Raw genomic sequence first — 43,667 nt, 5'->3', positions numbered from 1 at the left:
CGTCCTGGCAAGCGCCAGGCGCTGTGGACGCAGACCGTCTCGATCCACGACGACAACAAGACCGAATACGTCGTCCAACGCGTGATGCGCCTGGTAGAGCGCACCGCCGATCGCGATGGCCAGTTGCTGCTCGAACCGGACTATGAGTTGGAAGGCTGGTGGACCAGCCTGGACGAGGCGCCGGAGGCGGTGATCAAACGCTACCAGGCGCATGCCACCCACGAGCAATTCCACAGTGAGATCAAGACCGATCTCGACCTGGAGCGGCTGCCGTCGGGCAAGTTCGCCACCAACGATCTGATCCTGCACCTCGCCCAGCTGGCCTACAACATCCTGCGGCTGATGGGGCAGCTGGGCATGACCGGCGAGCTGAGCCCGGTGCGCCATCCCGCCAAGCGGCGCCGGATCCGCACCGTGCTACAAGAGCTGGTGCATCGTGCGGCGCTCGTGGTTCAAAAGGCGCGGCAGATCATCCTCGACTTCGGGCAGGACATCGGACGCATGACGGTGTTGAACACCCTGCGAAGCCGCCTGCGCTATCCCCGAGGCACGCCATGCTGATCGTCTGTCGGACAAAGGCACCACGCAGAGAGCTGACGGTCATCGGCAGCCAGTATCAGCGTGTCCGGCGGGTAGAAATGCCTGTCAAAATGGGCTGCTCTCGTCGGTCAGCGTCGCCATGGTTGGCCCTCCCCGGTATGCGTTCAGCGGTTGAGACGGAATCGGCGGTCAGAAAATGCTCGCTGGCGGTGATAGGGGAAGTGTCGGCGCTGGCTTCACGGAATCAGGTCTCATGCAAAGGTAAGATCAACCATTTAATCCGCTTACCCTTTATAATCATAGGAGCTTTGAGCCTGCCATGATGTTGTCTATGAACGACCGCATACCATCACAACCTGCTATCCACGGTCATTCTCTGGCGAGAAGAGGTGCTGATCGTCGCCCTCGTATTTATGCGCCTCGGTATGGAAGGTCTACTCGACGTGGCATGTGAGTACCTGAACTCTCGGCTATCTCACTCGAAGTGTGATTTTCTAAAATACGCAAACCCAATATATCTAAAAAAATCCCACCAGAGCTAACATATGTCCAAAGTAATTATCGCCAAGTCACCAGACTTATCCTTCTTAACAATCGGCGGATCTGGCAAAGAAAATACGCGCCATCCTTTACCCATGATTTTGAAAGATAATGGATCCTTTGATTGGGAGGCTAACCATTTTTTAACTACGTATGGCGGTGGATCAACCGTATACAATATATCACCTATTGCTGAAACTGTTTTAAAAAAAGCTTATAGCTTAAATGTTTTCTGCGATTATATGGATTATTGCAAGAAGGATCTTATCGATATAGATGATAGCTTTATATACCAATTCGTAGCGGAGCTAAAAAAAAGAAATATCAATGACGAAAGCATATTATCTCATTCTAAAAATGCATTGAAATACTTGTTGCACCTTAACAAAAAATATCCAAGCTGGAATATGGCAACGAACGATCCCTCTCAAACCGGGGAATACAAAATTCACTATTATATAGCAGAGTTTTTTAAAAATGGCAGGAGGATCCAGTTCCCTAAACACCGAGCATTCGATGGGTTAATACACATTCATGGTGAGGCAGATTTTATTCGCGATCATGAGCTAGCTCTTTGGTTTGACTCTATCAATCACACCAGCTACCACCCTAATATCACAAGCTTCCTATCAAAGCGGTGGTTAGCCTTAGGGACTATACTAGATATTACAGGATCAAGAATCACGGAGGCCCACAGAATAACTAGAAGCATGATTAAAAATGCAGGCAGTTCATTGTCTGACTTAGATGAAATGACTATTATTAGAGGCATCCCGATTCTAAAGGGAAAATTCAAGGGTAAGTCCAGAGATGTCCCTGTTTCAGGTGCAGACCTTCAGGTTATCTTGAGCTACATATTTGAGCTGGAGAGTAATTTTCCAAATTTAAAGCACGATGCACTATTCATTGACTCTCGCAATGGCAACCCTCTAAAACCCACCTATATAAAGAATTACGCAAAAAAGGTAATCGGCAACAGCACACATAATGAGAAGTTAAGCCATTTAAGCAACCATTCTTTTAGGCATAGGTTTATCACCATCAATATTGCAAAAACAATTAAAAAATTGTCAACATCAGGAGGTTTTTACAACATCTTCACAGTCGCGGCTGATGTCTGCAGAAAGTTAACTATGCATGCATCCAATCAGACTCTGTCAAGGTATATACACCTAGCTACTGATATTATCAATATGGATGATATTGATCACTCAACCCCTAACTCAACACATTTGAGGTTAAAGATTGCATCATTAAAGGAAATCTCTAACTCCATCCGAAATGGTACTATTGAAAAAGAGATGGGAATGGAAGCCTTGCTAAACGCTATAGACGACATTTAACAATATGACAGCTAGCTATTACATTATTTTAAAAACCCAGTATCATGGGGTTGCAATCCTTCGTCAATCCAACTGGAAGCATATACTACTTAAGCCCTTGAAACCATGTCAAATCAAAAAACTTCCAAGGGCGTATAAATCAAAAATAAATTTCGCCACCGAAATTCTTTAAATCAACCCGAGTTTTTTATATATTTCATATATTCCTCTTCGCTCAACACTTTAACACCTTTTTCTTTAGCGTCTTTTAATTTTTTTTCTCCAACATTATCACCAACAACTAAAAAATTCGTTTTCCCTGAAACCGACTTTCCTATTTTTGCACCCAACTTTTTTGCCTTGCTCTCCATTTCGGCTCTACTTGCAGCTTTCATAGTCCCTGAGAATACAATTTGGACACCCTCCAGCTGAAGGCCCGAAAGCTTTTCATTAGGCCGCTTCGTTTTAGACAATCTAAAACCAAGAGAGTAAACTTTTAAAAACTCAGCCCTGACATCCTTAAGCCCCTCACAAATTACTGTGGCGCTAGTTTCAGCAAACCCTTCAATGCTTGAAATTTCATCGACCTCCAGGTGAAAAATTTCATCAATACCATAATTACTCAAAAGTTTTTCGCAACTAGCTTCACCAAGCCTTGGGATTCCAAATGCTGCAAGAAACCTCCAATCATCCAGCTCTCTAATCTTACTAAGCTTTAATTGGTCAACGAGGTTGATTGCTGTCTTTTCACCAAACCCCATGCCGACTAAATCTTCAACACTCAAAGCATATACTTGGTGGATTTTTGTAATCGAATTTTCATACAGCTTTTCAACAATTTTAGGTCCAAACCCATCTACATTGGGCATAGTTTTAAAAAAATGAATCAATGTATTTTCAGCTTGCGCCGGGCAATCAGTGGAGTTTGGGCAAAATATATTGTCACCATCCCAAACAACCTTGGAGTGGCAGCTTGGGCATAACTCGGGTATTTCTGGATCAACACCCTCAACAATTTTTTCAATTTTAGGTATAACAAGGCCACTTCTTACTAACTCAACTACAGCTCCCTTACCTACTCCCTTGCTTTTAACCATGCCATAATTATGGAGTGTTGCCCTACGGATTGTGGCACCACTCAACTTTATAGGAGGGAACTCTGCCACAGGGGTGATCCTTCCTGTTCTCGACGTTTGAGGTATAACTTTACTCACTACTACTGTGGCTTTCTCTAAATTCCTCTTATATGCAATTTGCCAGCGATGATGTTTTCTCGTAGAACCCATTATTTTTTTCAGATCATCATTAATGACTTCGACAACTAGCCCATCAACCTCATAATTGAAGCCCCCCCACATATTATCAAAAATATCTTTATACTGTTTTTTAAAATCTTCACACCTACCAACCCAGCCTTCCAGAGAAGCAAAAGGAAAAAAGACACATGCTCCATCTTTAATAGCTTTCAAAACCTTTTTATTTACATTTTTCTCAGCAATTACAGAAGCCAGGACATTTCGCGTATTCTCGAAATCACGTGAAAGTTCTTTATCGAAATATTCCTTATCAACAACAATCTCGCCTGGCCCCATGCCCCTTTTAGCGCCTTCAGCAACCTTCAACCCTCGATTGAAGGCTCTCGTAATGTCTTGGCCACGCACGCCATCTCCCCTCGTGTAAAGCCTTTCACCATCATCATAAGCCGCATATCCATCTAGCTTATGTGAGACTTTTATCAACACATCTCCGGAATCCAGCCCGATTTCCTGACCAAACTTCTCCACTCTCTCAATCCATTGAATAATTTCTTTGTCGCTATATACTTTATCGGTAGAAAGCATTTTCTCCGGCAGAGGCACCGTTTTATATAAAGGGACAGGCTCTGGCTCTACAGTAGAAAGAAACTCATGTTCAGGGTTTCTCCGCTCAAGCTCAGCAATAATTTTTGTATCATACTCGACATTGCTAACTACTGGAAACCCTGCTCGGTAAGTAGCATTTGCTACCTTTGCCAACAATACTAAGTCATCTTCCCCCAGGTTCAGAATATCTTCCTGGCTAATCAACTCCTCAACTTTTCTTATCTCGCAGTTAATTCCAGAATCCTCAATCGCTTTCACCTGATCCTTGCTTAATGATTTCACCATCTTCCTCTCGATAATTAAAAGCAAATCAAAATTTTGGAAAAACAAGTTCAAATGTTGGCTGGGAAAAAATTTAGCTAAGCCCCACCTGACAAGTTCTCTTTGGCTATAGTATAATTAATCATTATTTTACTTCCATCATGCCAGTTGAGTCGAGTCGTTATGCCCCATGATTCCTCTACCTTCCACTACGACTCAGACCTCATCGGCGGCTCGCTCATGGTGCGCGAGAGCCGCATCGTGGCGGAGCTGCTGCTGGCCGGCGTCGATGACGCGGCCTGGAAGGCGGCCATCCTCGACGAGAATCGCCTCCAGAAGGCGCGGCCGGCCACGGCCAAACGCATGGCCCAGGCAATTCGTAAGCGCCTTGAGCGGCTTCCTGAGCCGTTTTGGCAGGTGCTGCATGAGGGGGATGACCAGCTGGCCACCCAGGTGGCGTTCTGCGCAGCGTTGGCTCGCAACCTGCTGCTGGTGGAGTTCCTGGAGACGGTGGTGGCCGATGCCTTCGTGACCCAGGCCGAGTGCCTTGAGCCCTACCAGTGGGATGACTTTCTCGCCGACCGTGCCTACCGCGATCCGGCCATCAACGGCTGGACCGCCTCCTCTAGACGAAAGATGGGTCAGGTGGCCTTTCGCATGCTATCCGAAGTAGGCTTGATAGAAAGTGCGCGTAGCCGCCGGCTGCAACCGCTGATGCTGCGGCCCGAGGTAGTGACCCTGCTGGAAAGGCACCACCTGATTCGGCTGCTGGACTGCCTGAGTGCCCTGGGGCCGCGTTGAACGCCATGGACCCGGGCTGGCGGTAGCGTGCCCGAAAGCCCTGTATCCACCGCAGGCCGCGGCATCAAGCATTACAAGACGCTCAATCATAACGAAAAGAACGACACCGGACGCAAGGATGAGAGCCGTATGTCACCGCTCACGCAGGGGCCGTCCCACCGCGAAGATCCTCATCTGAAGGATCGCCTCAACCAGATCGCCGAGAAGATCACCAGCCCGGCTTTCCTCTCCGGCCAGGGCCTGGGCAACGAGATCGGCTTCTGGATCTTCGACTATCCCCCCGAGCACGAGCTGCAGGTTCGTGAGTACCTCACCTTCCTGGAAGGGGTACTGTCCCGTCAGCACAGCGAGCTGACGGTCGACCACGTCAACCTGCTGCGCGTGCTGCGCGACTATCTCCATGAGCGTGGCTTTCTCGACAAGGCCATCGCCATGCAGCAGACCAAGGGCGATGCGGCGCTGCTCAAGGCGCTGCGCGGCCCGCTGCACATGGACAAGTTCGCCCCCTTCCTTATCCGACACGCGCTGTCGGACGACCCCGATATCATTCTTCTGTCAGGCGTGGGTAGCGTCTGGCCGGTGATGCGTGCTCACAGTTTGCTCAATGCGCTGCACGGCAGGCTCGGCCACAAGCCGTTGGTGCTCTTCTATCCTGGCCGCTATGACGGCCAGAGCCTGACCCTCTTCAACCAGATCGCCAGTAACCATTACTACCGGGCGTTTTCTCTCGTGCCGTGACGCATGGGCGCCCGGCTCAGTCAGTCCCGGGGGAACTCTCGATCTGAAGGCCAGGCGGCAGCCGTGCTGCCCTGGCACCCGCTTTGTTGACCGCCTTGCCCCGCCACGGGAGCGAGGCGTTGCCCGTTAAGGAATCGATCGGACATGCGTATCCAGGACCTCTTACCTGGCCGAGTTCTTTCGTGAAATGCGTAAGCGAAGCTTCGCCGACGCCATCGACCAGTATTTCCGCCTGGGCGACAACCTCAACCAACGCGATGTCATCGCGGTGCGCAAGACCGTCTCTGGCTTGCTCAAGCTCCTCTACCCGCATGGGGAGTACCAGAAAGACGACGTGCGCCAGTGCCTGGAGTACGCCCTGCAGGTGCGCCGCCGGGTGAAGGAGCAGCTCAAGAAGATTGGGGGCATGGAGTTCTATGACGTCCACTTCAGCTACATCGACAAGGAGACCCTGGAGGAGCACTTCGTCTCGGTGAAAGAGCAGGGCGGTGGTGGATTGATCCCCGAAGGCCTCGGCAAACCGGGTGTGGTGCACACTATCGGGCTGAGTGACAAGGGCATGCCGGGGGTCTACCGCATCGAGCTCCAGGTCACCGCCGGCAGCGGCAAGCTCGCCATGTCTGGGCTGTGGAACTCCACCTCCGCCAAGGAGCAGGTCAAGATGGCCTTCGATTACTTCAAGGCCAACGCCAGCCGTATCAGTGGCTCCAGCAAGGTGCTGGAGCACGACTTCCACCTGCATGTGGTCGACCTGCAGAACACCGGCGTACTGCGCGACCTGGCCCTGGCCGGCCTGGTGGCCTTCGCCTCAGGCCTGCTGGGCAGGCCCACCCAGAGCCAGATGGTGGTGTTAGGCGACATGAGCCTGGGTGGCAGCCTAAAGCCCGTGGAGAACCTCGCCGAGTGCCTTCAAGTCGCCTTCGACGCCGGTGGCAAACGGGTCACCCTGCCCATGGCCAGCGCTGCGGATATCCCCACCATTCCCGCCGAGCTGTTCACCAAGTTCCAGACCAGCTTCTACGCCGAGCCGGTGGACGCCGTGGTGAAGGCGCTGGGGGTGGAGTGACAGCGCTGTCGCTGCCGCATGCGACCTGATCGGGAGAGGAGACGCCGATGACTATGCCATCTGAACGAACACGCGCTGTAATTCACGCCAGAGAATTTCTGCAGACGCTTTCGCAGGATGCCTCCCTCCCAGAATCTGTCCGCCGGCAGGCGAGGGGGCTGCTGCGCCACTATCCGTCTCGGGAAGAGACGCTACACGCCGGCCAAGTGGAAGAGCAGCTGACCGAGGGAACTCTCTTCCAGCCCACCTTCAGCTCCTCGATAGACGACTAGGCCGGCTCGACGCCGCAACGCCACCCGGCGCCGCTCGCGCCGCCAACCACGAGACACTGCCATGAGCGCTGAACCCGAACTGATCCAGAGCCCCTTGAGCCAGTCCATCACCCGCGATGGCCACACCCTGCAGGTGGATATCTATCGCCTGGAGGAGGAGATCGACTGGCTGCTGGAGGTCGTCAACGAGGAGGGCACCTCCCATGTGTGGGACGACCGCTTCGCCACCGACCAAGCCGCCCTGGACGCGGTGCATGAGGCGATCGACGAGGAAGGCGTCGCTGCTTTTCTGGACTAATGCTGGTAACCGTAAGGAAGCAACGGTAGTCCGCGTTGGCCATGGGCTACCCTGAAAGCCACACCATCCGCTGGGTAGCCTCCCCATGACACAGCCCTCACAACCTCCCACAGACCCGCTAGCTCGTATCTTTGCCTACCGGGCCATCGACCTCCGTGACCGCTTCCCCCAGCCTCTGGAGAGCTTCCGCGAGGCGCTGGAATGCCTACAAAGCGACCGTTCCTACATGGCCGCCATGAGCGGCGAGATCATCGCCTACCTGCGCGGCGGTTACGCCCTGACCATTCCGGACGAGTTCTTCATCTGCCGCAGCGGTGAGATCGACGCCACCCTCGTGCCGCTCGGTAAAAATGATGAGGTGTGCAAGGAAGTAGAAGCGTGGCTGCGGGAAATGCTCACGCGACCTGATGTCGACACCACCAAGGCGGTTCCCGCGGAAGAGCGGCCTTACTCCCTCGATCAGCTACTGGCACAGTGCGATCCTCAGGCTCCACACCCTGAAGAGTTACAAACCTGGCAGGACACGCCCGATGTTGGTCGCGAAATCCTGGAGGCACCTACTGAAACTGATATCTGGCAAGCCGCCGAGCGATTGTTTGAAAGTCGAAAAGGCGCCGAACGTTGGATGAAAAGCCCAGCAATTGCTCTCCGAGGTCGCACACCGATAGATGTTATGATCGAAGATCCTCAGCTAGTTTATGACCTGATCATGCGACTGGAGTATGGGGTGTATACATGAGGACAAGTCCGCTATCGCCACAAAGCTGAAGCTCCCACTGTCTTACTTCCCCTTCGAAAGGCAAAGAAATGGAACTTGGTATTAAAATAGATATTGTGATGCCAACGTGAAAAGCGGCATAATTCAAAGTTCGACCAAGGAATTACGAGAAATGCCCCAAGCCTCTGACTCATTTTTGAACGAGACAACCTCCTCAGGCAATTTTGATGATCATAACTTAGCTATTTGGTTGGATGAATGTCTGGAACAAAGGCGTCGTGTGTTATATATCCACGCTGGGTACCTGTGCAAAGTTGTTAATCTTGAGGAGCCCAGGCCCGTACTCTATCCTGCTGACCCAGGCTCAAATGCGAAGGCTCGTCTAAAAAAGTTGGTTGGCAAAAACCTGCTCTTCATCCGTGAGGTTTCAAATGAAACGCTGAGTAACGCTCGAATTTTCGACAGCACTTTGACCTATAAAAAAGTGGAAAGAAGGTCTTGTGTAGACACACTTATTGCCACACGTGATGGGCTGCTCGGAAAAGCGAAAGGTAGAGGTCCAGAGATTTCCACGAGAACAGCTCAGAAAGTGTGGACGGACGCGGGCGGGAGGTGCATGTTTCAAGGCTGCAGTAAGGATTTGTCAGAGATCCATCTTTGGACAAAAACCGCCCGCGTCGGATATTTAGCTCACATCGTCGCATCTGACCCAGAAGGGCCTCGGGGGAACCAAGAGGACTCTCATCGGCTCGCAAACAACCCGGACAACATCATGCTGATGTGCGATGAACACCATCGTTTGATAGATTCGTTCGCGCCAGAGCAATACAGCTCAGAGATACTTGACGAGATGCGCAAGTCTCATCGTGATATGGTCCGAAATTACTTGGATTCATTAGCATATGCCCCTACAAGAGCGGTCACCTTGCATGCCAATCTGGGTGGCGTACCAACCTACTTCCATGACTCTGAACTGATTGATGCCATCGTTGCAATGAGACGAGCGATGCTACCAGGGGTGATCCACTATGTTCGACGGAAATCGCAGCGAGATGATCGTCATCTATCAGGATTTTGGTATCAGTATTTAAGAGAGCATGAGCACCAGATTCGACAACTAGTTTCGGGATTTGATTCGAGCAGTGGTTCTGTTACTGAGAGCTTGGCTGTTTTTCCTTTACACCACATCCCGACGCTTGTTTTAGCAGGACGCATAATGGGTGAAGCTCAGGCCATTCAGATATTTCAGTACGATAGGCATCGGAAGACATGGGCTTGGGACCCGCAGGTTGAGGCTCATCCCCGGGACACCTTTAGGGTTGATTCACTTTCGTCGGACTACGCCACAGAGGTTCTTATTACGCTTGAGCTAACGGCTCATGTAGATGAAAAGGCCCTACCTAGTGACCTTCAAACTAGTGTTGATACTGGTCATCTGCCTTGGATTCGCGTGACAACCTCGAAGACAGGAATCAACTGCATCGGGCATCCAGAGGATCTTGATCAGTTCGCAGAAGTTGCCCGCAAAGCAATCATGCATATTCAGGATGTGATGAGAGTCCAGAAGGTACACCTTATCGCCGTAAGTCCCGCGAGCACGGTGTTCCGTTTCGGGCAGATGCTGCAGGCAGGGCACCATCCCGAATACATCGTCTATGACCGAGCAGGCCGTGACTACGAATTCACACCTGCATTTTCGCTTACTGGCCATCACGTTTCGGCCACTGACGGTCAGCAGACTCACACAATTAATCTCCGATAAGCAGCCTAAACGAGTTTAATACCATGAACACTAAAAGCGCAGAACTGGTAAAGCTTGCTGAACAAAAAAGTCCTACTCGGTTAACGAAGTCGCTTGAATCGTTTGCAGCACTCAGAGAGGGCCACATAACAAACGTTAGAGATAGATTGGTAGAATATGGTCTTTGGGCTAAGGCGCTCAGTGAAGCGAATTCGCATATTGCTGTTGATGATGAAGAAATCGCGGCTGCAACTGACGCATACGAAGAAGTCTCAAATCATTTGGCCACTAACCTCTCTTGGCCCCTCGAATCTATTTCGATCAAGCCGCAAGGATCAGTGAGCACTAAGACTTTGATTCGTTCCCCCAATGGAAGTGAGAAATTCGACATTGATGCTGTTTGCAAAGTCGATATCTCTCACATTGAGGCTGATAACCCCACGTCATTTTTTGAGTCGATAGGTAAGGCTTTGAAGGATCTAGAGGCTCAACCCAAACGGCGTTGTTGGATGATACCATTCGCCGGGCGGCGTTTTTATCTCGAATTTACCCCTTCTATACCATTGAATACTATATCGGAGCAAACTCTATATTCTATGGCACCTCGCTATAGCGTATCGCGATATAGGGAGACCGCGCTTGCGGTCGTTGATATGCCTACCGAAAGCTGGAAAACCTCTAATTCTGAGGGTATGAGCAAGTGGGTTAACGATACGTCGGAGCGCCGCCTCATTCGATCAATCGCGATGGAAGCGAATACATATGATAGGGCTGCAGCAAGCGTTGCTCCGGTGCCGGATCAGGCCGTAGACATAACAGACACACTTCGGGTTGCTATCCGGTTGTTTAAACGCCACCGAGATATGTGCACGAGACGCGGGGTAATTGATGCGGCTACCAAGCCAATTTCAGTCATTATAGTAACACTACTAACCAGTTGCTATGAGGGGCTGTCAGACTTGAATCGATCTTATGAACACCCGGTTGAATTGCTGGATGAACTTGCAACACTTATGCCTCACCTCGTGCTGAAACTCGGTGGTAAATACCGGGTTGATAACCCAACGGTCGAGGGAGAGAACTTCGCCGAGAAATGGAATGATGATGGCGGCGAGCGTTATAAATCATTCATGGCCTGGGCAAGCGCACTATCTGCTGATCTTCAAACCATTCTTTCTGAGAAAGATCCACAGGCTATTTCCAAACGTGTGCGCGAGGTTTTCGGGATTCCAGCCCCAACTGATGGAGGCAATGGTTTGACGACCATTCAGCCTCCTGCTCCTAGGGCCACTCCGGCGAGCCGCGGTTTGGCGTAAAAGGTGGAGGATTAATGGCGCTGGATTTGAGTTCTTTTAGCGAGAAATACCCGGATCTTCTGCTAACAGCTTTGAGCCGGGAGGGAGGTGCCACTGCCTATCAATTACGACTACCGTCTTTTCAGGACGGAAGAAAATTTAAGTGGGCTGAACTGCGTTTACCAAAGGGATTTCCTGAGTATGGGAAAGCATTCATTCAGCTATCTCCTGATGCTGTCTTGCGTATACCGCATCTGGATAGAGATGGGGTGCTTTGCATTGAAGGTGATCCAGGCCCTGGTCTCGGTTATTCTTCAGAGGACAGGATTCAGATTGTCTTGTATGGCTATTTTGAACAGTTCCTGAAGCCTTGGCTGAATGGCGATCTCGATGATAACTTCGAGAATGAGGCACTTAATTACTGGGCTATAGCGGTAGCTAGAGCACGTTCAAATACCGATGCAGTAAGAGGTGTATGGACAATTGATTCGCCTCCAAAAAAAGCACGTGTTAGAAGCGGGCTACTCTTGATTCCAAATAGGATCATCATTGCTGCAGATGAGCAGTTTCGTATCACTAACCGTTTGGTGCAGTCCATGGGGGCTGCAGCAAAGCAACGGGTTCGCGTACTAGTCGCAGACATCCCGATTTCACATGCATTCACGCCGTCGACTTGGCCACGTTCCATGTATGATTTGGAGCGAATTCTACAGGGTAGGCTACCTTCTGAAGAGTATTCGAGGCTCCAGTATAGCCGTAGCCGCAGAGGCCGAGGCATACACCGAGTGGTTCTTTTGAGAAATAGTAAAGTTTCCTTTTCTTATTTGCTCCCTGGAGGTCCACCAACTGTTCTCGACGTATATCGAGGAAAAAAAGCTAGCCCTTCTCTTCCTAAGCCTCTACCACTTATGACATCTCGCTTAGACCCAGACTGGACGGCTGGGCGAGATCAGCATCCCGAGATCAAGGGGCGTCAAGCGAAGCACGTTCTAGTTTTGGGGGGCGGGGCTCTCGGCAGTCCGGTCGTAGATCATATCGCCAAGGCAGGAGTTGGACGGATATCTGTGGTAGATGCTGACACCATGTCTTCGGCGAACATTGGGCGACATCTGCTTGGGGCTGACTCTATAGGCCAAAATAAGGTGGATGCCATTGCTCAGCGAATCAACTTGGCTTACCCGGCAACAGAAGTGACCCCGTATGCTATGAGCACAGCACAATGGTTAAAGAAAAACACTTTAGTAGATGTAGACGTGGTGCTCGATCTCACTGGCGAACCTGATGTACGAGTGCAGATTGAACAAGTCCGCTTGAATTACCCATGCTCCTTGCTGATCGGCTGGATGGAGCCTTATGTGGCTGCCGCTCATGCTTGCATGCTGCCTGCAGGCCATAAATGGTTGAAGGGAGCACAAGATCCATTGTCTTCTTTAGAAGCAGTTGTATGGCCAAGTGAAGTGATTCAACAAGAGCCTGGGTGCAGTAGCCTTTTTCAAAGCTATACTGCTGCGGCTGCAGAGCATGCGGTTGCATTGGTGGCTGAGTCAGCGCTGGAGATGATCGACAATTCAGCAACAGTTACTTACGGCTCATCAGTACGGAGCTGGGTTCGTGGACAACGCTTTTTAGATAAGCACTGGCCCGGCCTTACGCATAAGGAATGGGCAAAAGCCGCTACTATTCACGATGGCTTGATCCTGAACAGACAGTTTCCATGAACAGGATATTTTTCTATCCAGATAACACCCGCTATGTCCTTTTTACTGAGCCAGTTTTATCTCATATGTATGCTCATGCCCAAAGGAAACTATGGCAGAAAGAAGCTGGCGGTGAGGTTTTCAGTTCAGATCCGTATTCCAGCGGCCTTATCATCTACTCCGCTACTGGGCCGAATCGCGCTGATTACCGACGTAGATGTGCCTGGAACCCTGATATAAAAGCATCCGATAGAAATAGACAGATCGAATTCGCGCACAACAGACATGTGGTTGGTTTGTGGCATACGCACCCAGAGATACATCCTTCACCCTCAGCCCGGGATCAAAAGACTACCTGGGAATATCTCGACTCATTCCAAGGAGACAGGTCTCGTTATCTCATGGTGATAATAGGAAATCATGGTCGCGTGCCTAACATGGGTGTATGGCTGGCCTCATGCCAACCCTCTCGTGAGTGGACACAACTTTGCGAAGCTACGATTGCCGTTGGCAAGACTAACCTCCAGTTTAATAGGGTGGCACAATCTTATGGGCGCCTCCAAAATGGATCATGTTAACTAGCATGGGAGATCAGCCCTCCGGCCGTTGTATGATTTCCCTAATCAAGCGAAACAGCTCGGCCTGGTATTGAGCATCATGCAGTGCCTGGTGATCCGGTTTTAATTTGGGTTGAAGTCGAACAGCCATTTGGCTGGAGCGGGTGTTTACCCATTCTGATCCAGTTGCTCCCATATAAAGTGACTTGATGTCTAGCGCGGTAAAACCAAAGGGATTCGTCTGGAGGTAGCGGTGGAAGTAATAGTTTACGAAGGACCAGTCAAATGGCGCATTGAGCCCGACGAACACGGGCAAGTTTTCCTTACCAACGACCTTCTCGACCCAACTCTGGAACTGTGACATAGCTACTTCTGGATGTAGCCCCTCGTGTTCGAGTGCCTCCAGAGAAAGTCCTGTCACCGCTAGTGCTTCAGGGTCTGCATTGGTCGATATTGGCTTCAGATTGCAAGAGAACACCTGATCAGGCTCGTCTACATTGCATGCTCCAATTGTGAGCATGCTGTACTCGCCAGGAATCGGACCTGAGGTCTCAACGTCTATTGAAATATAAACTTCGTGTTTCTTTCTCATGAGGCCGCGGTGCTCCGGTTGCGGAAGGTGAAACTTATTTGTGGATTTTCGGCTCTCCCTTGGCAGCCTTCGTCATGCACTGAAGCGCTTGATCGGTCCTGGACCGTGGTAAGAGCATCACTTTGATACCATAGAAAGTTAAAGGCAAAGCGTCCGCTCTTGGCCCCTGAATTCAAGCAATAAGCGCAGCCCTGCGTGCCATACTCCCAGGCGGCAGGGCTACTCCCCTATCAGTCTTCCGTTCTCACCAGCCATCCCTCGACGGTGTCTGAACCGTACTCATCCTTCCACGCCTTCAGTGTTTTTTGGTTACCACCGCGGGTCTCAACGACTTCGCCAGTGTTCGGGTTCTTGTAGATCTTCAGCTTGCGCTTAGCACGGCCAGTGATCGTAGTGCTAGAGGCCTTGGCAACGCCCTGCTGCGGGTCAAGCAGCTTGATGACTTCTGAAGCTGACTTGTCGAACTCACGCATCAGGGCCTCCAGCTTATCTTTGAACTGAAGCTCAGCCTTGAGGCGATCATCATTCTTTAACCTATCCAGCTCTTCCTGAAGCTGCTTGAGCTGCTGTTCCTTCTGCATGTAGGAAGCTAGTATGGACATGTGACCTCTCTTTTCGGGTGGATAGTTACAACTATGGAGAAGAGTCAGGAATAGATCAAGTCATAATGGCGTCTATGTCAAGGTCAGAAATGGTTCGCCGAGACGACCGCGCTTCATGCAGCTTCTATGCACGATCAGGCTGAATCACTAGAACATGACGCGCTGTGATTAATGGAGTCATTGACTTACTATCTCACGTTTTAGGTGTGAGAAGAGAGCGTATGGCAGTAATGCTCAGCTGTAGAGCTCTGTGGCCTCAGGAAGAAGAGTGGATGGGTCACAGGCCAGCACTGTGGCGATACGGTAAAGTTTCTCCACAGTGATGTTGACCTCCCCTCGTTCAATTCGGCCTACGTAGCTCCTATCCATGCCACTCAGCAGTGCCAAGTCATCCTGAGATAGCCCGCAAGCCTTCCTCCGGTGCCGAATCCGCTCCCCTACCGCTTTCGCCAGCTTGTCCATGGCTGCCTCAAAATCACTTGAGGCAGCACTATCATGCGTTTGCGGACCCACAGGCCACGGATTATAATCCGCATTTCATTCCTTTTTCCTCGGACCTCACATGAAGCCTACTTCGTTCACCCTCGACAAGCGGCTATATGAGTTGCTGCAGGACGAGGGGCTCTCGCAATTCACTACTGCAACCCTGCGGGATGCCTATGCCTCCCGGCTGGGGGACACCCCCTATAAGCTCGGTGAGGTTCGCCGCTATGTGTATGAACAGATTCGCCGCATGCTGAGGGCTGGCTGGCTCGTGCTCGACGATGAGCGCCGTAAGCGAGGGCAGGTCTATCATCTGCGCCCCATGCCGGAGCACTTGCAGTTGAAACTGGTTGACAAAGGATTCGAAAAGAGCCTGAAGCCCGAACACAAGACAAAGCGGGCGTCGCCGGAACCCGCGAAGAGCCTTGCTGCTGCCGGAACCGAAACTGAGGTGTACCAGCGCTTGGAGGCGACCCTCAAGGAGGTCCGCCTGGACTTCCTGACATCAATGGGGGAAACAGAGCGGTACAAGCAACTACTCGATGAGATGCCGCACCTCCGCAGCCACGTGGAGCACGAGTATCAAGAGGCTAGGGATCGCAGCTCGCGCCTTTTGGGCCATCTCCGAGCGGTAGAGAAGACGCTTACTGCGTTGCCCTCGCAATGACGATGCCGGGAATGCGAACATGGCAGCAGCGGTGCATCGAGGCAGCGCTGGCCCATTTTGTTACCACACCGCACTTCCTGTGCCAGGCAACACCGGGCGCCGGCAAGACACGGTTGGCAGCGGCGCTGGCACGCTGTCTCTTTGAGAGAAACCAGATCGACCTGGTGCTCTGCTTTGCGCCCTCATGCCAGGTAGTGGACGGGTTTCGTACGACCTTCGCAGACGTACTGGGTAAGCGGCTCGATGGCTTGGTCGGTGCCGTTGGCGGTGCTTACACCTACCAGGCCATGGAGCACCGAGATGATACCTTCTGGCAGCTACTTGATGAGTATCGCGTGTTCGTCGTCTTTGATGAAATCCACCACTGCGCCGGACATGACCCCCTGTTGAGCAATGCCTGGGGACAGCAAATCCTGCAGAGAATCCAGGACCGTGCTGCCTATACGTTGGCGCTCTCGGGCACTCCGTGGCGCTCTGATGACTTGGCCATCGCGCTTGCGCGCTATTCCTCTCCGGAAGGGGAACTAATCTGCGATTATCGTTATGGTCTGCAAGAAGCCATCGCTGATGGGGTGTGCCGTTCCCCACGCATTGTTCTGCTGGACAATCAGGAAGTGCAGCTCACCGAAACGCTGGAGACCGAAAGTACCGTCAAGCTCTTCCCAAGTATTGCCGCGCTGCTCGGGAAGTCCCCTATCACCTACGAGGATCTACTGCGTCATGATGATGTGATACATCAAATACTGGGGCTAGGTTGCGAGAGGCTAGATGAGATCCGGCGCTCAAAGCCGGATGCGGCGGGTTTGGTCGTTGCGACGGATATTGAACATGCTCATCAGGTCGCTCAATCCCTAGAAGCCCGAGGAGAGGCCTGCCATGTTGTCACAAATAGGACTCCAGGCGCCCAGAAAGTTATCAACTTATTTCGGCATAGTGATTGCCGTTGGATTGTAGCAGTAGGTATGATCAGTGAGGGAACGGATATCCCTCGACTTCAGGTATGCTGTTACCTTAGCCGAATCCGTACCGAGCTGCATTATCGTCAAGTCTTGGGGAGAGTGATAAGGCGAAAAGGTGAGTACGATGATCAAGCTTGGCTTTTTATGTTAGATGAGCCTAAGCTTAAGGGATTTGCAGAGCGTATTGCAGAGGATCTGCCGGATGACCTGGCGGTACTCAACCAGGTTCAGCTCCCTTCAAAAACCTCGGAGCATGATCGTGCTGAAAAAAGGACTTCTCACGACCCAGATTACATCTCTAAAATTGAGACCGAGGATACTGGAAGCGACAATACTTCTTCCAATCATCCATGCGGAATCTCAACTACGTCAAGTTACCAAGTAAGCTTTTCACACCATTATCGAAAGATACTACTTGGATTCATTTAAGCAGCGGATACGACAGGTATCAGCATCAAAAACTGTCATCTTTCAGTAAAAAACTATAGTTTAAAAATTTCCCCAAACGGATACTGCAACCATTTCACAGAGCAGAATTTTCCTGGACTTTATAAATGTTTTTTCATAACCTTTCTCCATGAAGGCTTACAAGTCACCTCCGGCATTCCGGAGACACTTCGCCCAATTAAAAATGGCAAGGCCTATTTTTATTTTTACCACTACTAGAAATTCGCCAATTATGGTTTATTCTTGACAGCTAAATAGATAGAGAAAGAACCAGAAGGTTTCACGCGTGACCATCAACTGATTCTATTAAACCTCCCTAGACGGTACAGAAAATGGGGGGGTTGAAGAATCCATCGAAGTTTTCCGCTCAATCAACATAAATATCTAATGCCTTAGGACCGCCCTCTCCACCGACCTCTTCGATTTCAAACCCGGGGAAAGCCTATTTGAAACAGCTGGAAGCAAGGTGACACCCACGTCGCCGGCCCGACGGATCGCCACGGTATCGCCAATCATCACGCCGAGCCGCTCGATCTCGTCGGCATTGTGCAGGGTGGCATTGGCGACGGTAACCCCGGCCACCGAGACCGGCTCGAGCCGCGCCACCGGGGTGATCGCCCCGGTACGGCCGACCTGGAATTCCACGTCGTTGAGCCGGGTGGTCTCTTCCTGGGCGGGAAACTTGAAGGCGATGGCCCAGCGCGGGGCGCGCGCCACGAAGCCGAGCTCGCGCTGCAGGCGCAGGTCGTCGACCTTGATGACCACACCGTCGATGTCGTAGCCGAGGTCGTCGCGCTTCTCGCCAAGCCGCCGACAGTAGTCGATGACCCCCTCGGCCCCCTCGACCACCGCCAGCTCACGGCTGGTACGCAAGCCGTAGTCGGCGAGTCGGCCCATCAGCTGGCTGTGGCTGGTATCGCCGGTGTCCGGCTCGATACGCGCCACCTGGTAGGCGCTGAACTCCAGCGGACGCGTCGCAGTGACCCGGGGATCGAGCTGGCGCAGGCTGCCGGCGGCGGCGTTGCGGGGGTTGGCGAAGACCTTGCCATCCGACTCCCTGGCCCGCTCGTTCAACGCCTCGAAGCCCTCATGGTTCATGATCACCTCGCCACGCACCTCCAGCAGCTCGGGCGGGGCATCGCCGCGCAGCTTCAGCGGGATGGATCGCAGCGTACGCAGGTTGGCGGTGATGCCTTCGCCGGTACGGCCGTCGCCGCGCGTGGCGCCACTAACCAGCCTGCCATGCTTGAAGACCAGCGACACGGCGGCCCCGTCCAGCTTGGGCTCGCAGCAGAAGGCCAGCGATTCGCCATGGGTTTCCAGGCGGTCGGCGACGCGTCTGACGAAAGCTTTGATCTCCTCCTCGCTGAAGGCGTTGTCCAGGGAGAGCATGGGTACAGCATGCCGCACCTCGGGGAAGCCGGCATCCGGCGCGGCCCCCACCCGCTGGGTCGGAGAGTCCGGAGTCACCAGCTCGGGATAGGCCTGCTCGAGTTCCTGCAGGCGGCGTAGGCGGCGATCATAGTCGGCATCGGTGAGCCGTGGGTCATCGAGGACATAGTAGCGGTAGTTGGCATCATCGAGCTCAGCGCGCAGGCGCGCCACCTCGTCGACGATCTGAGGGTCAGCTTGGGTCATGGCAATCCGTGTGTCGTCTACGGCAAAAGCCTCGAGGCTTGAAAGCAGCCATCATTTCGTCTCTCGGATAACGCAACAACCCCATGGTTTCATGGGGTTGTTGCGCTTCAAGCTTACCGCTCGGGGCGTAACCCGGTCGGCTAATTCACCTGAAAGCGATTGAGGCGATTGCGGCGCTCGAACTCCTGGACACGCTGGCGGGCAAACTCCACGGTCTGGGCGGTCATCACGCTCTGGTGCTCGTCCTTCAGCTCGCCGCTGAGATGGCGGACGATGACCATGGCGGTCTCGACCATCGCCTCGAAGGCGGCCGCGGTATCGCTGGCGCCCGGCAATGGCATCAGCAGAGTGATACCCGGAGTCCGGAAGTCATCCATCGCCTCAATGGGGAAGGTTCCCGGCTTGACCACGTTGACCATCGAGAACTGCAGGCGGCTATCCGGATCCTCGGTCTCGAAGCGATGGAAGATGCCCATGTCGCGGGCGTAGCGCAATCCACAGGCCAGCATCAGGTCGAGCAGTGCCGTACCGGAAAAGCCCTCCTCGTCCCGTGACAGCACGCTGATCACGATGATCTCGTCAGCGCCGCTCAGGGCCTGGCGGGCATGCTCGGCATTGACGTCATGGCGCAGGGCACGTTCCAGCACAGGGTGAGTGCGCACCACGTCGTCGCGCGATGCCATGTCGTCCCTCGAGTTCTCGTCAGGGACATCGTCCGCCACGTCGTGGATGGTCTCCTCGATCTCCAGGCGACGCCGCTCGGCGTCGCGGATAGCCTTCTCATCCTCGGCCTGCTGACGACGCGCCGCCTCGCGGGCAGCCTGTTCGGCGCGCTGCTGCTCGCGGCGCACCTTCCTCTCGGCCTTCTCGTCGCGCTTGTGCTCACGCCGCTCGGCGAGGTTTCTCTGGAGGGAGGCGCCGAAACGCTGCATGGAGGAGCCTACCCGCTTCGAGCCGCTCTTGAGGGAATCGCCCATACCTTCGAGATCCACCAGGCGATAGTGCTCCTCGTCGGTGTAGCCATCGTGATCCTCGGGATCGGCCGCCAGGGAGTGGACGTCCCGCGACGCGTGGTCATCCATGGACGTCTCGTCCAGACGATCCAGGCTCGCGAGAGTCGGCTCGCATCGCTCGTCGTCCTCGGCGTAGAGACCCGTTGGCTCCTGATTCGTCGCCGTCACCGGGCCCCGGGAAGCGGGCGCCTGGGCGCTGCGCGCAGCGGCGGGTTGGCGCTGTGCCGCGGACTCAGGATCGCGACTCAGGCTCTCCCGCGCCTCGGCGGGGCGGGTGATGCTCGGCTCACGCTCGCTGACCGAGCGGGGGGCCGATGCCCCGGAGCCGTCGGCATGGTGCCGGAACTCCGCCAGCACCCGCGAGGGGCCGGGATGCGCCTGGCGCTGTAGCTTAGGTTTGGCTTGTACCCCTTGGTCTTTCGCCGGCCTGACGACCCGCGCCCCTCCGTTGGGCAGCTCCCAGTTGATTTCGGCCGCGCGGGCCGCCGCTTCAGGGTCTTCGTCGCTCCCCGGGGGGGTACGCTCGTCACGGTCCGAGACCTGGTCGAGACGTGGAACACGACGCTGATGCTGCAGGCGACGCACACCATCGATGACGATGAGGGTCACCAGCGCCAGCCCTACTATGATCAGCCACTCTCTTAGTTCCATGGGTCGTCATGCCTTTTGCTAAGGCGCCATGCCTGATGGTAGTTCGTCGACAGCATAGCGCGATTGCCAAAAAAAGGGCCACTTTTTTGCTTGTCAAGCTCGGCATTTTGCTGCCGCAACCCGACCGACCCTTCGCAATCGCCCTTCAGGTTCCCTGCGCTTGCGTGCCATGCCGTTTTCTTTTGCCATCCTTGTTAACCCGTTTGCTGTTCACGTTCAAGCCCATCAGGCCTCGGCCAGGGTCGCGGCCTCCTCGACGCCGACCGATACCAGGCGTGACACTCCGGGCTCCTGCATGGTGACTCCCATCAAGCGTTCGGCAGTTTCCATGGCAATCTTGTTGTGAGTGATATAGATGAACTGGACGCTGTCGGACATCTCCTTCACCAGCTTGGCGTAGCGTCCCACATTGGCATCATCCAGCGGAGCATCCACCTCATCGAGCATGCAGAAGGGTGCCGGGTTGAGCTGGAAGATGGCAAATACCATCGACAGCGCGGTGAGGGCCTTTTCTCCGCCAGAAAGAAGATGAATGGTGCTGTTCTTCTTGCCGGGAGGGCGCGCCATGATGGTCACCCCGGTTTCCAGCAAATCCTCGCCAGTCAGCGTCAGCCATGCGGTTCCCCCACCGAATACCCGCGGGAAAAGCGCCTGAAGGCCGGCATTGACTCGCTCGAAGGTGTCGCGGAAGCGTGTTCGGGTTTCCTGGTCGATACGCCGGATGGCTCGGTCCAGAGTCTCCAGCGCCTCGCTGAGCTCGGCGTGCTGGGCCTCTAGGTAGTCGCGGCGCTCGGCCTGCTGGTCGTACTCCTCGATAGCCGCCAGGTTGATGGCGCCCAGCCGGCGCACCCGCTCACCAACCTCCTCCAGCCGGGTCTGCCAGGCAGACTCGGTGGCATTGGGGTCAAGGGACTCGACCAGGCTGTCAGCGCCGTGATTCAGCTCGGCGAGCTGCTCGTCGTATGCCTCGGCCTTGAGCGCCAGGGCCTGGACCTGCATGCGCGATGCCTGAAGACGCTCGCGAATGCCCTCGAGGTTGCGCTCGTGGCCGTGGCGGGCCTGCTCGTCCTCGCGTAGCCGCTCGACCAGCTCGGCGGCCCGGGCACGGGTTTCATTGAGCACTCGCTCCTCGCGCTCGCGGCGCTCGAGAAGCTCGTCGAGCCGCTCGCGATGCTCCTCGTCGGGTTCATGGAGGCCTTCGCGCGCCTCCTCGAGCTCGGCGCAGCGCAGCTCGAGGCGCTCCCGCGCCTCGCCGGCACGCCCCAGCTGCTCGGCCAGGCCGTTGCGCTCGGTGGCGGTGCGCTCCTGCTCCAGGGCCAGGCGCTGGGCTTGCTCGGCCAGGGGACGCTGCCGTGCGCGCAGCGCAGCGAGCCGCTGCCGCGCGTCGCGACGCTGCCGCTCAAGCCGCTCGCGGGTCTCGGCGCCCTCTTCCAGCCGGGCCATGGCCGCTTGCCACTGCTCGCGCGACTCATCCAGGGCCAGCAGAGCCTCCTCGCGGGATTCGGCCAGGCCCTCAAGCTCCTCGGCGAGTTCGGCGGCGCGCCCCTCCAGGTGATCGAGCCGGCTGGCCAGGGCGCTCTCCTGCACGGCCAGCTGCTGGCGCTGCTGCTCGAGCTCGCGTTCCTCATCGCGCGACTGCTCCAAGGCCGCCTCGGTCTGTTCGACCCGGGCCATGGCCATTTCAAGATCGCGCTCCTGGTCAGCGAGACGGGCCTCCACTTCGGCCAGTTCCTCGCGCACCTGTGTCTCGCGGCGCCGGCTGACCAGCAGGGCATCCGGGCCGGTGCCGGCGCCACGCTGGCGCACCCAGCCGCTTCCCAGCCAGAGACCATCGGGGGTGACCAGGCTCTCGCCGGCCGCCAGGCTTTCGCGGGCCGCCCAGGCCGCCTCGCGGTCCTCGACGCAACGGATCGCGGCCAGCCACTGGCCGGCCGCGCCGGCGCCACGCACCCGGGCCGCCAGGCTGCCGGCCGGAGCAGGCGACGCTTCGGCCTCGAGCAGGCCCAGCTCGGCGTCCGGCGGCGAGGACAGCACCTCGCGGGCGCCGGGCAGCGACACCAGCCGCGCCCGCAGCCAGGGCGCCAGTACCCAGGAGACCGCCGCCTCCCAGCCGGGCTCGACCTCAAGGGCCTCGCCGAGGCGAGGTTGATCGCCCAGGCCGTGCTTGGCCAGGTGCGCATCAAGCGCCGCGTCGTGATCGGCCAGGGCCGCCTGGATCAGCGCCTCCAGCGAGGCCAGTTCGCCCTGCAGGGTGCTGCGCCGCTGGCGATCGGCCTCGCGAGCCGCCTCGGCCTCCCGCACCTGCTGCCGGGCACCGTCGCGGCTGACCTGATGCTCGCCTCGACGTGCCTCAAGCTCGGCCAGGCGTGCCTCGAGCTCGGCACGGCGCTCGGCCAGCTCGCGGCGCTGCTCGCCCAGCTCGACGATATCGGGAAGCTGCTCATGCTGCTGGCGACGACGACGCTCGTCGGCGGCCAGACGCTCAAGCCGACTCTCCAGCTCGCGCAGCCGGTCCTGGGCGCGCTCCGCCTCGCGGCTCTGTGCCTGCCAGCGCTCGCCAAAGTTCTCCCAGGCGGCATCGGCCTCCTCGGCCCGGGGCTCGGCCTCCTCCAGGGCGGCCTCCAGCTCGGCGAGCTGTTCGGCCACCTCTTCCTGCTCCGGCCCCAGGGTCTCGAGGCGCTCGTCGAGGCGGACCAGGCGTGCGTCGTCGTCGTCACCAAGGCGGGCGAGCTCAGCGAGTTCGCGGCGTGCGGCCTCAAGATCGCGGGCCAGCTGCTGGTCCCGGGCGCGGGTGTGCTCGAGATCCTGCTCCAGGCGGGCGATGGCAGTGGTGGTCTCGAAGAAGCGCAACTGCCGGTCGTCGAGCTCGGCGGCCAGGCGGTCATGCTCGGCGCGGGCCTCCTCCAGGCGGCTCTCGGCCTGGCGCATGCCCAGCACCTCACGTTCCACGGCGGTCTCCAGCTCGCGGACGCGGCTCTCCTCTTCCCTCTGGCTGGCGCGCAGGGCGCGCCCACGCAGCAGCGCCAGCTCGCCCTTGAGGCGATGCTCCTCCTGCTTGAGGGTCTGGTAGCGACGCGCCGCCTCGGCCTGGCGCTTGAGCCGCTCGAGCTGCTTGTCGAGCTCCTCGCGGATGTCCTCCAGGCGCTCCAGGTTCTCCTGGGTGCGCCGCATGCGGTTCTCGGTCTCGCGACGGCGCTCCTTGTACCTGGAGATGCCGGCGGCCTCCTCGAGGGTCGCGCGCAGCTCCTCGGGACGCGCCTCAATCAGCCGCGAGATCATGCCCTGGCCGATGATCGCATAGGAGCGCGGCCCCAAGCCGGTGCCCAGGAACAGATCCGCGATGTCGCGGCGGCGGCACTTCTGGCCGTTGAAGAAGTAGCTGGACTGGGCGTCGCGGGTAACCTGACGCTTGACGGCGATCTCGGCGTACTGGGCATAGGCCCCGCCCAGGGTGCCGTCGCGGTTATCGAAGAGCAGCTCGATGGAGGCCAGTCCCACCGGCTTGCGGCCGGTGGAGCCGTTGAAGATGACGTCGGTCATCGACTCGCCGCGCAGGGTCTTGGCCGATGATTCACCCATCACCCAACGCACCGCATCGATGATGTTGGACTTGCCACAGCCGTTGGGTCCGACGATAGCGGTCATGTTGCCGTCGAAAGGCACGGTCACGGGGTCGACGAAAGACTTGAACCCCACCAGGCGGATCGACGTGAGGCGCATGGACTTACTCGACGACCTGGTCGATCACCACCTCGACGGGCTCGCCATCGGTGTTGCCCACCGTCACCCCCTCGAGGGTGCCGACCAGGTCGCCGGGTTGGGGCGTGGCCTGGCCACTCTCGGAGACGCGCACCACCAGCCGCGCCTGGTCCACCCTGGAGAGTCGTGCCATCGGCGCCATGGCGTCAGCGTCGTTGAGCACCAGGGTCAACGGCAGCTCGTCCAGCTGAGCCCGGACCACGGCCAGCGGCGGCAGCTCCTCCTTGAGGTCGCGGGCCACCACGAAGACGCTAGCATTTCCCTCGAGCCGACCGGCGAGATCGTCCGCCAGGCGCACCCGTACGGAGATGCCGGGCCCCTCGCCGGCCTGATCGGTCGCATCGGGGACGATCCCCAGGCGTCGCTGGGCGACCTGGATGCCCTGGCGCAGGGCATCGGCGGTACCGGAGTCCTGCAGGCCGGCGATGGCCCGGCGCCACTGATCGATGGCGGTCTGGTAGTCGCCACCCTCGAAGGCCTCGATGCCGAGCATGCCGAGCACCGTGGGCTGGGCGGGCTGCATCGCCAGCACCTCGTCGACCAGCGACTGGACCTCGTCGGTCATCTCGCGGCCAGCGGCGAAGTAGCGCATCTGTGCCAGCTCGGCCAGCAGCCCGGGCTGGCGACCCTCGAGCGCGATCAGCCGCTCAAGAACACGGGTGGCCTCGCCGATGCGACCGCTGTCACGGTAGAGCGGGAACAGTGCTCGCCAGACGTTGGGGTTGCCGGGCTGGCGGGCGGCCTGCTCCTCGAGTCGCTCGACCAGCATTGGCAACGAGGCATCAGGATCGTTCATTACTTGCTGCTGGACCATATAGAGGGCGAGGTCGCCCTCGGCGCCCTTCTGGTGATACCAGAAGACACTGGCCAGCACCACGGCCAGCATCACCACTGGCACCGCCAGCTTACCGGAGGTGGTCAGCTTGAGTGGCGCACGCTCCCGGCGCTCGGTGTCCTCGAGCAGGCTGCGCTCAAGCTCCAGGCGATCCTCCTCGAAGCGCTGGGCGTCGATGTCGCCGCGCTCACGGGCGGCCTCCAGCGAGGCCAGGCGACGACGGTAGATGGCCAGGTTCTGGTCGGCAGTGCGGTTGTTAACCTCGACGTCGCGCTGGGCGGCACGCACGGCGGCGGCATGCCGCAGGGGGGCCACCAGCAACCACAGCGCCGGTAGCAGCAGCACGGCAAGGGCGATCCATAGCAGAGTCATTCGGTCCTCTCGCGTTTGATTAGAGCATCCAGTCGCGCTCGCTCCTCGGCGCTCAAGTCGCGGGCCGAAGTGCGCCGACGAGCGCGCACCATGAGCACCACCACCAGGGCGCCGAGTAGTGCCAGCCCGGCGGGAAGTCCCCACAACAGCAGGGTGCGGCCCTCGAGGCGCGGGTTATAGAGCACATAGTCACCGAAGCGGTTGACCATGAAATCAAGGATCTCCTTGTCGGAACGGCCGGCCTGGAGTTGGCGATAGACCCGCTCGCGCATGTCGCCGGCGATCGGCGAGTCCGAGTCGCCGATCGCCTGGTTCTGGCACTTGGGACAGCGCAGGGTCGCAGTGAGATCGCGGTAGCGCTGCTCGGTCACCGGGTCGTCGAACTCACGCACATCCACCGCCGCCTGAGCCAGGACGGGCCACAGCAGCAGGACGCACAGCAGCAGGCGGGTGATCAGCGCCATTTTGCCACCTCCGGCAGTATCTTTTCGCGTACGTCCTCCGGCTTGATGTAGCCGGTATGGTGATAGCGGATGATGCCGTCGCGATCGACCAGGAAGGTCTCCGGGGCGCCGTAAACGCCCAGGTCGAAGCCCAGGCTGCCCTCGGGATCGAAGATGTTGACCTCGAAGGGGTTGCCGAACTCACCCAGAAACCCGCGCCCCTTCTCGCGGGTGTCCTTGTAGTCAACCCCCACCAGGCGCACGCCGCGCTCGGCGAGGTCAAGCAGCTGGGGCATCTCCTGCTTGCAGGTCGGGCACCATTCACCCCAGACGTTGACCAGGGTGACCTCGCCCTCGAGCAGCGAGGCATCCACCACCCGCTCGGGATCCTCGAGGGTGGTGAGCTCGAAGGCCGGGAAGTCCCGAGCCATCAGCGCCGAGTGGCGTTCGAAGGGGTTGATCGACAGCCCCATGTAGAGGAAGGCGCTGAGCACCAGGAAGCCAACCAGCGGCAGCAGCAGCAGCAGGCGACGCTTCATGTGGTAGCCTCCCGCGGTTCAGCAACCACCGCGCGCTCGGGGTCGCGGGCCGTCACGCGGCGCCGGTAGCGCCGGTCGGCCACGGCCAGCACCCCGCCGGTGGCCATCAGCAAGGCCCCCAGCCACAGCCAGCGCACAAAAGGCTTGTACTGCAGGCGCATGGCCCAGCTGCCGTCTCCCAGGTTTTCGCCCATGGCCACGTAGAGGTCACGAAACAGGCCGGGGCGCAGGGCGACCTGGGTCATCGGCATGCCACGGGCGATGTAGAGACGCTTCTCGGGGGTCATGGTAAAACGGCGCTGGCTGTCGCCGCGACGCACTTCGAGCTCGGCGGTATCCGCCAGGTAGTTTGGTCCCCGGCGGTTGGCGAGCTCGGTCATGGTGAAAGTATAGCCGGCCAACTCGACGCTATCGCCCACTCCCAGGCGCACGTTGCGCTCGATGGCATAGTTGGAGACCACAGTGACACCGATGATGGTCACCGCAATACCCAGATGGCCAAGGATCATCCCCCAGTAGGCCAGCGAGAGGCGCTTGAGGCCGGCCAGGCGACCGGCGGAGTGACGGGACTTGGCCCACAGGTCGCGCGCCATGGGCAGCACGATCCACAGCGCCACCAGCACCCCCAGGCTGACCTTGAGATTCCACTCGCCGCGGTAGAGAAGCGGCGCGAGTGCAGCGAGCACCAGCGCTGCTAGGCCGGCGAGCCAGCTGCGCCGGAAGAGGTCGCGGGCCGGGGTATCCTTCCAGCGCGCCAGAGGGCCCAAGCCCATGAACAGGCAAAGCACCACGGTCAACGGCACGAAGAGTGCGTTGAAGTAGGGTGGGCCGACACTGATCTTGCCCAGGTTGAGGGCATCGAGCAGCAGCGGATAGACCGTACCCAGCAGCACCGTGACGGTCATGATCACTAGCAGGATGTTGTTGATCAGCAGCAGGGCGTCACGCGACAGCCAGCCAAAGCCTACCCGCTGGCTGACCCGCGGCGCGCGCAGCGCGAATAACAGCAGCGAGAGCCCCACGGTGATCCCCAGCAGCATCAGGACGAAGAACCCGCGGGCGGGGTCGTTGGCGAAGGCATGCACCGAGGTGAGCACGCCCGAGCGCACCAGGAAGGTACCCATCAGCGACAGCGAGAAGGTGAAGATCGCCAGCAGCACCGTCCAGCTCTTGAAGGTCCCTCGCTTCTCGGTCACCGCCAGCGAGTGGATCAACGCCGTGCCGGCCAGCCACGGCAGCAGCGAGGCGTTCTCGACCGGGTCCCAGAACCACCAGCCGCCCCAGCCCAGCTCGTAGTAGGCCCACCAGCTGCCCAGGGCGATGCCCACGGTGAGAAAGGCCCAGGCGATGTTGGTCCAGGGCCGCGCCCAACGGGTCCAGGCTGCATCCAGGCGTCCCTCCAGCAGGGCGGCGATGGCAAAGGCGAAGACCACCGAAAAGCCCACATAACCCATGTAGAGCATCGGCGGATGAACGATCAGCCCGAAGTCCTGCAGCAGGGGATTGAGGTCGGCGCCGTCCTGGGGAACATTGGGCAACAGCCGCTCGAAGGGGTTGGAGGTTATCAACACGAAGGTCAGAAAACCAACGCTGACCAGCCCCATGACGCCTATCACCCGGGCCAGCATGTCGCGCGGCAGTTCCCGCGAGAAGTGGCTCACGGCGAAGGTCCACGCGGCCAGGATCAGGCTCCACAACAGCACCGAACCCTCATGATTGCCCCACACGGCGCTGGCCTTGTAGTACCAGGGCAGCATCGAGTTGGAGTTGTTGGCCACGTTGGCCACGCTGAAGTCGTCCAGTAGATAGCTGGCGGTCAAGCAGGCGTAGGCGATGGCCAGGAAGAGGAACTGCCCGGTGGCCATGGGACGCGCGTAGGCCATCCATAGGGGGCGGCGCGTGGCGGCGCCGGCGAGTGGCATGACCGCCTGCACTGCCGCCATCAGCAGGGCAATGATCATGGCGTAGTGGCCGATTTCGGGGATCATTAGGGTCTGCATGGACACTCCGGATCAGTTCAGGTTGGCGTTATTAGACTGCGCGTCACGCCACTGGCCCAGCTCACCAGCCTTGGCCTGGTAGTCCTGCGGTGAGTAACCGGACTCCTCCAGCGCCTGGGCCACCTCGGGGGGCATGTAGTTTTCGTCGTGGCGCGCCAGCACCTGGTCGGCGCGCAGCCAGCCATCCTGCTGGAGCTCGCCGACCACCACCACCCCCTGCCCCTCGCGGAACAGGTCGGGGAGGATGCCGCTGTAGCGCACCTCGAGATCGTCGACATAGTCGGTGACGGTGAAGGTCACCTCGAGGCTCTGCTTGTCGCGATCCACCGAGCCCTTCTTGACCATCCCACCGGCGCGGATCTGGCGCGCCAGGGGCGCATCCCCGGCGGCGATCTGCACCGGGCTGAAGAAGAGGTTGATATTGCTGCGCAGGGCGTAGAGGGTCAGGCCCACGGCGATGGCGGCCAGCGAGACCAGCCCCAGGATCACGAATAGCTTCTGCTTGCGTTTAGCTCTCATGGACGTGCCCCTCTTGATGGGAAACCTGAGTCTCTTGATGGGAAACCTGAGTCTCGGCGGCGCCGTAGCCTTGCGTACGACGCGCCCGACGCCGCAAGTCGCGCAACAGCACGCGGCGCTCGGCACGGGCATGCAGCACCACGGCCACCAGCAGCAGCCCGGTGACACCCCAGGCCGCCCATACGTAGGCGCCATGGCCGCCCATGGCCAGGAAAGCCGACAGGGAATCAAATGCCATCAGCTCACCTCCATGGTCAGCTCACGCACCCAGCGCTTGCTCGATTCACGGCGCAAAATCTCGCTGCGGGTGCGCATCAGGGTCACCGCGATAAAGAAGCAGTAGAAGCCCAGCACCATGATCAGCAGCGGCGCCCACATTTCCATCGGCATGGCCGGTCGCGACGTCATGCTGAAGGTGGCCGGCTGGTGCAAGGTATACCACCAGTCCACCGAATACTTGATGATGGGAATATTGATCACCCCGACCATCGCCAGCAGCGAGGCCGCCCGGGAGGCGCTGTCGCGGCTGGAGAAGGCGCCACGCAGGGCGATGACGCCGAAGTAGAGAAACAGCAGAATGAGCATCGAGGTGAGGCGGGCATCCCACATCCACCAGGTTCCCCAGGTGGGCACGCCCCACACCGCCCCGGAGAACAGTGCCACGAAGGTCATGGCGGCGCCCAACGGGGCCATCACTGTCGCCGCCATGTCGGCGAGCTTGATTTTCCAGACCATGAAGATGAAGCCGGCCACCGCCATGGTGACGAAGATCGACTGAGCCAGGAAGGCCGCCGGCACGTGCACATAGATGATGCGGAAGCTGTTGCCCTGCTGGTAGTCGGCGGGGGCGAAGGCCAGCCCCCAGACGCTGCCCACCAGGATCAGCGCCGCCGCCGCCACCCAGAACCACGGCAGCAGCCGTTCGCTGATGGCGTAGAACCACTTGGGAGAGCCAAGCTTGTGTATGAAGGCCCACATACTGATTGTCGTCCTCAACCGTTGATACTGATACGCAGCGAGGCCGCGATCGCCCATGGGGCGAGGCCCAGCGCCACTGCCAGAAGCGCACCCAGAATGGCCAGGTGCGCGGAGACGCCATCGCCGAGGATGGCCGCCTGCACGGCCCCGGCGCCGAAGATCAGCACCGGGATATAGAGCGGCAGCACCAGCAGCGAAAGCAGCACCCCGCCCCGTGAGAGCCCTACAGTCAACGCCGCCCCGATGGCACCGATCAGGCTCAGGCTGGCACTGCCCAGCGCCAGCGATAGCGCCAGCACCGCATAACTGCCTGACGGCAGCGACAGCAAGATGCCTAGCAGCGGCGCCATCAGCGCCAGCGGCAGACCGGTGAGCAACCAATGCACCGCCACCTTGGCCAGCGCCAGCGCAGGCAGCGGCTGGGGCGAAAGCAGCAGCTGCTCCAGGGAGCCATCGTCAAAGTCGCTGCGAAACAGGCTGTCCAGCGAGAGCAGTGCCGCAAGCAGCGCCGCCACCCACAGCAGGCCCGGGGCGATGACCGCCAGCAGTTCCGGGTCCGGCGAGATGCCGATCGGGAACAGGGTGATCACCAGGGCAAAGAACACCAGCGGGTTGAGCACCTCGCTGCGCCGGCGCATCATTAACACCAGGTCACGCTTCAACGTCGCTCGTATTGCGACCCACGCGCCGCCCTCGGGTTCCCGGAACAGCGGCATTTTTCCTGGCTCCTGCGTCAGGCGTGGCTCAGAGTGCGGCATCGTCACCCCCCTGCCCCAGCCGAATACAGCGCAGTGCCGGCGACTCGGCCAGTGCGTGGTGGGTGGTGACCAGCACGCAGCCGCCGCGCAGGGCATGGGCCGCTAGGCGCCCTTCGAGCGCCGCCACGCCGTCGCGGTCGATGGCGGTGAAGGGCTCGTCGAGCACCCACAGCGGACGCGGGATCAGCTCCAGCCGGGCCAGGGCCACCCGGCGCTGCTGGCCCGCGGAGAGCTGACCGGCGGGCAGATCCTCGAAGCCGGCGAGCCCCATGGCCGCCAGCGCCGCAAAGCGCGCCGCCTCGGCATCGGGCTCGCCCGCCAGGGCCTGGTACCAGGCCAGGTTCTCCAGCGGCGTCAGCGCCGCCTTGACCCCCGGTGCATGCCCCAGATAGAGCAGGTTGGCCAGGAAGTCCTGGCGCTTGCGCCGCATGGGGTGGTCGTTCCAGTAGAGCTCGCCTTCGAAGTCGGCCAGCTGTCCGGAAAGAATCTTCAGCAGGGTGGTCTTGCCGCTGCCATTGGGGCCCTCCACACGCACGATCTCGCCGGCATGGATGTCCAGGTCAAGGTCGCGGAACAGCCAGCGATCGTCCCGCTCACAGGCCAGCTTTCGGGCTTGCAGACGCAGGCTCAAGGCACTCTCCCGGCATGGGGTATTTCGCCCGGAACTCTACATGCAAAGGGCTCTGGCTACCAGTCGAGCCGTCTGCGTCAGGCGGTCACACTTGGTGTGGATCAAGCCTTGCGTGGCCCCCCTCTCTTGCCAGATTCCAGCCCGCTGCTATGCTCGTGAAGCACTGTACGTATTGACAGTTTCTTTCAACGCCAGGGGAACCCTCGCATGCCCAACGTCATATCGCAGTACCTGGAGCGCCGCCCCCATCTTCCGTTGGCCGAGGTCTGGGTAGCCATCGAGGCCGATACGCTGACCGAGATCCCACTGCTCGGCCGTGTCTCGGCGGGCATGCCCATCGAGGCCTGTCCCCAGGCCGACAGCATCCAGGTGCCCACGCGCATGGTGCGCCGCAATACCTATGCCCTGCGGGTGCGCGGCGACTCCATGGTCGATTGCAACATCTTCGACGGGGATGTAATCATCATCGAACGTCGCGAGAGCGCCGAGAACGGCGAGACCGCGGTGGTGATGATCAACGACCAGGAGGTCACCCTGAAGAAGCTCTACATCGAGAAGTCCGGCGTGCGCCTGCAGCCGGCCAACGAGCGCATGGCGCCCATCTACCTGCGCAACGACGACATCCAGGTGATCGGCCTGGTGATGGGGGTGGTGCGCCAGACGGAGCTAGCCGCCTGATGCGCTACGCCGTCCCCGACGTCCCTGCGGGACGCTGGCAAGAGAGCGAACTGGTAGTGGAGAAAAGCCGCTTCATCACCTGGCTTTGTCATGCGCCGGACAGCATCGCCTTCGAGGCACTGTTGGCCGAGGCCCGCCGCACCCACCCCGGCGCCAGCCACCACTGCAGTGCCTTCATCGCCGGCCCACCCGGCGAGCAGACCGCCATCGGCTTCTCCGACGACGGCGAGCCCGGCGGCACCGCCGGGCGCCCCATGTTCCAGGTACTGGAAGGATCGGGGCTCGGCCAGGTGGGCTGCGTGGTCACGCGCTACTTCGGCGGCACCAAGCTCGGCACCGGCGGCCTAGCACGCGCCTACTCCCGCGCCGTCGCCGAAGGCCTGGAGGCCCTGCCGCGCCGCACCGTGGTCGAGCGCACCCCACTGCGCCTGCGGGTCGACTTCGCCGGAGAGGCCGAGGCCCGCGCCTGGCTGGCCGAGCAGCAGGTGCCAGTCGCGCAGGCCGACTACGCCGCCGACGGGGTGGTGCTCACCGTGGGCTGGCCCCGTGACATAGAGGCAGACCTGAGCCCACTGGCGTCGCGGCTGCGCGGCCACCTCGAGCTTATCGACGCCTGATCCCGAGGCGCCTCACCCCAGATACTTGATCATCACCCCGGCGGCCACCGCCGAGCCGATCACCCCGGCCACGTTGGGCCCCATGGCATGCATCAGCAGGAAATTGTGGGGATTGGACTCCAGCCCCACCTTGTTGGAGACCCTTGCTGCCATGGGCACCGCCGAGACCCCCGCCGAGCCGATCAGCGGGTTGATCGGCATCCGGCTCACGGTGTTCATCAGTTTGGCCATCAGGATCCCACAGGCGGTGCCGATGGCGAAGGCCACCATGCCCAGCGCCAGGATTCCCAGGGTCTCCACGGCCAGGAAGCGGTCGGCCATCAGTTTGGAGCCCACTGAGAGACCCAGGAAGATGGTCACGATGTTGATCAGCGCGTTCTGGGCGGTGTCGGAGAGCCGCTCCACCACCCCGCACTCGCGCATCAGGTTGCCGAAGCAGAACATCCCCAGCAGCGGCGCGGCATCCGGTAGGAACAGCACCACCAGGATCAGCAGACTGAGCGGGAAGACGATCTTCTCGCGCTTTGACACCGGCCGCAGCTGGGTCATGACGATCTCTCGCTCCCGCTTCGAGGTCAGCGCCTTCATGATCGGCGGCTGGATCAGCGGCACCAGCGCCATGTAGGAGTAGGAGGCCACGGCGATGGCACCCAGCAGCTCCGGCGCCAGGATGCTCGACACGTAGATCGAAGTGGGGCCGTCGGCGCCGCCGATGATGCCGATGGCGGCGGCCTGGTTAAGCGAGAAATCCATCCAGCCCATGGCCGACATGCCCACCGCGCCGAGCAGGGTGGCGAAGATGCCGAACTGCGCCGCCGCGCCCAGGAACAGCGTGCGGGGATTGGCCAGCAGCGGCCCGAAGTCGGTCATCGCCCCCACGCCCATGAAGATCACCAGCGGGGCGATGCCCGAGGCGATCGCCACGCTGTAGAACTGGTAGAGCATGCCGTGGGCGAAGCCGGCGTCCATGGCTATGTCGTTGGCGGAGCGCAGCAGCGCCGGGGAAAGGTCACCATGCAGGGTCTCGCTCAGGGTGTGGCGCCAGGCCTCGACGCTGGCGCCCGGGTCCAGGCCGAGCTGCAGCGCCGCGGCCATCTGCTCGAGCAGCGCCGGCCGTGCCAGATGCGCCGCCTGCTCGGCGGCGGAAAGGGCGAGACCCGCCTCGGGGATGTTGGCCAGTATCCCGCCGAAGCCGATCGGCACCAGCAGCAGCGGCTCGAACTTCTTGGCGATGGCCAGGTAGAGCAGTCCCAGGCCCACCAGGACCATGACACCCTGCCCCAGGCTGAGGTTGTAGAGCCCCGAGCCATACCAGAGGGTAAGCAGTTTCTCCATGACGGGGCCCCTAGAGTTCGATCAGCACGTCGCCGACGGCGACGCTGTCGCCCTCGCCGACCTTGACGGCGGAGACGGTGCCGGCGCTCGCCGCGCGCACCTCGGTCTCCATCTTCATCGCCTCGAGGATGATCACCACGTCGCCCTCGGCGACGCTGTCACCCTCGCGCACGTTGACCTTGAAGATGTTGCCGGCCAGCGGCGCGGTGATCGCCTCGCCGCTGGAGGCCGGGGCCGGCGCGCTGGCGGGCTGGGCCTCGCCCTGGGCGGTGACGTCGCCGATCTCGCCCCCCTCGGCGACCTCCACCACATAGGCCTTGCCGTTGACCTTGACGGTATAGGTCTCGGGGCCGGACGGCGCGGCCGCGCCCCCCTTGTCCTCGACCTTCGCCGGCGGCTGCGATGCCTGGGTATCCGGTGCCTGGGGTGCCGGCTCGAAGGCCTCAGGGTTATCGCGGTTCTTGAGGAACTTCAGGCCGATCTGCGGGAAGAGCGCATAGGTGAGCACGTCGTCGATCTCGCGCTCGCCCTCGGCCAGGCGGATGCCGTCGGCCTTAGCCTTCTCCTTGAGCTCGGCGGTCAGTCGATCCATTTCCGGGTCCAGCCGATCGGCTGGGCGGCAGGTGATCGGCTCACCCCCCTCCAGCACGCGCGCCTGCAGCTCCTTGTTGAACGGCGCGGGGGCGGCGCCATATTCGCCCTTGAGCAGCGCCTGGACCTCCTTGGAGATCGACGTGTATCGGCTGCCCATCATCACGTTCATCACCGCCTGGGTGCCGACGATCTGCGAGGTGGGAGTGACCAGCGGAATGAAACCCAGGTCCTCGCGAACTCGCGGGATCTCCTTGAGCACGTCGTCGAGCTTGTCGCCGGCGCCCTGCTCCTTGAGCTGGCCTTCCATGTTGGTGAGCATGCCACCCGGCACCTGGGCGATCAGGATGCGCGAGTCGATACCCTTCAGCGAGCCCTCGAAGGCGGCGTATTTCTTGCGCACCTCACGGAAGTAGGCGGCAATCTCCTCGAGCAGTTCGAGGTCCAGCCCGGTGTCACGCTCGGTGCCCTGAAGGATCGCCACCACCGATTCGGTGGGGCTGTGGCCATAGGTCATCGACATCGAGGAGATGGCGGTGTCGACGTTATCGATGCCCGCCTCGGCGGCCTTGAGAGCGGTGGCGGTGGACATGCCGGTGGTGGCATGACACTGCATGTGGATGGGGATATCCACCGCCTTCTTGAGCTTGGTGACCAGTTCAAAGGCGTCGTAGGGCTTGAGCAGGCCGGCCATGTCCTTGATGCAGAGCGAGTCGGCGCCCATGGCGGCGATGGTCTTGCCGAGTTCGACCCAGCCGTCCAGGGTGTGCACCGGGCTCACCGTGTAGGAGAGCGTGCCCTGGGCATGGCCCTCGACCTTGCGCACCGCCTGGATGGCGCGCTCCAGGTTGCGCGGGTCGTTCATGGCATCGAAGACACGGAACACGTCGACGCCGTTGGTCCTGGCCCGCTCGACGAACTTGTCCACCACGTCATCGGCGTAGTGGCGATAGCCCAGCAGATTCTGGCCACGCAGCAGCATCTGCTGGGGGGTGTTGGGCATGGCGGCCTTCAACGCCCGTATCCGCTCCCACGGATCCTCGCCGAGGTAGCGGATACAGGCGTCGAAGGTGGCCCCGCCCCAGGACTCCAGCGACCAGAAGCCGACGCGGTCGAGCTTCTCGGCGATGGGCAGCATGTCGTCGAGGCGCATGCGGGTGGCGAACAGCGACTGGTGGGCGTCACGCAGGACCACATCGGTGATGCCCAGCGGGCGAGCGTTGTCAGTCATGGGTTTGACCTTGAGGTAGTGGATGTAGGGAGAAGGGAGGCAGGCGGGGTTCAGCGGCGGTGTCGGCGGCGATAGTGATGCACCGCGGCACTGATGGCCACCATGACGTCATCGTCCTGGGGAGCGGCACCACGACCGCGTGCCGGCACCGGAGGCGCCACGGGCTCCGGGAAGAAGCGACCGATGATCTTGGACATCAGGGTGGTGACGATGACTAGCAAGGTAAGAAAAACAAAAACAAAGCCCATGCCAAGGGCCATGAGGGAGAGTCCCTCTTCCAGCAGCTGCATGTCCTGCATCGCGCGCCTCTCCTGTTGAACATGTACCTCCATGCGCCTCAACGGTGCGAGACATGGCGGCTTGCGCAAAATTTTCGATGCTATAACCTGCCACACTCTGATCAGATTGCAATGGTGCTGTGGTGGAAGTCGGCGTTGTTAATTTACTACAAGATGTACCGGGCAGGGTCGGCCTGGCCCCCATGGAGGGCGTTATCGACGCTCACACCCGGGACCTGCTGACCCGGCAGCCGGGCTTCGACTGGGCGGTCACCGAGTTCGTCCGCGTGGTAGATGCCCGACTGCCACCGCGCGTCTTCCACAAGCACTGCCCCGAACTCCAGGGCGCTCGCATGACGACTCCGGCCGGCGTACCGGTCCAGCTGCAACTGCTCGGCTCCGATCCCGAGGCCCTGGCGGCCAACGCCGCCCAGGCACTGCGCCTAGGCGCCACCGGTGTCGACCTCAACTTCGGCTGCCCGGCCAAGCTGGTCAATCGCCACGACGGCGGCGCCTCGCTGCTGCGCGACCCGCGGCGCGTGCATGCCGTGGTCGCGACCGTGCATGAGGCGGTAGGACACCGCATTCCGGTGACCGCCAAGATCCGCCTGGGCTTCGCCGATCGACGCCTGGCACTGGCCTGCGGGCGCGCTGCCCAGACAGGGGGTGCCCGCCACCTGGTGGTGCATGGCCGCACCCGGGAAGAGGGCTACCGCCCACCGGCCCACTGGGAGTGGATCGGCCGCATCCACCAGCGCCTCTCCATCCCAGTGGTCGCCAACGGCGAGATCTGGACCCTGGAGGACTACTGGAAGGCCCGCACCCTCTCCGGGTGTCGCGACGTGATGCTCGGTCGCGGCGCCCTGGCGGACCCCTGGCTCGCGGCGCGCATCCGCCACTGGCAGATGACTGGTGAGCGCTTACCCGATACGCCCTGGGAGGCCCGGGCACGAATCCTTGCTGACTTTGCTGCGCTGCAGCGTAGCACACTTCCGACGCGTACCGTTACTGCGCTCATCAAACAGTGGCTCAGCCACATGCGCCAGCGCGACCCCGAGGCAGCCTACCGGTTCCAGGCCGTGAAGCGTCTGCGCGAGCTCGACGCCCTATTGATCGGCCTCCAAACCCCGACCACTACCATCAACCGCCTTCCTTCCTGTGTTCACGATGACCCGCGAGTCAAGACAGCCTAACGGCAGCCATCGCCAGACAATAGGCGCACCAAAAAAAGAGGCGCCCCTCGCATGGCGACGGCGCCTCAAACGATCGCCGGGGCCGGCGCCCGTGGAACGCCGACCCGGGTAGCAGACCACCGGGCCTGACACAAGAGAGAAAACCTCGCCACAGCGGCGGAATATAGAGAAGACCCGCCCTCACAGAGAGGACGGGTCGATATCTGGCGCGCCCGGGAGGATTCGAACCTCCGACCACCTGATTCGTAGTCAGGTACTCTATCCAGCTGAGCTACGGGCGCGTAAGGCAACAAGCAGGTACGTTGCGGGGATCAACCGATCGGCAAGGGGCCGACCACATGCCGGGTGAAGATGGCGCGCCCGGGAGGATTCGAACCTCCGACCACCTGATTCGTAGTCAGGTACTCTATCCAGCTGAGCTACGGGCGCTGGACCTTAGCGTGACGACAATGGCGGAGAGGGAGGGATTCGAACCCTCGAAGAGGCTATAAACCCCTTACTCCCTTAGCAGGGGAGCGCCTTCAGCCACTCGGCCACCTCTCCCTCATCGACACGGTGCGCATCCTACCGTTTTAGAAGACCATTGTCCAGCAACCCCGACCGCTTTTTCGCATGACCCGCGCAGCGCGCTTGCCGTTGAGATCGTCATCCCTCGTCATCGCCCTGGAGACCGGACTCGGACTTCTCACGCTGAATGCGCTGGTAGATCTCTTCGCGATGCACGGCGACATCCTTGGGGGCATTGACGCCAATGCGAACCTGGTTGCCCTTGACACCAAGGACGGTCACGGTGATGTCATCACCGATCATCAGGGTTTCGCCGACACGGCGGGTCAGGATGAGCATGACTGATCTCCTTCTCAGACTTTTGGCTGCGGGATGCTCGCCGGCAGGCACGACGAACCGACATTGTGCGCCAAGTCGTCGTCCCTGACCAATGGCACGGCCATGAGACACCCCTACCACGTTGAAAGGAAGCCCCGTGGTACGGCTATCACGGCCTCTTCCTTAGTAGCGTAGAAGGTGATCGCCCCAAGGGAGACTTATTCGGGCTCGATATCGCTCTTGTCGAGACCGAAAGCCTTGTGCAGAGCCTTGACCGCCAGCTCCATATGCTTCTCGTCGATCACCACGGAGATCTTGATCTCGGAGGTGGAGACCATGCGAATGTTGATGTTCTCGTCGGCCAGCACGCGGAAGAACTTTGCAGCCACGCCCGCATGGGAGCGCATGCCCACGCCCACCAGCGAGACCTTGGCGATGTTGTCGTCACCAAGCAGTTCACCGCCGCCCAGGTCAGGGATGACCTGCTCCTGGAGGATCTTCATGGTCTGCTTATAGTCGCCTTTGGCCACCGTGAAGGTGAAGTCGGTGTAATCACCGGCCGGGGCGACGTTCTGGACGATCATGTCGATCTCGATGTTGGCATCGGCGATCGGCCCCAGGATACGCGAGGCCACACCCGGCACGTCGGGGGTATTGAGCAGGGTCAGCTTGGCTTCATTGGCGGTGAAGGCGATGCCGGAGATCAGTGGTTCTTCCATGGAATCCTCGTCTTGGTCGGAGTCTGCAACGATCAGAGTGCCGGGGCCATCCTCGAAGCTGGACAGCACGCGCAGCGGGACATTGTACTTGCCGGCAAATTCGACGGCGCGGATCTGCAGCACCTTGGAACCGAGACTCGCCAGCTCCAGCATCTCCTCCACGGTGATGGTGTCGAGGCGCTGCGCCCTGGAACAGACTCGTGGGTCGGTGGTATAGACGCCGTCGACGTCGGTATAGATCTGACACTCGTCGGCCTTCAGGGCCGCCGCCAGCGCCACGCCGGTGGTATCGGAACCGCCGCGGCCAAGGGTGGTGATGTTGCCTTCCTCGTCGACGCCCTGGAAGCCGGCGACCACCACTACCTGGCCTTCGTCCAGGTCGGCCTGCAGCTCATCGGTCTCGATGCGCTGGATGCGCGCCTTGGTATAGGCACTATCGGTCTGGATGCCTACCTGGGAGCCGGTATAGGAAGTCGCTGGGACGCCCAGCTTGTGTAGCGCCATGGCCAGTAGCGAGATGGTTACCTGCTCGCCAGTGGAGACCAGCATGTCCATTTCGCGTGGCGTCGGCTCGTCGTTGATCTCGTTGGCCATGCCGATCAGGCGGTTGGTCTCGCCGCTCATCGCGGAGACCACGACGACGACCTGGTGGCCAGCATCGCGAAAGCCCTTGACCTTCTCGGCCACCGCCTTGATGCGCTCCACGGAACCCACCGAGGTGCCACCGAATTTCTGTACGTATAGAGCCATATACCGATTTCCCTCGTGCGTCGAGTGCGCGCCGCACCCGGATGAGTGAAAGGTGAACAATCAGATATGCGACCCGAAGCATCGCTGCCGCCGAGCCCATCGAGAACCTGCTATAACCGCTGCTCGACCCAGGCCGGCACGCTGGCAAGCGCCCCGGGCAGCGCCGTGACATCGCTGCCGCCGGCTTGGGCCATGTCGGGCCGGCCACCCCCCTTGCCACCGACTTGGGCCGCCACGTGATTGACCAGCTCGCCAGCCTTGACCCGGCCGGTCAGGTCATCGGTGACGCCGGCGATCAGGCTCACCTTGCCGGCCTCGGCGTCGCCCACGCCCAGTACCACGATGCCGGAACCCAGCTTGTTCTTGAGCTGATCGAGCATGCCACGCAGCTCCTTGCCAGCCACGCCGTCGAGACGCTTGGAGAGCACCTTGACACCCTTCACCTCGCGGGCCTCGTTGACCATGTCGTTGCCCGCAGCGCTTGCCAGCTTGGCCTTGAGGCGTTCGAGCTCCTTCTCCAGGCGACGATTGCGCTCGAGCAGCGACTCGATGCGCTCCTCGACCTGCTCCGGCGTGGCCTTGAGGCGTTCGCCGATGCGATTGAGGCGCGCCTCCTGATCGCGAAACCAGGCCAGCGCCTGCTCACCGGTGATCGCTTCGATGCGGCGCACCCCGGAAGCGGTACCCTGCTCGCTGACGATATGAAAGCAGCCGATGTCGCCGCTACGCGTCACATGAGTGCCGCCGCACAGCTCGATGGAGAAATCGTCGGCGCCAATGGTCAGCACACGCACGTTATCGGCGTACTTGGCCTCGAACAGCGCCGCGGCACCCTTGGCCTTAGCCTCATCAAGGGTCATCTGCTCGATCCGGGTCGGGGCGTTGGCGAGTATCTGCTCGTTGACCAGGCGCTCCACCTCGGCCAGTTGTGCATCGCTCATCGGCTCGAAGTGGCTGAAGTCGAAGCGCAGCCGCTCGGGCGTGACCAGCGAACCCTTTTGCGCCACATGCTCGCCGAGCACCAGACGCAGCGCCTTGTGCATCAGGTGGGTGGCAGAGTGATTGCGCATGATGGCGGCGCGCAGCTTGGCATCAACCTCGGGGCGCACCTCGCTGCCGACCGTCAGTTCTCCCTCGAGCAGTACGCCGTGGTGCAGGTGGTGGCCGCCCTGTTTCTGAGTATCCTCGACCAGGAAGCGGCCGCCATCTTCGAGGTATAAGTAGCCGGTATCGCCCACCTGGCCCCCCGACTCGCCATAGAAGGGCGTGCGGTCGAGCACGACGACCGCCTTCAGCTCGGGGACAAGGTGCCTCTGGGGGTTGCCCTGCCGATCCGCCAGGGCGGTAACGATGGCGCGATCCTCGAGGCGCTCGTAGCCGGTAAAGGCGGTCTCACCCTCCAGCTCCAGTTCGGTGCCGTAGTCGGCGCCGAACTGGCTGGCCGCCCGGGCGCGTTCGCGCTGGGCCGCCAGCGCACGCTCGAAGCCGACCTCGTCGAGGGTCACGCCACGCTCGCGGCAGACATCGGCGGTCAGATCATAGGGGAAGCCGTAGGTGTCGTAGAGCTTGAACACCGTCTCGCCGGGCAGCACCTCGCCCTCGAGACCCACCAGCGCCTCCTCGAGCAGGCCCATGCCATGCTCCAGGGTGCGGGCGAACTGCTCCTCCTCCTTGAGCAGCACACGCTCGATCTGGTGGCGCGCCTCGCGCAGCTCCGGATAGGCGTCGCCCATTTCCACGTCCAGCGCGCCCACCAGCTTGTGGAAGAAGTGGCCCTGGGCGCCCAGCTTGTGGCCGTGGCGAATGGCACGGCGAATGATTCGGCGTAGCACATAGCCACGCCCCTCGTTGGAAGGCAGCACACCATCGGCGATCAGGAAGGCACACGAGCGGATATGGTCGGCGATGACTCGCAACGAGGGATTGCGGGTGTCGGCGTGGCCGGTGTGGAGTGCCGCCGAGGCCAGCAGGCTCTGGAACAGGTCGATCTCGTAGTTGGAGTGCACGCCCTGCATCACCGCGGCGATGCGCTCCAGGCCCATGCCGGTGTCGATGGAGGGCTTGGGTAGGGGGTTCATGGTGCCCTCGGCGTCGCGATCGAACTGCATGAATACCAGGTTCCAGATCTCGATGTAGCGGTCGCCGTCCTCCTCGGGGCTGCCGGGCGGTCCGCCCCAGACCTCGGGGCCATGGTCGTAGAAGATCTCGGAGCTGGGGCCGCAGGGGCCGGTGTCACCCATCTGCCAGAAGTTGTCTTCGTCGAGCTTCGAGAAGCGCTCGGGGTCGATGCCCACCTCGTGCTTCCAGATGCGTTCGGCCTCGTCGTCGCTGACATGCACGGTGACCCACAGCTTCTCCTTCGCCAACCCCAGAGTCTGGGTCAGAAACTCCCAGGCAAAGTGGATGGCCTCGCGCTTGAAGTAGTCGCCGAAGCTGAAGTTGCCCAGCATCTCGAAGAAGGTATGGTGGCGGGCAGTATAGCCGACGTTGTCGAGGTCGTTGTGCTTGCCGCCGGCACGCACGCAGCGCTGGGCCGAGGCCGCGCGCACGTAGGGGCGAGGGTCGCGCCCCAGGAAAACCTCCTTGAACGGCACCATGCCGGCATTGGTGAACAGCAGAGTCGGGTCGTTGCCGGGAACCAGTGAGCTGGAGGGCACGACGGTATGGCCGTGCGCCTCGAAGTAACTCAGAAAGGCCTGTCTGATGTCTGCGCTTTTCATGGCATATCCGTGGCGATGAACGGGGTGACCCGGCGGGCGACGCTGGCGCGAGGCGGACCCCACGACGCGCGGTCTCCAGGCGCATCGGGGTACCGCGGAATGCCACCCGGGCGTTCGAAAAGAGGGCCATTATAGCGCAGCTGTCAAGGGACTGAAGAGCTGTCCTCGTCCCAGGCGTGCTCCAGGGCATGGCGCACCTGGTCGAAATCGAAGCCGCGGCTTGCCAGGAAGCGCTCGCGGCGGGCGCGCTCGCGAGGCGACTCGCCGGGTCCGGTGAAGCGCCGCCTGAGCGCCTCGCCGGCCAGGGCGAACCAGTCGCCCTGGCCGGCCTGCTCGCTCTCGACAAGGGTACGCTGGATCACCTCGCGGTCGAGGCCGCGCCGCTCGAGCTCGACACGGACCTTCAGCGGGCCCTGGCCGCGCAGGATGCGTGAACGCAGGAAGTTCTCGGCAAAGCGGTCATCGGACTGCAGGCCTTGTTCGGCCAGGGCATCGAGGCACTCGGCAATGGTCGCCGCCTCATGCCCCTTCGCCGCAAGCCGACTTGCCAGCTCGGCACGGGAATATTCGCGACGGGCCAGCAGGTGGATGGCATCGTCTCGGGGCGACGGCTCACCGCCGCCGGAGGAGTGACCCCGCATGGCTTACAAGGGGTCGTCGTCGCGGCCGGGCTCGGCGGTGAGTGCCTCGTCGACGGCCTGCTCCTTTTCCTTCCTGGGCTCCACGGGGGCGAGCAGCTGCGCGCGGATCTGGTTCTCGATCTCCTCCATCACCGCCGGATTGTCCTCGAGGAACTGGGCGGCGTTGGCCTTGCCCTGACCGATCTTGTTGCCCTGGTAGCTGTACCAGGCCCCCGCCTTGTCGATCAGCTTGCACTGCACGCCCAGGTCGACCACCTCCCCGGCATGATAGATCCCCTTGCCATAGAGGATCTGGAACTCCGCCTGGCGAAACGGCGGCGCGATCTTGTTCTTGACCACCTTGACACGGGTCTCGTTGCCGGTGACCTCATCGCCCTGCTTGACCGAGCCGGTGCGGCGGATGTCGAGGCGCACGCTGGCGTAGAACTTGAGCGCATTGCCGCCGGTGGTGGTCTCGGGGCTGCCGAACATCACGCCGATCTTCATGCGGATCTG

40 protein-coding genes, 3 tRNA genes and 1 pseudogene (1 of these 44 running past the window's edge) are annotated in these 43,667 nt (G+C 60.1%); 17 read left to right on the top strand and 27 right to left on the bottom strand.

The genetic code is table 11. From position 1 onward, the window contains the following. On the top strand, positions 1 to 561 hold a 561-nt coding region (locus tag DFO68_RS10020), incomplete at its 5' end, for a transposase (protein WP_208107404.1). A gap of 524 nt (positions 562 to 1,085) precedes the next feature. Further along, positions 1,086 to 2,423 carry a site-specific integrase gene (locus DFO68_RS10015; protein ID WP_133483517.1) on the top strand — a complete coding sequence of 446 codons (1,338 nt, stop codon included), beginning with the start codon at positions 1,086 to 1,088 and terminating at the stop codon, positions 2,421 to 2,423. A gap of 173 nt (positions 2,424 to 2,596) precedes the next feature. Here DFO68_RS10015 and DFO68_RS10010 read toward each other — a convergent pair whose 3' ends face one another. After that, on the bottom strand, positions 2,597 to 4,546 hold the full coding sequence (locus DFO68_RS10010; RefSeq protein ID WP_208107403.1) for a helix-hairpin-helix domain-containing protein: 1,950 nt from the start codon (positions 4,544 to 4,546) through the stop codon (positions 2,597 to 2,599). A gap of 162 nt (positions 4,547 to 4,708) precedes the next feature. On the opposite strand from DFO68_RS10010, the gene DFO68_RS10005 reads away from it, so the two are divergent. From DFO68_RS10005 to DFO68_RS16050, 10 genes are all read left to right on the top strand, one after another. Next, positions 4,709 to 5,326, top strand: coding sequence for a DUF1819 family protein (locus DFO68_RS10005; protein ID WP_133483515.1), 618 nt, complete (start codon positions 4,709 to 4,711; stop codon positions 5,324 to 5,326). A gap of 129 nt (positions 5,327 to 5,455) precedes the next feature. Continuing rightward, positions 5,456 to 6,064, top strand: coding sequence for a DUF1788 domain-containing protein (locus DFO68_RS10000; RefSeq protein ID WP_133483514.1), 609 nt, complete (start codon positions 5,456 to 5,458; stop codon positions 6,062 to 6,064). A 133-nt stretch (positions 6,065 to 6,197) separates the two neighbouring features. Continuing rightward, the gene (locus tag DFO68_RS09995; protein WP_347813126.1) at positions 6,198 to 7,130 is read left to right on the top strand and encodes a BREX system Lon protease-like protein BrxL; all 933 of its coding nucleotides are present in this window, start codon (positions 6,198 to 6,200) and stop codon (positions 7,128 to 7,130) included. A 47-nt stretch (positions 7,131 to 7,177) separates the two neighbouring features. Beyond that, positions 7,178 to 7,402: a BPSL0761 family protein gene (locus tag DFO68_RS16000; RefSeq protein WP_133483513.1), complete on the top strand. Its 225-nt coding sequence runs from the start codon at positions 7,178 to 7,180 to the stop codon at positions 7,400 to 7,402. Positions 7,403 to 7,463: 61 nt separating this feature from the next. Further along, positions 7,464 to 7,700, top strand: a complete 237-nt coding sequence (locus DFO68_RS09985) for a hypothetical protein (RefSeq protein ID WP_133483512.1) — start codon at positions 7,464 to 7,466, stop codon at positions 7,698 to 7,700. 85 nt (positions 7,701 to 7,785) lie between these two features. Next, entirely contained in the window at positions 7,786 to 8,439 is a 654-nt protein-coding gene (locus DFO68_RS09980) for an antitoxin Xre/MbcA/ParS toxin-binding domain-containing protein (RefSeq protein ID WP_133483511.1), read from the top strand. 151 nt (positions 8,440 to 8,590) lie between these two features. After that, complete coding sequence (locus DFO68_RS09975) at positions 8,591 to 10,180, top strand: SAVED domain-containing protein (RefSeq protein WP_133483510.1); 1,590 nt, start codon at positions 8,591 to 8,593, stop codon at positions 10,178 to 10,180. Between the two features lie 23 nt (positions 10,181 to 10,203). Then, complete coding sequence (locus DFO68_RS09970; RefSeq protein ID WP_133483509.1) at positions 10,204 to 11,475, top strand: nucleotidyltransferase; 1,272 nt, start codon at positions 10,204 to 10,206, stop codon at positions 11,473 to 11,475. Positions 11,476 to 11,489: 14 nt separating this feature from the next. Then, positions 11,490 to 13,172, top strand: coding sequence for a HesA/MoeB/ThiF family protein (locus tag DFO68_RS15675; RefSeq protein ID WP_208107402.1), 1,683 nt, complete (start codon positions 11,490 to 11,492; stop codon positions 13,170 to 13,172). Next, entirely contained in the window at positions 13,115 to 13,729 is a 615-nt protein-coding gene (locus tag DFO68_RS16050; protein WP_432206837.1) for a Mov34/MPN/PAD-1 family protein, read from the top strand. Before DFO68_RS15675 ends, DFO68_RS16050 begins: the two co-directional genes overlap by 58 nt. 13 nt (positions 13,730 to 13,742) lie before the next feature. Here the strand turns inward: DFO68_RS16050 and DFO68_RS09955 are convergent, their stop codons facing one another. The 3 genes from DFO68_RS09955 to DFO68_RS09945 all read right to left on the bottom strand — a co-directional run bounded on the left by DFO68_RS09955 (position 13,743) and on the right by DFO68_RS09945 (position 15,364). Then, entirely contained in the window at positions 13,743 to 14,300 is a 558-nt protein-coding gene (locus DFO68_RS09955) for a 3'-5' exonuclease (protein ID WP_133483507.1), read from the bottom strand. A 230-nt stretch (positions 14,301 to 14,530) separates the two neighbouring features. Continuing rightward, positions 14,531 to 14,902, bottom strand: coding sequence for a histone-like nucleoid-structuring protein, MvaT/MvaU family (locus DFO68_RS09950; RefSeq protein WP_133483506.1), 372 nt, complete (start codon positions 14,900 to 14,902; stop codon positions 14,531 to 14,533). A gap of 234 nt (positions 14,903 to 15,136) precedes the next feature. After that, positions 15,137 to 15,364: a helix-turn-helix domain-containing protein gene (locus DFO68_RS09945; protein WP_133483504.1), complete on the bottom strand. Its 228-nt coding sequence runs from the start codon at positions 15,362 to 15,364 to the stop codon at positions 15,137 to 15,139. 100 nt (positions 15,365 to 15,464) lie between these two features. Here DFO68_RS09945 and DFO68_RS09940 point away from each other — a divergent pair, with 100 nt between their 5' ends. Both DFO68_RS09940 and DFO68_RS09935 read left to right on the top strand, forming a co-directional pair. Next, a complete protein-coding gene (locus DFO68_RS09940; RefSeq protein WP_133483503.1) occupies positions 15,465 to 16,052 on the top strand; it encodes a hypothetical protein in 588 nt (195 codons plus the stop codon). 11 nt (positions 16,053 to 16,063) lie between these two features. Beyond that, the gene (locus DFO68_RS09935; RefSeq protein WP_208107401.1) at positions 16,064 to 17,440 is read left to right on the top strand and encodes a DEAD/DEAH box helicase; all 1,377 of its coding nucleotides are present in this window, start codon (positions 16,064 to 16,066) and stop codon (positions 17,438 to 17,440) included. Between the two features lie 492 nt (positions 17,441 to 17,932). On the opposite strand, the pseudogene ligA reads toward DFO68_RS09935, so the two are convergent. The 12 genes and pseudogenes from ligA to ccmA all read right to left on the bottom strand — a co-directional run. Next, positions 17,933 to 19,096, bottom strand: a pseudogene (ligA, locus tag DFO68_RS09930) (NAD-dependent DNA ligase LigA); the annotation flags it as partial. Between the two features lie 140 nt (positions 19,097 to 19,236). Further along, complete coding sequence (zipA, locus tag DFO68_RS09925; protein ID WP_133483500.1) at positions 19,237 to 20,760, bottom strand: cell division protein ZipA; 1,524 nt, start codon at positions 20,758 to 20,760, stop codon at positions 19,237 to 19,239. 225 nt (positions 20,761 to 20,985) lie between these two features. After that, positions 20,986 to 24,480, bottom strand: coding sequence for a chromosome segregation protein SMC (gene smc, locus DFO68_RS09920; protein WP_133483499.1), 3,495 nt, complete (start codon positions 24,478 to 24,480; stop codon positions 20,986 to 20,988). A gap of 4 nt (positions 24,481 to 24,484) precedes the next feature. Further along, complete coding sequence (ccmI, locus tag DFO68_RS09915) at positions 24,485 to 25,726, bottom strand: c-type cytochrome biogenesis protein CcmI (protein ID WP_133483497.1); 1,242 nt, start codon at positions 25,724 to 25,726, stop codon at positions 24,485 to 24,487. After that, on the bottom strand, positions 25,723 to 26,190 hold the full coding sequence (locus DFO68_RS09910; RefSeq protein ID WP_133483496.1) for a cytochrome c-type biogenesis protein: 468 nt from the start codon (positions 26,188 to 26,190) through the stop codon (positions 25,723 to 25,725). Before DFO68_RS09910 ends, ccmI begins: the two co-directional genes overlap by 4 nt. Beyond that, on the bottom strand, positions 26,181 to 26,708 hold the full coding sequence (locus tag DFO68_RS09905) for a DsbE family thiol:disulfide interchange protein (RefSeq protein ID WP_133483495.1): 528 nt from the start codon (positions 26,706 to 26,708) through the stop codon (positions 26,181 to 26,183). The genes DFO68_RS09910 and DFO68_RS09905 overlap by 10 nt, the downstream gene beginning before the upstream one ends. Next, positions 26,705 to 28,696: a heme lyase CcmF/NrfE family subunit gene (locus DFO68_RS09900; RefSeq protein WP_166637551.1), complete on the bottom strand. Its 1,992-nt coding sequence runs from the start codon at positions 28,694 to 28,696 to the stop codon at positions 26,705 to 26,707. The genes DFO68_RS09905 and DFO68_RS09900 overlap by 4 nt, the downstream gene beginning before the upstream one ends. Before the next feature lie 24 nt (positions 28,697 to 28,720). Continuing rightward, a complete protein-coding gene (gene ccmE, locus DFO68_RS09895; protein WP_133483493.1) occupies positions 28,721 to 29,227 on the bottom strand; it encodes a cytochrome c maturation protein CcmE in 507 nt (168 codons plus the stop codon). Beyond that, complete coding sequence (gene ccmD / locus DFO68_RS09890; protein WP_133483492.1) at positions 29,217 to 29,465, bottom strand: heme exporter protein CcmD; 249 nt, start codon at positions 29,463 to 29,465, stop codon at positions 29,217 to 29,219. Before ccmD ends, ccmE begins: the two co-directional genes overlap by 11 nt. Continuing rightward, positions 29,465 to 30,205, bottom strand: a complete 741-nt coding sequence (locus DFO68_RS09885) for a heme ABC transporter permease (protein WP_133483491.1) — start codon at positions 30,203 to 30,205, stop codon at positions 29,465 to 29,467. Before DFO68_RS09885 ends, ccmD begins: the two co-directional genes overlap by 1 nt. Positions 30,206 to 30,219: 14 nt before the next feature. Beyond that, entirely contained in the window at positions 30,220 to 30,921 is a 702-nt protein-coding gene (gene ccmB / locus DFO68_RS09880) for a heme exporter protein CcmB (protein WP_133483490.1), read from the bottom strand. A 28-nt stretch (positions 30,922 to 30,949) separates the two neighbouring features. Beyond that, positions 30,950 to 31,594, bottom strand: coding sequence for a cytochrome c biogenesis heme-transporting ATPase CcmA (gene ccmA, locus DFO68_RS09875; protein ID WP_133483489.1), 645 nt, complete (start codon positions 31,592 to 31,594; stop codon positions 30,950 to 30,952). 207 nt (positions 31,595 to 31,801) lie between these two features. Here ccmA and lexA point away from each other — a divergent pair, with 207 nt between their 5' ends. Then, a complete protein-coding gene (gene lexA, locus DFO68_RS09870; RefSeq protein ID WP_133483487.1) occupies positions 31,802 to 32,272 on the top strand; it encodes a transcriptional repressor LexA in 471 nt (156 codons plus the stop codon). Continuing rightward, the gene (locus DFO68_RS09865) at positions 32,272 to 32,889 is read left to right on the top strand and encodes an IMPACT family protein (RefSeq protein WP_133483486.1); all 618 of its coding nucleotides are present in this window, start codon (positions 32,272 to 32,274) and stop codon (positions 32,887 to 32,889) included. The genes lexA and DFO68_RS09865 overlap by 1 nt, the downstream gene beginning before the upstream one ends. A 12-nt stretch (positions 32,890 to 32,901) precedes the next feature. On the opposite strand, the gene DFO68_RS09860 is transcribed toward DFO68_RS09865, so the two are convergent. The 3 genes from DFO68_RS09860 to DFO68_RS09850 are packed head-to-tail and all read right to left on the bottom strand — an operon-like array spanning position 32,902 to position 36,345. Then, entirely contained in the window at positions 32,902 to 34,224 is a 1,323-nt protein-coding gene (locus DFO68_RS09860; protein ID WP_133483485.1) for a sodium ion-translocating decarboxylase subunit beta, read from the bottom strand. Positions 34,225 to 34,234: 10 nt separating this feature from the next. Then, positions 34,235 to 36,046 carry a sodium-extruding oxaloacetate decarboxylase subunit alpha gene (gene oadA / locus DFO68_RS09855; protein ID WP_133483484.1) on the bottom strand — a complete coding sequence of 604 codons (1,812 nt, stop codon included), beginning with the start codon at positions 36,044 to 36,046 and terminating at the stop codon, positions 34,235 to 34,237. A gap of 50 nt (positions 36,047 to 36,096) precedes the next feature. Further along, a complete protein-coding gene (locus tag DFO68_RS09850; protein WP_133483483.1) occupies positions 36,097 to 36,345 on the bottom strand; it encodes an OadG family protein in 249 nt (82 codons plus the stop codon). A gap of 182 nt (positions 36,346 to 36,527) precedes the next feature. Here DFO68_RS09850 and DFO68_RS09845 point away from each other — a divergent pair, with 182 nt between their 5' ends. Next, the gene (locus DFO68_RS09845; RefSeq protein ID WP_133483482.1) at positions 36,528 to 37,517 is read left to right on the top strand and encodes a tRNA dihydrouridine synthase; all 990 of its coding nucleotides are present in this window, start codon (positions 36,528 to 36,530) and stop codon (positions 37,515 to 37,517) included. Between the two features lie 204 nt (positions 37,518 to 37,721). Here DFO68_RS09845 and DFO68_RS09840 read toward each other — a convergent pair. The 8 genes from DFO68_RS09840 to recA form a co-directional block, all read right to left on the bottom strand. Continuing rightward, positions 37,722 to 37,798, bottom strand: a tRNA-Arg gene (locus DFO68_RS09840). A 71-nt stretch (positions 37,799 to 37,869) separates the two neighbouring features. Further along, positions 37,870 to 37,946, bottom strand: a tRNA-Arg gene (locus tag DFO68_RS09835). Between the two features lie 21 nt (positions 37,947 to 37,967). Beyond that, a tRNA-Ser gene (locus tag DFO68_RS09830) sits at positions 37,968 to 38,060 on the bottom strand. Positions 38,061 to 38,162: 102 nt separating this feature from the next. After that, positions 38,163 to 38,363: a carbon storage regulator CsrA gene (csrA, locus tag DFO68_RS09825; protein WP_133483481.1), complete on the bottom strand. Its 201-nt coding sequence runs from the start codon at positions 38,361 to 38,363 to the stop codon at positions 38,163 to 38,165. 197 nt (positions 38,364 to 38,560) lie between these two features. Continuing rightward, the gene (locus tag DFO68_RS09820) at positions 38,561 to 39,811 is read right to left on the bottom strand and encodes an aspartate kinase (protein ID WP_133483480.1); all 1,251 of its coding nucleotides are present in this window, start codon (positions 39,809 to 39,811) and stop codon (positions 38,561 to 38,563) included. Positions 39,812 to 39,921: 110 nt separating this feature from the next. Then, on the bottom strand, positions 39,922 to 42,531 hold the full coding sequence (gene alaS, locus DFO68_RS09815; RefSeq protein WP_133483479.1) for an alanine--tRNA ligase: 2,610 nt from the start codon (positions 42,529 to 42,531) through the stop codon (positions 39,922 to 39,924). A 143-nt stretch (positions 42,532 to 42,674) separates the two neighbouring features. Continuing rightward, positions 42,675 to 43,172: a regulatory protein RecX gene (locus DFO68_RS09810; RefSeq protein ID WP_133483478.1), complete on the bottom strand. Its 498-nt coding sequence runs from the start codon at positions 43,170 to 43,172 to the stop codon at positions 42,675 to 42,677. 3 nt (positions 43,173 to 43,175) lie between these two features. Continuing rightward, positions 43,176 to 43,667, bottom strand: the 3' portion of a protein-coding gene (recA, locus tag DFO68_RS09805; RefSeq protein WP_133483477.1) for a recombinase RecA. 582 nt of this gene lie beyond the right edge of the window; the window shows 492 of its 1,074 coding nt (coding positions 583-1,074); the start codon falls outside the window, past its right edge; its stop codon occupies positions 43,176 to 43,178.

Origin of the sequence: Halomonas ventosae (assembly GCF_004361885.1) — a bacterium.
Taxonomy (GTDB): Bacteria; Pseudomonadota; Gammaproteobacteria; order Pseudomonadales; family Halomonadaceae; genus Halomonas; species Halomonas ventosae_C.
Note: the sequence above shows the minus strand (reverse complement) of the source record. Positions and strands in the feature narration are given on the sequence as shown.

What these genes read in the sequence shown, in the direction of transcription:
- DFO68_RS10015 (WP_133483517.1), top strand. Translation starts at nt 1,086, where the DNA reads ATGTCCAAAGTAATTATCGCCAAGTCACCAGACTTATCCTTCTTAACA.
- DFO68_RS10005 (WP_133483515.1), top strand. Translation starts at nt 4,709, where the DNA reads ATGCCCCATGATTCCTCTACCTTCCACTACGACTCAGACCTCATCGGC.
- DFO68_RS10000 (WP_133483514.1), top strand. Translation starts at nt 5,456, where the DNA reads ATGTCACCGCTCACGCAGGGGCCGTCCCACCGCGAAGATCCTCATCTG.
- DFO68_RS16000 (WP_133483513.1), top strand. Translation starts at nt 7,178, where the DNA reads ATGACTATGCCATCTGAACGAACACGCGCTGTAATTCACGCCAGAGAA.
- DFO68_RS09985 (WP_133483512.1), top strand. Translation starts at nt 7,464, where the DNA reads ATGAGCGCTGAACCCGAACTGATCCAGAGCCCCTTGAGCCAGTCCATC.
- DFO68_RS09980 (WP_133483511.1), top strand. Translation starts at nt 7,786, where the DNA reads ATGACACAGCCCTCACAACCTCCCACAGACCCGCTAGCTCGTATCTTT.
- DFO68_RS09975 (WP_133483510.1), top strand. Translation starts at nt 8,591, where the DNA reads ATGCCCCAAGCCTCTGACTCATTTTTGAACGAGACAACCTCCTCAGGC.
- DFO68_RS09970 (WP_133483509.1), top strand. Translation starts at nt 10,204, where the DNA reads ATGAACACTAAAAGCGCAGAACTGGTAAAGCTTGCTGAACAAAAAAGT.
- DFO68_RS15675 (WP_208107402.1), top strand. Translation starts at nt 11,490, where the DNA reads ATGGCGCTGGATTTGAGTTCTTTTAGCGAGAAATACCCGGATCTTCTG.
- DFO68_RS16050 (WP_432206837.1), top strand. Translation starts at nt 13,115, where the DNA reads ATGGGCAAAAGCCGCTACTATTCACGATGGCTTGATCCTGAACAGACA.
- DFO68_RS09955 (WP_133483507.1), bottom strand. Translation starts at nt 14,300, where the DNA reads ATGAGAAAGAAACACGAAGTTTATATTTCAATAGACGTTGAGACCTCA.
- DFO68_RS09950 (WP_133483506.1), bottom strand. Translation starts at nt 14,902, where the DNA reads ATGTCCATACTAGCTTCCTACATGCAGAAGGAACAGCAGCTCAAGCAG.
- DFO68_RS09945 (WP_133483504.1), bottom strand. Translation starts at nt 15,364, where the DNA reads ATGGACAAGCTGGCGAAAGCGGTAGGGGAGCGGATTCGGCACCGGAGG.
- DFO68_RS09940 (WP_133483503.1), top strand. Translation starts at nt 15,465, where the DNA reads ATGAAGCCTACTTCGTTCACCCTCGACAAGCGGCTATATGAGTTGCTG.
- DFO68_RS09935 (WP_208107401.1), top strand. Translation starts at nt 16,064, where the DNA reads ATGCGAACATGGCAGCAGCGGTGCATCGAGGCAGCGCTGGCCCATTTT.
- zipA (WP_133483500.1), bottom strand. Translation starts at nt 20,760, where the DNA reads ATGGAACTAAGAGAGTGGCTGATCATAGTAGGGCTGGCGCTGGTGACC.
- smc (WP_133483499.1), bottom strand. Translation starts at nt 24,480, where the DNA reads ATGCGCCTCACGTCGATCCGCCTGGTGGGGTTCAAGTCTTTCGTCGAC.
- ccmI (WP_133483497.1), bottom strand. Translation starts at nt 25,726, where the DNA reads ATGACTCTGCTATGGATCGCCCTTGCCGTGCTGCTGCTACCGGCGCTG.
- DFO68_RS09910 (WP_133483496.1), bottom strand. Translation starts at nt 26,190, where the DNA reads ATGGCGCTGATCACCCGCCTGCTGCTGTGCGTCCTGCTGCTGTGGCCC.
- DFO68_RS09905 (WP_133483495.1), bottom strand. Translation starts at nt 26,708, where the DNA reads ATGAAGCGTCGCCTGCTGCTGCTGCTGCCGCTGGTTGGCTTCCTGGTG.
- DFO68_RS09900 (WP_166637551.1), bottom strand. Translation starts at nt 28,696, where the DNA reads ATGATCCCCGAAATCGGCCACTACGCCATGATCATTGCCCTGCTGATG.
- ccmE (WP_133483493.1), bottom strand. Translation starts at nt 29,227, where the DNA reads ATGAGAGCTAAACGCAAGCAGAAGCTATTCGTGATCCTGGGGCTGGTC.
- ccmD (WP_133483492.1), bottom strand. Translation starts at nt 29,465, where the DNA reads ATGGCATTTGATTCCCTGTCGGCTTTCCTGGCCATGGGCGGCCATGGC.
- DFO68_RS09885 (WP_133483491.1), bottom strand. Translation starts at nt 30,205, where the DNA reads ATGTGGGCCTTCATACACAAGCTTGGCTCTCCCAAGTGGTTCTACGCC.
- ccmB (WP_133483490.1), bottom strand. Translation starts at nt 30,921, where the DNA reads ATGCCGCTGTTCCGGGAACCCGAGGGCGGCGCGTGGGTCGCAATACGA.
- lexA (WP_133483487.1), top strand. Translation starts at nt 31,802, where the DNA reads ATGCCCAACGTCATATCGCAGTACCTGGAGCGCCGCCCCCATCTTCCG.
- DFO68_RS09865 (WP_133483486.1), top strand. Translation starts at nt 32,272, where the DNA reads ATGCGCTACGCCGTCCCCGACGTCCCTGCGGGACGCTGGCAAGAGAGC.
- DFO68_RS09860 (WP_133483485.1), bottom strand. Translation starts at nt 34,224, where the DNA reads ATGGAGAAACTGCTTACCCTCTGGTATGGCTCGGGGCTCTACAACCTC.
- oadA (WP_133483484.1), bottom strand. Translation starts at nt 36,046, where the DNA reads ATGACTGACAACGCTCGCCCGCTGGGCATCACCGATGTGGTCCTGCGT.
- DFO68_RS09850 (WP_133483483.1), bottom strand. Translation starts at nt 36,345, where the DNA reads ATGCAGGACATGCAGCTGCTGGAAGAGGGACTCTCCCTCATGGCCCTT.
- DFO68_RS09845 (WP_133483482.1), top strand. Translation starts at nt 36,528, where the DNA reads ATGGAGGGCGTTATCGACGCTCACACCCGGGACCTGCTGACCCGGCAG.
- csrA (WP_133483481.1), bottom strand. Translation starts at nt 38,363, where the DNA reads ATGCTCATCCTGACCCGCCGTGTCGGCGAAACCCTGATGATCGGTGAT.
- DFO68_RS09820 (WP_133483480.1), bottom strand. Translation starts at nt 39,811, where the DNA reads ATGGCTCTATACGTACAGAAATTCGGTGGCACCTCGGTGGGTTCCGTG.
- alaS (WP_133483479.1), bottom strand. Translation starts at nt 42,531, where the DNA reads ATGAAAAGCGCAGACATCAGACAGGCCTTTCTGAGTTACTTCGAGGCG.
- DFO68_RS09810 (WP_133483478.1), bottom strand. Translation starts at nt 43,172, where the DNA reads ATGCGGGGTCACTCCTCCGGCGGCGGTGAGCCGTCGCCCCGAGACGAT.